We start from the raw sequence: 56,318 nt of genomic DNA on the forward strand, positions 1-56,318 counted from the left end.
TGCTGAATCATTCAATGCTAAAATAAAGGCGTTTAGAGCTGCTTTAAGAGGAGTAACGGATATAAAGTTCTTTCTTTTCAGACTTACAAAACTATATGCCTAATCCCCTTGGTTTATCGGGTGAGCCGTGATGTAACCATCCGAAACAAGCCGTATTGCTTTGAATAAAAAAACTCGCGAAGTTCTATTCGCGAGTTTTTCTGTAGTTCTAAGGAAGCATTTGTGTTATCTGTTCGGCCGTGGTGTCGTCGTGGAGCGACTGCAACACATGGGTGAGCCATTGAAGTGAATTGACACCTACGATTTCGCAGCTCTCTATCAGCGAATAGATGATGGCGTTGTCAACGGTTCCGCTATCGCTTTTGCTTAACAGGTAGTTCTTGCAGCCCATCACTGACGGACGCTGGTTGCGCTCCACGGAATTGTTGTCAATATGGTAACGGCTATCAAGAGCATAGCGACGCAGGCGGGGCCATAACTTATAGGCGTAGTCGAGTGCCTTGCTCACGGGGTCGGATGGGGTTCATTTCGTATGTTCGCTCTCCATCCATTTTTCTATGGCATCCATTATCGGCAATGCCTTGGCCTGACGCTCGGCGGCTATTTCCTCATACGTGGCTCCTTTCGCCTTCAGGTTTGCCTCGAGGTCATAGAGCAGATCCAGCCATTTTACCGCCCGCACGGCCAGTTCGGGATATGATGCCTGGGCGTCGGTGAATTTACGGCGCACGTGAGACATGCAACCCAGAAGGGTCACATTGTCCAGTAACTCAAAATAATCATATACGCCGTATCCCTCGGTCTGTATTGCACCACGGAAATCGCGCAGCTCAGCACGTGGGACTGTCCCCGCACGCGAACCGTTCACATAAAGGAAATAGAGGCCGTGGCTCTGCGGGCGGTTGTCGAGAAACTGCCACGCATATCCCTTGCGGCTCTTGCCTGGAGAATCGGCTATGCGCCACGGGGTCTCGTCTATCTGTAGATAATCACTGTTACGGACATCGTCGCGCAAAGCCTCGTAAACAGGTTCCAGTCTGGAGGGCACGGCATGCACCCAGCCGTTCAGCGTGGAGGTGGGGAGTTTCAGTCCGAGTTCGACATGCTGCCTGACCTGGCCGTATTCGGGCAGATGGTATCGGTATTTGTCTATCACTATCTGCGTGAGCATGTCGGCGCCGACATGGTTGCTGCCGATGACCGCATGAGGTGCCTTGGCCTGGTATATGCGCGGATTGGGCGAATCCTTGTCGGCTTTCATGCGCAATAAGGGGCGCTCTATGATTTCAACCCATACCTTTGCCGGTTCGCGATGGAGTATGCGGGAAACATCCTTGTCGTTGATGTCGCATTCGCCAGCAGCCACACCTTCCGGCATCATGACGGTTGTGCGTTCCTCAAGTCCTGCGTACCGGTAGCTCGAAGGACGCGACGGAGTCCTCTTTGCGCGTGTCCTACGTTTGCGGTTTTCGGCCTCTATCTCTTTGGCCATTGCCTCTATCTTGGCCGCCTTTTCGTCCATCGCCTCTTTGATATGCGAGGATGGAAACGGCCCTGCTCCAAATGTTTGTAGTACATCACATAACCTCTACGTTCCCAATGGAGCAACTTCATGGTCGTGCGAGACTTGCCCACAAATACATACACGTCACCATTAGCCGGTTCCAGACCCACTTTCCGGACCTGTCCACACATACCATTCACTCCCATGCGTTAGATATGCGTAACCATTCAAAGCAATACGGCTTGTTTCGGATTGTTGCCAAATAAATATCTGAAAGCCTTTGTTTTAGTCAAAAAAAGAACGTAATTTTGCAGTGATAAGGCATTTATTGTATATAGATTATGATTTATGATAGTAAGCGAGAATAGAATTGACGAAATAATAACAAGCGGCATTAATGAAGAGCTACGTAAAGTTATAGATGAATCTATAGTTCATTCAAATTGTTATGGTGTACCAAAAGATTTGCTTGAGTATAGATAACAGAAATAGTCTTATTAATATGAAGGGAATATATTGGAAAGGCATTAAGCAACGGATAGGGAAATTCCTGGATAAGGTGTACGACTGTATACTTATCTTTACAGACTGGTTGGGGTAGGCTCGCGAAGTAATGATTACGGTTTGTTGGTGTGTAGGAAAATGGTCGCGTATGCCTATAATCTGTTCAATACATTATCCACATCCTTGACTTTATTCTTACGTGACGTTTTGTAGATATTGTATCTCAAGTAGATAGAACAGAAGCGCGAGTCCACATTGTTCTTTTGTTTGTTGTTTATGTTGTAGTACCTGACTTCCCAATCAGAGTACTCTTTACGGAACAAGTCATGACAAGCTATATTCAGCTGTAATGTCTTGTCCAGGAAACTGAAGGTAATGCCAGCGCTGGCGCACAATGACGGGTATTGTCTGCAAACAGCGTCTTCTGTCTTGCTTGTATAATTCATCTTCAGATAGAAGTTTACATTCTCCTCTATGCGATAGTTGTAATTTGCTGATACATAGATAGACATTATAATTTCCGTCGTATTAATAATCCAACTTATTTGCTTTATCTTTATTAGAGGTTTTGACAGCCTGGTCATCATTCGAAGACTTGTAAATGTAGTCAAGATTCAGTTCCAAATGACCATCTTTCGTCAGAGGGAGATTGTAGAATAGATTCAACAGATTGTTCTTTATAGTATGATGCTATCTATTATGCCCAGACTATTGTATGATCCTTTGCAGCATGCCTGTTTGGGATGTTTTGGCAACCAAGGATGCAGGTTGTTTGATGTCGGCCTGGCCGATTTTCCTCATGCTGTTTGCCCGTCCATATCCCTGTGGATAGTTGTTGTCAGGAGCGTGATTATTTCTGCATTTGCGGTTACCTCTGATGTGCTGTTTCTTCCTTCTGAGCATCAAAAAGTATGCAGAAGTTGTGTGTAATATTCAAAAAAGCCGTATCTTTGCCCTTGGTGATTATCACCAGCAATCTGTTGTCTCATCGTGCTTCGCTCTGCATATCTTATTCAGGCGGCAGGGTTGGGGATGCGTCCATTAACTTAATAACTGAAATAAATAGGAATATGAAAACGTTTGCTAACATTGTATGGTTGTTGTGTGGCGGCCTTGAGGCAGCCTTTGGCTATTTTACGGGTAGTCTGGCTTTGGCCATTACTGTCATCGGCATCCCTTTTGCGATGCAGGCGTTCAAGATTGGGCTGCTTTGCCTTTGGCCGTTTGGTGCCAGAGTCATTCCCACGGAAAGCCCCACTGGTTGCCTCCGCGTTTTTATGAATTTCATTTGGTTCATGTGTGGAGGTATCTTTGCCTGGCTCATGCACGCAATTTTCGGATTGTTCCTTTATATTACCATTATTGGCATCCCCTGGGGCAAGCAGCATTTCAAGATGGCAGGGCTGGCCCTTGCGCCGTTTGGCAAAGACGTTGAACTTGATTATTAAGGGCTCGTTGCCCGTCAAATACCGTTTAGGGCTGAATTCCATACGTGGAATCCAGCCCTAAACGGTTTTCATCCCCATCGCCTTACCCGCCATCAGCCCCTTCATCCACGCCTCATATACCGCAACCGTAGTTGTGTGCCATAATAGCCAACTCGAAGAGCAGGATGAGCGAGATGACGAGTCGCTTGTGCAGCAGATGCTCTATTTTCTGATATGTTTGATGCAGACAGGCAGTGCCTCTTGCCATGTCGGCAACCAGCAGGATGGGGAATATGATGATGCCTACCATGCATATTATCACATTGGGATTCATCTTGATGGCGTCTGCCCAGTGGCCATGTATCACCAGCAGCGTGGCACGGGTCATGCCGCAGCCTGGGCACGGGATGTGGTAGATTAATTTTGAGGGGCAAACGACCAAGCCGCTTTGCCCCTCAGTGCAGTATGCCACCATCATCCATGCACATGCGATGGCGTAGATGATGGTCGACAGGATATAGAATTTCTTAAAAGAGCAGAGGTTCGAGCTTTTTGAGGTTTTCATTACGAGTAGCCCCTAAAATAAAAAACCAATCGAGGAGATACCAGATTCCGACTCCGCTGCAAGTAAGCAGCTTGGCAACTCCCAAGCCGATATGACCGATATAGAAGCGGTCAATGCCGTAACATCCCAGGAAGATGGACAAGACGAGGGCGACCGTGGGGCTCTTGAATTGCAGGCTGCTGATTGGCACTCACCTGGAGTCGTCCAGCTCGAGCAGCCTGGTGCGAATAAAGGAAATCTTCTCTTCGGAAAAATACTTGCCATTGGCCATGATAAACATGTCTACTTTCTGTGCATCCATAATGGTTTGTGTTGTTTATAATTCATTTGGTTATTTTCTGCCGTAAAGTTAATACTTTTTTAGCAATCAGGGAGCGATTTGTTCAAAAAGTGACGCTCTTGGTGGGAAAAAAACACTTTTTCGGAGCCGTCTGCATCGATTCCGTAACTGAACTCCATCCCTTGATGACCGCCGTGGGCAGTCCTGTCATAGACTCCGTTTACTCCACGGTCACACTCTTTGCCAGGTTTCTTGGCATATCCACATCCAGACCTTTGTCCACCGCCACGTAGTAGGCGAGGAGCTGCAGCGGAACCACGCTCAGCAGTGGTATCAGTGCATTCAGGGTCTTGGGGATTTCTATCTCGTTGTCGGCGATGTTCTTCACCAGCTCGTCGCCTTCGGTAACAATTGCGAGGATGCGGCCGTTTCTTGATTTCACTTCCTGCATGTTAGAGATTATCTTCTCATAGAGCTGGTGATGGGTGGCGATGAAGACGATGGGCATATCTTGGTCTACCAAGGCGATAGGGCCGTGTTTCATCTCGGCGGCGGGGTAACCTTCAGCATGGATATAGCTGATTTCCTTCAGCTTCAATGCGCCCTCTAGAGCCACCGGGAAGTTCATGCCACGCCCCAGGTAGAGGAAGTTGTGGGCGTAGGTAAACATCAGAGCCAACGACTTTATCATTGGCGCCTGCTCCAGCACCTTCTCCATCTTCTGCGGTATCTCCGAGAGTTCCTCTATCATCTCATGGTAGTCGGCGTCGTCGAGCGTGCCTTGCTCGTGTCCCAGGGCCAGTGCGAGCAGCGTGAGCACGGTCACCTGCCCCGTGAAAGCCTTGGTGCTTGCCACGCCTATCTCTGGGCCCACATGGATGTAGACGCCGGTGTCGGTCTCGCGGGCTATAGATGAGCCCACTGCATTGACGATGCCGAAAATCAGAGCCCCCTTTTCCTTGGCCAGTTTTATGGCTGCCAGCGTGTCGGCGGTCTCGCCGCTCTGGCTGATGGCTATCACCACATCTTCGGGCTCTATCACGGGGTCCACGTATCTGAACTCGCTGGCGTAAGCCACCTCCACGCGCTTGCGACACATCTTCTCGATGAGTTGCTTGCCTATGAGTCCGGCGTGCCAGCTCGTTCCGCAGGCTACGATGATGAGGTGCTTGGCGTTTACCAGCCGGTCGCGATAGTCTCTGAGCGCCGAGAGCACGATATGGTTGTTTTCCGGATGCTCCTTGTCCACGATGAGCCTTCCGCTCATACAGTCCTTCAGGCAGTTGGGCTGGTCATAGATTTCCTTCAGCATGTAGTGGTCAAAGCCGCCCTTGCTGAGTTTGCTGATGTCCAGGTCCACGGTCTTGATGGTATAGCTGCACGAGGCATGTTCGAGGTTGATGATGTTCAGTTCCTCTCCCACTCTGATGTCGGCTATCTCTCCATCTTCGAGATACACCACCTTGTTGGTGTGCTCCACGATGGGGGTGGCGTCACTGGCGATATAGAAGTCCTTGTTGTCCTTGCCCACGCCCACCACCAGCGGACTTGACTGTCGGGCAGCCACGATATGCCCCGGGTCCTTCTTTTCCATCACGGTTATGGCGTAGGCGCCGATGGCATCGTTCAGCGCCTGACATACGGCAGAGACCAAATCCTTGCCGTTCTGCTGGTAGTAATGGTCGATGAGTTGCACCAGCACCTCGGTATCTGTAGAGCTCTTGAACGTATAGCCCTTGTCTGCGAGTTGCTCTTTCAGCACCTGGTAGTTCTCGATGATGCCGTTATGCACCAACGCCAGCTCTCCACTCATGCTCACATGAGGGTGGGCATTGGCTGCCGACGGCTCTCCATGGGTTGCCCAGCGCGTGTGGGCTATACCTATGTGGCCGCTGCAGTCCTTGTCAGCTGCCAATGCTTCCAGATTACTTACTTTTCCTTTAGTCTTATACACATTGAGGTTATCCTGATTGCCAATCAGCGCCACTCCCGCGCTGTCGTATCCACGATACTCCAGTCTCTTCAAGCCCTCGATGAGGACGGGGAAGGCGTCAGACTGACCTATATATCCTACTATTCCACACATGTTTCTACTTGTTATAATTATTATTGGTTCTTCTATGGTCATCATTCTCGTTGTCACCCGTTAAGCCAAGTGACACTCACGTCGAGATGTCAACTTGCCCTAATCTCATTATCTTCTGCTGTCTGCTTGTTCATATTGGATAAAAGTTTATTTGGTCTACGAATACTGGTTGTATGCAGATTATTGTACCCTGTATCATCTGCTTTGCCACGGCCTTTTGCCACGGCTCAGCCGATGTCTTCACTTTTTTCGGCTGTAAAGGTAATACTTTTTTGACAATAATGAATAGATTCGTAGGAAAAATGAAGAAAAAACAGAAAATAGTTAGCGTTTTGCTGACAATGCTTACGAAGTGGTAGTAAATGAACAATGGTTGACAAGGCCACTATGGCGACCTTGCCAACCATTGATATAAGTATTTTCACCATCGTTGTCGGCTCGTATCGTTTGATGCGTGAGCGCGTGCCTTACGATGCGTGCTCCCGTGTCATTCGATACGTGTCCACGTGCCTATTGATACGAGCCGCCAATGATGGTTGCAGCTTCGGCAGATGCGGTCATTTCCATCAGTCGATATCACTGGCACACTCCGCTTCGCGGTCAGCGCTTTTGCAGAGGTATGCTCCACGCTTGCAGAGGTACCCTCCACGCTTGCAGAGGTACCCTCCACGCTTGCAGAGGTACCCTCCACGCTTGCAGAGGTACCCTCCACGCTTGCAGAGGTACCCTCCACGCTTGTAGAGGTACCCTCCACGCTTGCAGAGGTACCCTCCACGCTTGTAGAGGTACCCTCCTTGCTTGCAGAGATGGTCAGCAGCCTGGCTGTTGCCCGTTGCTATTCCGAGCACATGGTCACCTCTATGCGGTGGTTCTGCTTCAGTAGCGTCTGCGCCATCTGCTGCACATCGTGGGCCGTGATGCTGTCTACCATCTGGCAGTAGCCCGTGTCAAAGTCGGCCTCGTCGTCTATCTGGTGCCAGATGATGTAGCTCCAGTAGTCGTTGGTCATGGCGTTCTGCGCATACTGCTTCTTCAGATACTGCTTTACCTTGTCCATCGACGATGCTATGGGTCCGTCGGTGGCCATGTGCTGCAGCTGTCGGTACACGATAGGGTTGAGTTCGTCATAGCGGGTGGGGTCGGTCTTATAGCTTATGCGCAGCAGGGCATTGGGCTCTTCGTCCTTGTCCAGCTCAAAGCTCACGCCGATACCATAGGTGCCTCCCTTGTCCTCGCGCACCGAGTCGGTATAGGCTATCTGCAGACAGCGCTGCATGATGTCGAGCGTCAGGTCGGCACGGGGCGAGAAGTCTATGTCTGCTGTGTACATGATGTTGACCTGGGTCACTGGCGTAGCCATCTTGCGGCCAAACTTCACCACCTTGTTTTCCTTCACCATACGTGGCAGACGGCTCTTGTCGGCCTTCTCGCCCTTGTGGGTGGCGGGCAGCGCTGCCAGATAGCGGCAGAGCAGCGGGCGCAGACTGTCTATGCTCACATTGCCTATGATGACCGTCTTGAACGCCGATGCGTCGGCAAACCGCTCACGATATATCTCCATGATGCGGCCATAGTCGGCGCGGTCTACCATCTGCCGTGTGGCAGGCGCCGTGCGCGGGTTGTTGCCATAGAGCACCGCGCTCAGACTGTCGTTGTATACCACCTTCGGACTGGCACTGCGATTGGTCAGAAACGACCGCGTGCGGTTTCTCAGTCCTTCAAATGCCACCGAGTCGCGTCTTGGGGCTGTGAAGTAGAGATAGGTGAGTTGCAGCATCGTCTCCAGGTCTTTCACCGACGATGTCGCCGTGATGCGCTGTGACGACTGGCCTATCGCGGGTGCCACCTTCACCGACTTGCCCGTAAGCGCCTTGCGCAGTTGGGTGCTTGTCATGCTGCCCACGCCACCCTCGGTGATGGCACTTGCCAGGAGCGCGAAGTTGGGGATGTCGGCGTCGGGGTAGAGCGATGTTCCGCCTTCGCCCTTGACGGTCATGGTCACCACGTCGGCCTGATAGTCGGTGGGCTTGACATACACCTCCATCCCGTTGCTCAGCGTGAGCCGCGTCATGCCCCACTTGCCCGTAGCCTCTTCCTTCACTATTGTGCCCGGAGTGGGCATCTTGTCCATGATGGCTGTCGCGGTGTGGGCGTCTACGTGGGCGTCATACTGCCGGCGCTGCGCCTCGGCGATGGTCTCTTCTATCTCTGCCTCGGAGGGCAGCAGCACCTCCTTGCGGTCGGGGCCGTAGAGCACGAAGACCTGGTTGCGGTCGGTGATGATGGTGCCGATATGGCTGTTTATGTCCTTGAGGGTTACCTCTTGGTCCATCTTCTGCATCAACTCATAACTGTAGGCGGGCGAGAGTATCGGTTCGCCGTCGAGAAAGTTGTTTACACACTGCTTGACCAGACTACTGTTGCGGCGGTCGCCCTCCATCTTCATGCGCCGTTGGGCTGCGTTGAGATAGATGGCCTTTGCCCTTGCCAGTTCGTCGGCAGTAAATCCGTGCTGGCACACTCTCTCTACCTCAGCCACAGCCGCTGCGATGCCACCCAGTATGTTGTCCTGCTTGCAGCTTATGCTGAGGCTGAAGGCGTCGCTGGTGCCCGATACGAAGAACATTCCGTCGCGCACCGTGCTGCTCATATAGGGCGGGTTGACGGTCTCCTTGCCCTTGTCTGCCAGTCGGCTGTTGAGCATGCTGACGATGAGCCCCTCCATATATCCGTCGCGCTGATAGTCCATGGTGGTCTTCTCTGCGCGGGGCGTTGCTGCGCGCTTCATGTAGAGATGCCCCAGCGCGATGGGCTGCTCGCGGTCTTTCTCTATCGCCACTATCATGCGGTCGCTGCTGTTTACGGGGTAGTAGATGCGCTCTGCCGGGTTCTTGGCGGCGGGAATTTTGCCAAAGAGCCGTTTGATTTTGGCTTCCATGCGATCTACATCTATGTCGCCCACCACAATCACCGCCTGGAGGTCGGGCCTGTACCACTTGTCATAATAGTCGCGCAGGTCCCGATAGGGAAAATTGCTGACGATGTCCATATTGCCTATAGGCATGCAGTCCTCGTACTTGGAGCCGCGGTATATCTTGGGCATCACGCGCTCCATGAGCCGCTGCATCGCCATGCCCGAGCGCCGGTTGCGCCACTCTTCGCGTATCACGCCACGCTCCTTGTCTATCTCCTTGTCCTCGAGCAGTATGTAGTGGCTCCAGTCGTTGAGCACCAGCAGACAAGAGTCTACGATGCCCTCACGGCCGATGGGGGCAGCCCCTATGTGGTAGACGGTCTGGTCTACCGAGGTGTAGGCATTGAGATTGGCTCCGAATTTCACACCTATAGACTCGCACCAGGGCACTATGCCCAGCCGTTTGCCCTTGCCGGGGAAGTGCTTGGTACCATTAAACGCCATGTGCTCCAGAAAATGAGCCAGACCACGCTGGCGGGGTTCCTCGAGAATGCTGCCCACCCGCTGGGCGATATAGAAATCGGCCAGTCCGGGCTCCTTGGCGTTGTGGCGTATGTAGTAGGTGAGTCCGTTCTTCAACTTACCCGTGCGCACGGCATCGTCCTGCTTCACCGTCTGTGCCGACAGCGCGGCAGGGAGCATGAGGGTGATGGCCAGGAGTGATAACAGTTGTCTCTTCATGGCGGGTCGTGGTTAGGGGATGGTCACTTTCTTGTTGCCGATGACATAGACGCCCTGGGCGAGTCCGCCTACCGCCTTGTCATAACTCTGGGCACTCTTTACCAGCCGTCCGTCGAGCGTGTAGACATCTGTCTTGCCCTTCTGGCTCTCGGCGGTGGTCGTGCCGATGCCTACCGATGTGCCAGCCAGTTTGTAGCTGTAGTATATCATCGCCCAGTTCTTGTTGCCGGTGTATGAGTAATCGGTGCCATAGAGCGTCGCGGTGTTTCTGCCTCGGTTGGCCACTACCATGTTCTCACCGTCTATGATTGGAGTGCAGCCGGCAGCCACTACACCATACTTGCACAGCGTGATGCCGGTACCCAGTGAGAGTGTGGCGGCATCTACAGGCACCAGCAGAGCACCACCGGTCATGTCATAGCCGAAGGCATACATCGTGGAGCCGTTGAGATAGACGCCATAGAACTTGCCTATGCCGCCATCCAGGCGTATGGCGCTCTTGACCACCTCGCCTGTGGCTGGGTCCATCTTGAGGATGTAGCCCTTGTGCTGTCCCTTGCTGTTCTCGTAGAGTCCGGTGAGTCCGCCCATAGACGAACCGGTGAAGTATACATATCCGTCTATCCACTGGCAGCCGTTGTTATGTATGGTCTTCTTGCTGCCCACGGGGGTGATGGTCTTGACATAGCCCACGCTGAGGTCGGCAGCGCTGACCGATGCCAGCAGGAGGTTCTCGCAGTCGTTGGTGACGCTTACAGCCTTGCCGCCCAGCGTCAGTTCGTTGCCTGCCTTACCCTTTATGCGTCCGTTGAAGTAGAGGTTGCCGTCGGCATAGACCACCTTGTCCAGGAACGCGCTGGCGGCGATGCCCTCTGCGGTAAGGCTCTTGACAAAGTAGCCGTCCTTGTCTAACTTGGCAAGGAAAAGGTCGCCCACCACACCCTGAGAGTCACCATCCCATTCGGTAGAGTTCTTTGCGGTGAGTGTCTCTACGGTTCCGTCGGTCTTCTTCAGATACATCTCGGTGCGGAAGTTACCGGTGAGATAGATGCCACCATCCTCGTCGACAGCCACGCCATAGACCGACATGTTGTCCTTGGTGAATCCCTTCTTGCGCTTCTCTACCTTGCCCGCAATGAGGCGCGACCACTCCAGGCTGCCGTTTTCGGCTATCTTGAGCACCAGGTAGCGGTACTCGCCGCTGACATTGCCCATGTCCTTGATGGTGGTCACATGGCCCGTGGGGTCTACATATTCTACCAGGTTGTCATAGCCTGCCTCTGCCACCCATGCGCGGGTCTTGAGCACAGCCAGCAGTCCGCCGTCCTTGGTAGGGACGATGTGCGACTTGTCGTGCGCGATGTCGCCTTTGCGCGTATAGGCGTTCCAGACGATAGATCCGGCGTTGCTCACCTTCTGCAGAAACATGTTGCCATTTTTGCTGGTGCCCGTGTAAGGACTACCCACGATGGCGGCGCCGTCGGCGCCAGTGACCTGTTCGCCGTCAAACCAGAGGTTGACCTGTGAGGCCCCGGAGTTGGTGCCCCATGTGGTAGCCACATAGTAGTCGCCGCCCGAGGCTTTGACCATACCGATGATGTTGTCGCCAGCCGATGTGGCGCCGTCTACGGTGTGTGCCCAGTTGAAGGTCACTGCAGGCTGGGTCTCTGCCAGCGATACGGTGGCGAGCATGAAACATGCTGCCAGAAAGAGTGTAATTTTCTTCATACTTGTTTGTGTTTTGGTTTTTATTTGTCTATGTTGTCATTGTCATTCTGTTAGAAATATATGCCCGCAGCCAGGGTCAAGCCCATGCCGTGAGCGGTCAGCGCATAGCGGCTGTAGCGCCAGTCGGCGCGCACAAAGGGGTGGAAGCGCGGGCTGGCCTTATAGGAGGTCTCGATGGCGGCGCCGGTAGACCAGGCGGGGTGGGCGAGGGTCTCATAGGCGTGCATCACCGGCGTAGCCATGGTGCCCTCGATGTGGTCGGCGTGGGCGTCGGTATGCCATGTCCGCGAGGCGGTGGCCTGGAGGCGAGTAAGCATGTGGCGAGACTCTACCGCGGCAGTGAGCGTCAGTGCCGACTGCCATGACCTTACCCGCAACTGCCGATAAGGTTCGGCATATTCCTCATGGTAGTCGCAGTAGGCGGTACCCGCCTGCAGCGCCCAGTAGCCCCGGCGGCTGGCTATGGGCAGCGCGTGCTGCCAGAACGCGTCGGCACCTATGCGCAGGGTGGTGAGGCGGTACATCTCGGCAATGGCTATCTGCGGGTAGATATTGTCTTGAGCCGTGCCGAAGATGTGCTCGAAGCCCTGACGCCGCTGCCACTCCTCGCTGAGCCGCAAGCCCAGCGTGTGGCGCCCCACTGTCGACAGCCATCCCGCCGTGGCGTCCTGCCGATGCAGCCGCAGCGTGGCGAGAGGCAGCTGGTTGAGCGAAGAGATAATCTTCTCAATCTCTGTAAACTCATAGCCCGCCTGGGCGAAGGCGCCACGCTGGCTGTCGCGTCGCTGGCGGTAGCTGAGCATGCCCCCTAAAGAGTGGCCTTGATAGTAGGTAGAGGTGTTGGCTCCCCTGAAACGGTAGTAGTCGTTGCCCATGCCCGTGAGGTGATAGATGGTGGGCATGCTCACCTCGTTGTAGAGTTTCACCTCGTTGGTCTGCTTGTAGCGTCGGGCGCTCACAGCCATGCCCATGACGCCGGTGCCCACCTGGGTCGAGACGCCCACCCGAGCCATCAGGTTGCCCGAGAGGTTCTTGGGGCGTGGGTCGCGGGTGCGGAACTCCATCCGGGCGGTGTATTCGCCCTCGGCAGCGATGTTCCATCGGCCCAAAGGATAGGAGAAACCACCCATAAAGTGGTAATACTCACCATGCGTGTTGCCCCCCACGGTGTCGGCCATCAGGTAGGGGTAGAGCAGCTGGTAGTCTGTGGTCTCGCTGAAGCGTACGTTGCGCGTGGTGCCGTTGCGATAAGCCGCATTGCCCCACAGCGTGGCTTTGCCCTTGTGCAGATAGGCGTCGATGCAGCCGTAACCCGTGCTGCTGCCCGTGCCGTCTTCGAGTCGCGCGGGGCGTGAAGCCTTGCTGTAGTCCATGCCTGCCTGCAGCCTGTTGATAGAGGCGCTGTAGCGGTAGCTCTGCATGGCTGGGTTGAGGTAGAGCGCGGCACCGAAATCGGCCGACGGCATCTGCGTCTGCCACATACGTGCCGACAGCGAGGTGCGGGAGCTGTCATTCTGCTGTGCCGTGAGGGTGGCGGGCACTGCCATGAGCATGGCTGTGGCAAGGAGCGCCGTCAGGGAGGTGGTAGAGGTATCGTGTTTCATCTTCTACTGCTTGGGAGTTATGCCATCATAGGTCACAGTGGTCGCCTTGGTACCAGCGGCGTCGATGGCGGTATGCTGCAGCTCGACGATAGAGGGTATGCACTCGGTGTTGAAGTCCTCGGTCGAGTTGTTGGTGTCCAGCAGGTGCATGGTGCCGTCGGCGTTGAGATACTGGAGCTTCCGGCGCACGCTGCGGAAGTATCGGGTCTCGTCCTTGTCAATCTTGCCGCAGTGGGTCCAGCCTGCGTCGACCGATGGGGGCAGTATATTCCACAGGCGCTTGGCCTCGATGCTGCAGTTGACCCCGTCGACAATCCACGCGTTGGGCATCTTGTACGCATCCTGCTGCATGGGGAACGTGCCGGCAGGCAGATACATCGTATAATAATAGGTATACTTGTAGTCCTTAAGGTACTGCGCCTTGTCGATAGGAATACGCGCCAGGGCGTAGGAGGTAAATCCTCGGTTGTGCAACACGTAGAACGACTCGGTATAACAATACCACTTGTCGAGATTGGGCACTGTCTCGCTGTCGATGTCCATGTGTTCGGGGTGGGTGGAAACGTCGTACCACTCAAAGTCGGCGGCGCTCAGGTCAAAGGAGTTGGGGTTGGCGTTGCGGTGGTCTATGCCCGTGTCGCAGAGCAGCAGCGAGTGGCCAGGCTGCACGGGGTGGTCGGTACCGCTGCCGGGTATCACGTAGAGCGACCAGATGGTCATGGTGTCCTTGCGTATGTCGGGGGTGTACTCGAAATACTGGGTAGACTTGAACTTCGACTCGCAGAAAGCCAGTCCGTCGGCATAGAGCACGTGGTCGGTGTTGTTGTAAATCTTGATGTAGCTGTCGCCATAATACTGCAGTCCAGAACTGCGCAGCGTGCCGGCGAAGAATATCTCCTCGATGATGAAGTCGTCGTTGTCGGCCGACAGAAACGTCTCTATCTGCACCTGTCGGCTGCTCCCGGTAATCTGTACGTTTTCAGCCTTGCCGGTAAGTCGGCCTTTGGCCTGCGCCGTCTCGTTGTTGGCGTTGTGGGCGGTATAGGTGATGTCGGCAGAGTAGACCATGTCGTAGAGCCCCTCGGCGAGGGTGATGCCCTCGGTCGACGACAGGGTGGTGATGACGCCGGTGGTGAGGTTGGTAATCTTTATCTGCTGGCTGGTGATTTGCATGCCGCTTATCCCCACGGGCGGCGTAACGGCAATCTGCGTGGCGGTGTGGCGGGTGCTGCCTGTCTCCAGGTCGGAGCATGCTGCCAGCACGCTCAGCGCCATGATGTAGAGTATAAGTCTTGTTTTCATATTCCTGTTTGCTGTTAGGGTTGTCTGTTATAGGCTCAAGCCCGCCTCGACTCCGAAGTAGGGTGAGGCATTGCGCCTGATGGTGCGCCCATTGGCGGTGTAGTCGGGCAGATAGTCCAATATCTTGTTGGCGAAGAACGACAGGCGCATCATGCGGCCTATCTCCTTGGTCACCTTCAGATTGACGATGGCCGACATGGGCACCGTGAACGGTCGGAAGAGGTCGGCGTTGTAGTTGCGGGTGAGTTGGGAGAGTCGGGGGTCGTTGAGGCTCTCCGTGGTGTAGGGATGCAGTTGGCCGTCGCTGGCTGCGATGTAGGCCATGGGCGTGCCGTTTTTCCACATCTGGCGGGTGTGTATCATCCACATGCACTGCACCGAGGTGGTGAATATCAGCCGCCACTCGGGTATCTGCGTATCAAAGGTCACATTGGTGTTGACGCGGTCGTTGAGCCTTCCGTCGTTCCAGTCGTAAAGCCCCACATACTGCTCGCGCACCGGCTGGTTGTCTATCACTGTGCTCACGGCGTCGAACATGGGTTGGCTGTTGGTGTAGAGCGTACGAAACCACGCTCCGGTGACATTGATACGGGTGCGCAGAGCATGGATGCGCTGCGAGGTGAAGGCCAGTTCTATGCCCTGCTTCACCAGTCGGCTGCCGTTGCCCGCCTTCTGATAGCCGTCAAGCACCTGCCGCTCTGTGTAGGGCAGCGAGTGATAGTCGCGGCCTGCCTGCATCTGGCTCACATCGTAAGCCCTGTAGGCATAGGAACCATAGATGGCGGCATATCTGAACCCGTCGTTCATCGTCTCCCTGAAATAGTCTATCGACAGCGTATTGTCGTGCCAGTCGAGGTCTACTCTCACCTCCCACTTGTGGTTGCGGGCAGGAGAGAGGTGGTAGTTGGTGGGGTCCTGGATGTAGGTGTGTACCACAAAACAGCTGTTCTGTGCCGGTGAAGACGCGTCGTAATACGCCAGAGATATGAAATTGCTGTAGTAACGGTCGGGGTAAAGATAGTTGAGGGTAGGCATCTTGGTGGTGATGCCATATCCGGCGTTGAGGGAGATGGCCATAGGTTCGCCGCCCACCGTCAGCTTGGGCAGATGCCAGCCCATATTGATGCGCGGGTCGGCATATATGCGTCCGCTCATGTCGTATCGGCTGGCCAGCCCAGGCATCATTGCCAGTCGCAGTCCTGCCATGAGGTCTATGGTGCTCCTGCCCAGGCTCCAGCGCATCTGCTCTTCGCCGAAGGCAGACAGATTCTGCAGCGAAGGGATGTCCTTGTATCGGCGTGGGCGTGAACTCCAACCCGTGACGCTCAGCGGGCGGTGCATGTCGTAGACCTGTCCGCGCCCGAAGTTCTTGGCGATGTCCCAGTTGAGGCCCAACTTGAGGGTGTGGGTGGCTCTGCCGGTCTTGAAGCCCATCACCCCTTTGGCCTTGACATACGCGCTGAACGGTTTGCCGTCGCAGAGATAGTGGGCGATGTACTCGGCAAAGACCGCCTGGGCTTCGTTCTCACCGTCGGTCCATGACAGCGGCACTATGCCATAACGCTGCGGAGCCACGAGGCGTGTCTGTCGGAGCCGATCGGTCTGAAGGCTCACCATAGAGTTGACTGCCACTTCGCTCCACACCGACTTGCGGGGTTTCAGCATGAAGTTGTTGGTCATCGCGATGCGGTTGTACGACGAGCGGTATTCGTCTATGTGTCCGTAGTTGAGGTCGGGGTCGGCCTTGGCATTGTCAAACGATCCCTGATAGTCCAGCGCCGAGTTCCAACTCCATGAGTATGCCTTCCTGTCGGCCTTGAGGGTGTATCTCAGTGACGCCGTCAGACGCTTGTAGTTTTCCAGGTTGTCTGTAGGGTCGGTCTTGGAGTCGAGGTAGCCTAAGTCCATGTTGAGAAGCGACGTTCCCCGCCGGTTGAGGTTGACTCCCTTGCCAGCCGAGAAGAGCTTGCTGTAGCCATCGGCCTTGAAGCGCACCGTCAGCGGCATGGCGCGTCGTATCTTGCGTATGCTGACCAGTCCACTGGTGAGGTTGCCATACTCTGCAGAGGGTATTCCGCGCATCACCTCTACGCTCTCGATGTCGTCGGTAGAGATGGCGCGCATGTCTACACCACTGTTGGTGATGTTGCGGCTGCCCTCTGCCGATGACGACGAGGAGGAAGACTGCGTGCCGCCCAAGGGCGAGTATTGGAGGTTGGCATCGGTCATCAGCGGTACGCCGTCGATGACAAACTGAGTGCCCAGCGAGGTGATGGAGTAGTTGTTGTTTCTCGTCTCCGAACCATAGGCGCCCATCGTGCCGGTCTCGCGGAGCGTGATGAGATTGGCCTGACCCATGTTGGGGTCCTTGGCATATCCACCGGGCAACAGCTCCATCAGGTCGGCTATGCTGTTGGGCTGGAGATGCCTCATGGCGTCGCGGCCGATAACCGACGAGGTCGTCTGTCCCTGTCCGGTGCGCGCCGTCACAACCACCTCGCCCAGGGTGCTTATGTCCTCGGTCATCCTGTAGACTCCCTGTCGGGTGGCGGTCACGGTGAGCGTCTTATACCCTAAAATGGTGATGCGTATCTTCGTGCCCACCATCCGCTGGGGAAGTTCAAACCGTCCGTCGGCGTCGGTGATGGTCTGCCATTTACCTTGCGCCACGGCGCTCACCACCGCCCCCGCCAAGGGGTCGCCCGAGCGGCTGTCGATGACGACCGACGCTACATTCTGCGCCCATGTCAGGGTGGCGCACATCATCCATAATAGCAGCGTGGAGTATATTCTCATGCTTGTCTTAACCTCTAATAATTAACTAAATGCAAAGTTATTGCAATCAGCATGCTGCGGCAATACCCAAAAATAGGTATTTTCATCGCCTCGTCCATCGTGCTGGGAAGCAGGGGTATCAGGTCGGTCGGCATGACCATTAAGCAAGCAAGAGAATATGGATAGGAATGGCGACTTTTTATAAAACATTTGGTAACTATATACTTTTAACCCCCGAAAGGTATATAGTCCACATTGTACGGATAGTCAAATCAATTCCTAATAATGTCTTTCTCGTATTGTCTCTCTTTTATTCTATTTCAATCAGTATTGCCGTATGGTTGTCATCACATTGCTTTCGGCTGATGCTGTCAAACTCATCGAGAATTTCTTCCAATGGCTTGTCGTCAAACATCCCTGCTTGCAGAATGTCGGATGCCATGCTTTTGTACAAACCATCAGAACAGAGTAAGAACCTGTCTCCTTTTTTGAATGGTGAACTGCCTGATGTTGGGAACAACGACTTCGGGTGGTAGCTAAAGAAACAGCGTGACACAATTTCCCACCCGAAGTCGATACGTACATGAATTTCAGTTTGGTAAAGCAACCCTCACTTTGTCTTTGCAGATAGCAACGGCTGTCGCCCACATGTGCTATTGTCGCCTTGTCAACTTCAATGCTAACCATAACCATCGTTGAACCCTTCGCTACATAACTGAGGTCATAGGATTTCTGTTTGATGGCATTATATGCCTTTTTGCCCACCATAGCGACTTTTGTCTCACAGTATATAGTGACTGTATAATCCAACTAATATCTTGAAATGGCGTCGCAGACTTTCTCTCTTGCCACCTCGCCAAAGGAATGACCTCCCATGCCGTCACATACTATGCCCATGAAGCGATTGTGCTCAGGCTGTGGCAGATAGCGAATTTGTTCTCCAATTTTCAAAATCTTCAGGCATGTGGGCCTTAATGTATGCCAACTTGTAACAGAGCAATGCTCTATTCCTGAAGAATTTGCGATTGCTTAGAGATTTCGAGCGAAGTTCTATCTCTTGAAGAACAATCTTTATTGCCATATTATAGTTCTCTTTCTCCTCATCAGAAAGAGAAGCTATGTAATCAAGAATCTCTTCTTTCTGCTCTTTCCATAACAACATGCCATGCGTGTCGCCAAGAATTTCCTTTATTTTTGGAATCTCTGTAAATCGTGGATATGTGAAAGGCTTGATCTTCTTAATCTTGATGTAGGTGTAGATATAAGGATTGATTGCCAAACCATGACTCATGGCAATGGTAGCTGTCAACTCATCGAAGTTTTTCGGCTTAATCTGAAGGAGGTCATACTTATCCCAGTCAGACTCCATTATGAAGATGCCATCTGTATCTGCTCTCTGAAACAAATCGTATGTAGGTTGGTCATCCAAAGGCAGGTTGTCTAAGTTGATTTTGTCGGCAAAGAAGGCGAGCATTTGCTCCGCCTTATTTTCAGTCATTCTGTTCATGCTCTTGCTCTTTCAATAATTACGTATATCTTGCTGAGTTTCACTATTGGGCGACCGAGGTAGGTTGATGTGTTGTAACCATTTGCTTTTGTCCAGTCAACAACTGCATTACAAGCATCCTCTGGATAATACATCGTCAGAATTTTCTTGTCAATCAGCTCTCGCCAAGTGACAGGCATAGCCATTCTGTCTAATGATGGGATGCTTGCAATGTGCAAGGCAATAGCTGTGACACTTGTACAGAAGTCACCATTCTCAGGTGTTGGTAGAACTTGCAGGTCTTTCTTTACTCCATCAACCAAACTTTTCAAGTCGAGGATGTCTTGTGTGAGGTCTAACTCCGCAATGAAGTTGATTTCTGCATCTGCAAGTTTATTGAAGAGGTCATTTTCCTCGCGCCCCATCATCTTAAGTCCAAAGTGAGTCTGGAATCTCAATGATTCAACAGCATTCTTCTTAGCAAGTTCTTGCTTGCGGTTTTGATTCTTCTTTTCCGTCATATTGATTTTATTATAGATAATTCTATATTCTACTATACGATAAGAAATTCTCAAAATCGGGTGTATTGTCACTTTCTCTGCAATAATTCCGCAGTAGTTATGCACTTTTTTCGTAATTCTGCCGTTATTATTATAAATATGTATCAAATTCATAAAGCATGATAAGCAAAACATACCTTAGATACATTTGGTTGTTAGATACAATCAATAAAGCCCCATTTCCCCTTACTTATGAAGATATAGTGAAGGTGTGGGAAAGTTCACCATATGCCTACATGGGAGGTTTACCTATTCGAACTTTCCATGAACATCGCAAAGGAATTGAAGAGATGTTCGGTGTCACTATAGCATGTGATAAATCTAAATGTACATACTACATCCAGAACAAAGATGTCTTGAATCAAAATCCTTATGCAGAACTATTGTTGCGAAAATATAGTGTGCCACAAGATTTTTCAACTTTCAGTATGATGCGCGACCGCATATTGCTGGAGGAAATTCCTCATGGTACGGCATACTTTGACGATGTCGTTGAATCTATGAGGACTAATACGGTACTTATCATTGACTATCAGCGTTATGAAGGTAGAAGAGAAACTCTCTCAATGCACCCTTATAGCATGAAGGTATATAACCGAAGGTGGTATATTCTTGGATATATCAAAGAGAAAAACAGTATAAGACATCTGGCATTAGATAGAATCCTGGATTTACACACGACACCTATAAGGTTTGAGTTCCCCAAGGACTTTAACCCACGCAAATACTATGATAATGTAGTAGGAATCTATGTGGACGAGAACTTACCAGTAGTAGATCTAAAGATAAGGGTGTATGGCGTGCAGATGGAGTATATAAGAATGCTTCCGCTGCATAAGTCTCAAAGCGAAGGAAAATCTCGTTATGGGGAGTTTGCCGAGTTTGCCTATAGAGTATGTCTCACACCTGAACTGAAGTCAAAGATACTTGCCCTTGGTCCTGATGTAGAGGTCCTGGAGCCTGCTGAGTATAGGGAGGAGATAAAGGAAGCGATAAATTTAACTTTAAATAGATATTGAAATTATGAAAAAGTCAAATGATGAATACTATTACAAAGGCAGTAGAAGAATGATGCAAATCATGGTTGATAAACATAAGGCAGAATTAGATGCCCTTTTAAAAACTGAATTAACATGGTTATCTCCAATCAAATCATCCAATTTTGTCGAATATCAGTTAAATGGTAATGTAATTTCTAATGAACTTGGAATTGAATGTAAAGATTTTGAAGGTTTTTGGCCACAACGTCAACCGCAATGGGATGGAATAGCCATAAGTAAGGATAAAACTCTTTATCTTTTTGAGGCAAAATCCCATCTGTCTGAAATATCAGGTGGAAATAATCTTAGCCCCAATGAACAAAATTCTCAAAAGATAGAAAACTTTAAGATCAAAGAAGAAGCCATTATGAAAGTCGCTAAAGAATTATATGGCGTTATAGGTAAAGACTATAATTGGATGCATAAATATTATCAGGTCGCAAATAGGCTGGTGTTCCTCGAAAAAATGAAGGAACTTTCACCTTCTTCCAATTATAAAGACGTTAAACTTGTTTTCATTAATTTTGAAAAAGATCCAACTTGGATGATAGACAATAAACACGTTAGTCATCAAGAATGGATTGATAAGTTTGATAAAATATTCTGCGACTTGGGTAATATAAAACAAAAATGTATTGAAAATGGTGTGATTGTACTAACTATTAATGCAGAATCATATAATTAATTCTATGATTCTGCGGAAATTTTGCAGATAAAGCCCCGTTTTTCGCGAAATGGGGCTTTATCATTCGTATAATAATATAGAGACATATCGAAAATATTATATGAGCAAGAACATTACATTAAGAGACAGTCAATCTTTAGAGTCTATCATCAATGACGTTTCCAAGTTCCCACTGCTAACTGTAGAGCAAGAAGTTCAGCTTGCCAACCGCATCAAGAATGGCGATGAGGGAGCTGTTCAGGAACTGTACAACTGCAACTTGCGCTTTGTGGTCAGTGTTGCCAAGCAATATCTTAACAAAGGTCTTTCACTGGAAGAACTTATCAAAGCAGGCAACAAGGGTCTTGAAATGGCAGCACGCAAGTTCGATCCAACCAGAGGATTCAAGTTCATCGCTTACGCTGTTTGGTTTATTCGTCAATGTATCATAGCAGAGATTGAAAGGACAACAGGTGTCAAACCCAACACGAGGGAACCTTATACAACAGAGGTAGAAAAAGGAATTTATTCGCTCTCTTTGAGAGAGGCCGACATACTCCGCAAGAGTTATGGAAAGGGGGTGACTCAACAAACTCTTGATGAAATTGGCGAGGAAATGAATCTCACGAGCGAAAGAGTACGACAAATCAGAGAACGAGCAATCAGAAAACTAAGAAATAACAAGTAACCAGATATGGCAATTACATTCGATACACTAAAGGCAGATGCCAAGATATTTGCCGAGCTTAAGAAGAATCCATCATGGTGGGTTCGTTTTAAGAATGACCCTTCTCTGTACATAGAGATTCGTAAGGATAATCAAGTCAATGTGTATTCCGAGGGAGGTAGTATCGCTCGTATTCACTACTGTCGCAAGCACAAGAAGTTACAGGTTTTTACTCATCACAAATACCTTAACCGTCCTGCTCTATCAAAGAGTAATCTTTATATAGAATGTAGCGACGACATAGATAAACCTATCAAAAAGAATTCAGAAATACTTGTGTGTGACGACATTATACGCAGAGTAAAAGAATGCTACTCGCAAAAACATGCAGTTAATGGTGTCGTAGGTAAAGAGAAATGGTCGGAGAAGTTTATTCAAGGTACCTTGGTAACACAATCAGCGGATTTCCATCTTGATTCGGAGTTTGCATACAATGATGCTACATCTCGAAATCGAATAGATCTTATTTGGTGTGATAATGGAGTTATCACGTTTGTAGAGTTAAAACGAATTGCAGATGACAGAATGCTTCCCAAGACAGACGAATCGCCAGAGATTGTAGATCAGATGAATAGATACAAGGATTTTATAAACAAGTACTCTGTTCAACTTCTTGCATACTACCAGAAACTCTATGATATAAAGGCAAGCCTTGGATTACCAGTGCCTTCGGTTCGTCCAGCATCAATCAATCACACTCCTCATTTACTTATCTTAGATAACTTGACAAAAATTACAGAAAAAAAACAGATTCGTCGTGAACGTCTCATTGGCATTCTGAATAGAGAACATATAAACTTTAACATACAAACCGATTTATAAGGATGAACATAGTAATCACATGTATTGGTGAACTGTCTGAAGGGTTGCGAGAAGCCGCAATAAAGGCTCAGCGAGAACGTAGAAAGAGAGGAAATATCTACTCTCCCTATCTGACAGACGAGTGTGCTGAAGCTTTGAAAGATGAGTTAATGCTCACCATCTGGCCAATGGAGAATGGCTTTATATTTACGTTCGATGATTGCCAGGAATTTGTTGAAGTACCTGATTCAGAATATCCATTATCAGCGGAAAGAGCTAAATGGTATCTGAATAATATGAAGCCTTGGACACAGGAGATAGAGGATATGTGGTTTGAGGCACAAATCGACTAATTTATATCGACTTATATAGTTCTAAGAAACAATGGAGATAAAAATACACAGAGGGCTTGACCAGATAGGCGGTTGCATAACCGAGATTTGGACTGATACATCCAGAGTCTTCATCGACTTTGGGCAGAACCTGCCTGGTAATGGAGAACCTTCTACGCCAGAAGAGGACGAGAAAATGGTTGAAAGCATATTTGCAAACAACCACAAAGACCATGAAGCCGTGTTCTATACCCATGGTCATGAGGATCACATTGGTTTAATGGATTACATCCCAGATGATGTACCTCAGTACATGAGCGAGGGAACCAAAGAACTACTGACAATCAAGTATGATATACTTTATGATGTGGCAGAAAAGGAAGTCAATGAACTACAGAGTGTAGATTGTGATCAGCAGGAGTATAGCGATGCCGTCAACCGACTTATCTATGCCGATAACAGAGGTAAACTTCTGAATGGAATGACTGTTTGGAAGAGAACTGCACCGCGAAAGGAGCCGGAAAGCATTGTTATAGGTGATATCAAGGTTTTTCCTTTCTTCAACAGCCATAGCATCTATGACTCTCACATGTTTCTTATCGAAGCTGATGGCAAACGAATCTGGCACATGGGCGATTACCGTCAGCATGGCTATTTGGGTAAGGGCTTGTTACCAACATTGAAGAAATATGCCACAGACATTGATGTGCTCATTACCGAAGGTACAATGCTCAAACGTGATGACAAGTGCATTCATGAGCATATCGTATCGTACAAGATGCAGAATGTGATGAAAGCCTTCAAGTACGTCTTTGTCCTTGCTTCTGCCACTGATATAGAAAGACTTGCTGCAATCAAACAAGCCTCTATCGATGCAGCAAAGCCCCTTTACATTTGGTCATTATTTATGAAAAAGACAATGGAATACTTTACAGAACGTGAATCTAAAGCGTCAAAAGGATTATTCTCTTTTGAGCCATTGTTCTACAACGACCGTATGTTGAGTAAATTAAAGCAGACAGGCATGACCATGGTTGTGGGAACATCGCAGATGGATCGTGTCAAGGGATTGCTTGACAAGTTGCCCCAAGAAGAAACACTTCTCATATACTCTTCATGGGATGGCTACTACAAAAAACCGGAGCAAGTAAAAGCAAATCCAAAGTACAAAGTTTTTCGCGAAATGTTCCACAATGTTGTGGATATTCACACCTCTGGTCACGCTGACAGAGCAACAATCAAGAAAGTGATAGAAATTATTAACCCTAAAGAAGTTATCTGCATCCATAAGGAGGCTGATGCTGAATTATAATGGTATGAAATACAAAGAATTCAAAAAGATTGTCATTGACAATATGCCCGAGAATCCTATCCCTGGATTATGGCAAGGCAAAGGTGCTCCACGTAAGCACATCTTAGGAAATCCTTCCTCACCTAAAGAACGAGCAGACTTGATAAACAAATACTCACTTCTACCCAACGTCCCCCTCGTTGATAGTGGCACCATTCATCTTCATCATTGTGCGCATCATCTTAACTCATCACAGATAATGTGTTACAATTTCTTCCGCCCAATGATTGAAGGATTTGATGGTACAATGTATCACCCTAAAGACGATCTGATAAAGTTGCTTGAGAAGAAGGTTGGTGCAGAACTGGAACAGGAAAATTCAGTGTGCAACTTTGAGTATATTGATAAATCCAAGGATAATACGAACTTCGACTTTTATTTCAAGAGCAATCAGATTGAGGTGTTCTGTGAAATCAAATATACGGAAGAAAGGTTCAAACCATCTTCTGCTAAAGACCCACATGAACGATTCGAATCTGTTTATAAACCGATGATCGATAAAGCGAAAGACATTTTTGCAAATGGCTCTATTAGCGAATCTGTCTTCAATACAAAGTACTACCAGTTAGCAAGAAATGCCATTCGTGCGACCTCTTCAGGTAAGCATGTGTTCTTCATATGTCCAAGGTCAAACGAGAATCTTATGAATCAATTCGATCAGTTCTCAAAGTGCCTTACGGATGAAGGAAGAAAGCGAGTTAAGCTTATAACTTGGGGGGAAATAGTTCTAGATGCATATCGTCTTGGTATTGATATAAACGCTTTTAATAATCGCTACCTTGCTTTTCTTCCGGATGAGTATAAAAGACATTGAAAATCAGATAATACTACATTCAAGTTCATTAAAAGGACAAGATATTGTTAGATGCCAGGTTTACTTGGAACTGCGTAAAAAACTTCTTGATTCGCAAGTCATAGATCATTTTGACAAGTATGTTGGCGAGTTGGCTTCGTTTAACGAGAGATTGACTGTAGCACTGAAAACTATGTGGGCAGACGCACACGACTGTTTCGATAAACAAAAAGCCAGTACTGACTATGTTATTGAAACAAAGGCATATGTTGAGCTTGATTATGACGAGGCGGTTTTAGATGACAATCAAATAGAAATCTACTCGCTGCTCTCAGACTCAACCTATAATCCCCTATATAGGGAGGGCACTGAAAAAGTCCCTTTTTTTATGACCAAAACGGAAAATGCTTACGATTTGTAACTTCTCTTTCTGCAAATCGCCTAAAATAAGGCTAAAATAGACAGATAATAAAGGGTAAAACAGCTATTTTTCCGTCATCAACTTTCAATTTGATAGTGGGTTTTAGTTTTTCAGTGCCCTCTATAGGGAAGGCGTATGCATTTCAGCTTTGTTGCTCAGAAATAACATGGAACCATTGTGGGAATCTTTCGATGACTTTATAGGTAACGATGGTAAATCGTGGAATGAAGGGTTGCCATACGAATCAACTAAAGATATACCTTTGACAATGATGTTTCATCATTTGTATGACCACACTCTTTGGTCTCTTGCAGATATAATAAAGATTCAACATTTCAATGTTGTTCTGAGCACAACTTTTGAAAAGACAATATAATCAATTTAATAAAAAGAAATTGTGAGAATTTAATTCTTTGCAATACTTGCATTGCTTTCATCTTCAGTTGCGAATGCTCAATCTGTGGTAAATGAAGTTTTTTAAGACGATTGTGCCTGCAATAGAAAGAGCATACTACAGTTTTATTTCAGTTGATAGGCAGAGTAAATATTGGCTTATGGTAATGGTATAAGCATGGTTTATGACGAGAATTGGAATGTACTAGATAAAAGGGCTGAATTCCAAGCGAGGAATCCAGCCCTATTTTTTATATGCTCAAAAAAAGTTTTAGCGGACAGCAATATCTAAAAATACAAAAACCGACTGATTCTAAGTGATGGACATACAATCAGTTGGTTTTGTTTATTCTTCTACAATTTGTGCGATTCGCCTGATGCTGCCAATGTGATGATTGATAATCAGCGGTACGCGTTCTACCACCACCATGGAAGTGTCAAGGCCCAATGCCTTTGGCTCGTCAATGCCTATCTTGCTGATAAGGGCGTAGATGGTCATCAGCAGGTTCTGCTGGCGGTTGACGGAACTCTCGGGATAATACACGCGGTGGATGATGATGAAACGGAAATCGCCAGGAATACCGTTTTTGCGGAGTGAAGGATAGGTGCTGGTAAGATCAACCTTCTTGCTATCCACAAGGTCTTCCACCACTTGTCTCAGATAGAGACTAACCCGAGGCTCGATACGGAAACCTATGTGCATGGTCACGCTGTACAGTGTGTCGGGCACTAAGGTCTCGCAACTGTACTCCAGCGTATCAGGAGTATCTACAAACTCCATATTGATGAGCCAGTAATGGTCAGCGCGTTTAGGTTGCTTGTTGATGATGGAATATAGCAACTTGTCATCTACGGTACCTTGTTTGTCGGCATGGTTTACATAGACAAGATTGGAAGCGTACTTGGGGATGTCTTCGTCGGCTTTGATGTCGGAGATAATCTGATAATAGTCGTCCAGTGGTTTGGTGCTAATGTACTGGCGGCGTATCTTCATGGCACGTACCCATACATACATCATCAGGAACAGGATTCCGCTAATGAGCATTGTGCACCAGCCTCCTGCGAGAAACTTTGACAAATTGGCAGTTAAGAAGATGCCCTCGATGGTGCAGTATGTGCCAATAAACAATATCGTGAAAAGTCGCGCCATACCCTTGCTGTGCAGGTAGAAACCGAGCAGCAATGTAGTCATCAGCATGGTGATAGTAATGGCGAGTCCGTAGGCAGCCTCCATGTGTGAGGAGTCGCGAAACAGCAAGATGATGAGGACCACACCGATGTACATGGCAAGGTTGATTACGGGGATATAAAGCTGCCCTTTTACATGTGTGGGATGCTTGATTCGCATACGGGGCCAGAAGTGCAGGTTCATGGCTTCGCTCAAGATAGAGAAGGTACCGCTGATGAGTGCCTGACTCGCAACGATAGCCGCACCCGTGGCCATAATGATGGCGAAGACAAGTATGTTCTGCGGCATGATGGCAAAGAACGGATTCACGGAGTAGGCTGTCTGCACATGATTCAGCGCCCATGCTCCCTGTCCCAGATAGTTGAGAATGAGCATGGTCTTTACAAAGGCCCAACTGATGGTGATGTTCTTTCTGCCACAATGTCCCAAGTCGGAGTAAAGAGCTTCTGCACCGGTAGTACAGAGAAACACGGCACCCAGAATTAAAAACCATTGGGGGGATTTTGCCAACAGGATGACAGCATAATATGGGTTGAATGCCTTTAGTATCATAGGGAAGGTCGTGATACTGATGACGCCTATTATGCCCAACAGGAGAAACCATAGGAGCATGAAGACTCCGAAAGACTTGCCAATACTCTCGGTGCCAAACCGCTGCACAAAGAAGATGATGGTGATAATGGCAAGTGTAATGGGAGTGACAGGCAGATTCGGACTGATACTTTCGAGTCCTTCAATGGCTGTAGTAACCGTAATGGCAGGGGTGATAATTCCATCTGCCAGTAAGGTACTGGCGCCAATGATAGCCAGTATATAAATCCACTTACTCTTGAGGCGGCGCAGAAGAGCGTAGAGGGCGAGAATGCCTCCTTCGCCATTGTTGTCGGCACGCAGAGCCACACATACGTATTTGATGGAGGTCTGTAGGGTGAGTGTCCAAATGATACAGGACAATGCACCCAAGATAGTGCTTTCGTCGATGGCTTCGCCTGTATGGAGTATGGCCTTCATCACATATAGGGGTGATGTTCCAATGTCTCCAAATACGATGCCTAATGTGACGAGCAATCCCAAGAAGCCTACTTTATTATGGTTGCAGACAACTGGATGTCCTGAACAATCTTTCATCTTTCCTTCTCTTTATTAAGTGTTATCCTTCAGATTATAAAACAGTACACAAAGGTATAAACATACGAAGTAATACGCCCTTCGTTTAACAAGATTTATCGGTTTTAACATCTGGTGAAGTTCACTATAAGTATGCGAATGGCAGTCGCCCCATGCCAGGCGGGTAGCTACGAAGTATGTTTTTCTGTCTATACAATTGCCTTTGATTCTTCTTCAGAAACTCTTCGATTTTATCCCAAGAAACCAATCCTTTTCCGCCACCATCATATGTCGCTTATAAGCTATGAGCGTGTTCTGTTCTACAAGTTGTTGTCAACCAGAAGTTTTATAGGTCTTGACTAAGTCATGCCATATATCCCTTAAGGCCTTTGTCGATAACCAGCTAATTATCTTCCATCATTCTAAAAGGCGGAAGAACCAAAAAAAAAGACCATGGAAATGCGAAAAAATCGCAGTTTTATGGATTTTCTCTCTAAAAAACAGTACTTTTGCAGATAATATGACACTTAGCGACGCTTTCAAACAGGTCAAGGCCTTTGCGCGTATCGATGGCGTGTTCATGGCAGTGCTGTGGGCAGCCAGTTTTATGGCCATCATCTTCGACCCCCAGTCCGTGTGGGGCACGATGCTTGCCATAGCCACTCCCTTTGTGGCCGGCGCACGCCTCAAGGTCTTCCGTGACCGTGCCCTCGACGGAGTCATCTCGTTCCGTCGTGGCTATGCCTATCTGTGGTATACCTTCCTCTACGCCAGCCTGCTCTTCGCGGCTTTCCAGCTGGTCTACTTCCGTTTCTTCGACAACGGTGCCTTCGTCGGCATGCTGGTGGGCGCTCTCCAGACGATAGAGGCCATCTACCGACAGCAGAACCTGTCGGTGCGAGAGCTTCAGGAGGCCGTCAACACGCTGCGTGCCACAAGCGATGTGCAGTTGGTGTTCACCTTCTTCACCCAGAACATCACGTTCTGCGCCATCATGTCGCTGCCCGTGGCAGCCATCATGCGCCGAAGTAATGCCCCCTATAATAAATAATGTATATATAAAACGTAAACAAGATATGGATATATCAGTAGTAATCCCCCTCTACAACGAGGAAGAATCGCTGCCCGAGCTCTTTGCCTGGATTAAGCGTGTGATGGAAGCCAACGGCTTCAGCTACGAAGTAATATTTGTCAACGATGGTTCTACCGACCACTCATGGGACGTTATCGAGCGTCTGAGCAAGGAGTCGGAGCACGTGCGTGGCATCAAGTTCCGCCGCAATTATGGCAAGAGTCCCGCGCTCTACTGCGGATTCAAGGAGGTTAAGGGCGACGTGGTCATCACTATGGATGCCGACCTGCAGGATTCTCCCGACGAGATACCCGGACTCTACAAGATGATTATGGAGGACGGCTACGACCTCGTGTCGGGCTACAAGCAGAAGCGATATGACCCCCTGTCCAAGACCATCCCCACCAAGCTCTTCAATGCCACCGCCCGCAAGATAAGCGGTGTGAAGAACCTGCACGACTTCAACTGCGGCCTCAAGGCTTACCGCCTGGAGGTGGTCAAGAATATCGAGGTCTATGGCGAGATGCACCGCTATATTCCCTACCTGGCCAAGAATGCCGGCTTCGACAAGATTGGCGAGAAGGTGGTACACCACCAGGCCCGCAAGTATGGCAAATCCAAGTTTGGCCTTAACCGTTTCTTCAACGGCTATCTGGACCTGCTCACCCTGTGGTTCCTTTCCAACTTCGGCAAGAAGCCTATGCACGTCTTCGGATTTCTGGGCTCGCTGGTATTCTTCATCAGCTTCATCGCCCTCGCCATCTTGGGCATCAGCAAGCTGGTCGAACTGAGTCAGGGCAACTATGGCCATCTGGTCACCGACTCTGCCTGGTTCTATATCTTCCTCACCTCGATGCTTATCGGTACCCAGCTCTTCCTTGCCGGTTTCATCGGCGACCTGGTAAGCCGTAGCAACCCCAACCGCAATGATTACCAGATAGAGGAGGAGATACGATGCGGAAAATAGCGCTACTGCTTGTGGCGGTGGTGGCGGTGATTGCCTCGTGCTCGTCGATAGACTGTCCGCTCAACAATACCGTCTATACCAAGTATAGGCTGGCTGGCGACGTGACGACGCTCGACGACACGCTGACCATCTCGGTCAAGCGCACATCGGGAGCCGACACCGTGCTGCTCAACAAGGCGCTGCGCGTGGACAGCTTCAGCATCCCGCTGAGCTACAGCCACGAGAGCGACGAGTACTACTTCGACATCCGTCCCGATGGCGGTGTGCGTACCATAGACACCGTGACCATCACCAAGACCAATGAACCCCACTTCGAGTCAGTAGACTGTCCCGCCACCATGTTTCATACGCTGCAGCAGGTCAAATGCACCCATCACCGCATTGACTCTGTTGTGATTAACCAGAATAAAGTAAGCTACGATGCTCAGAAACCGCATTTGCTCATCTATTTCAAGAGTCTTGGCAGTTAGCCTCATGCTTCTGCTGATGCCCCTGGCGCTGCAGGCGCAGAACCACAAGGGCAAGACCCTTACCGACCGCGACACCATACCCCTCTTCCGCGGAGTGGCAGTGTCGTTCGACCTCGTGGGCGTCATCCAGTCGGGTCTGGGCGACTATGGCCAGTACGAGGCTGCCGCCCGTCTCAATCTGCGCGACCGCTATTTCCCCGTTGTCGAGCTGGGTGTGGGCCATGCCGATGCCGACGATGTAGACAGTGGACTGCGCTACAAGACCTCGGCTCCCTACGGCCGTGTGGGTGTAGACTTCAACGTGCTGCGCAACAAGCACGACGTGAACCGCGTCTATGTGGGTGGCCGCTATGGCTATACCTCCTTCAAGTATGATGTCGACGGCACCGCTGTCAAGGACCCCGTGTGGGGCGACGATGTGGAGTACAGCTATAAGGACAACAGTGCCAACTGCCACTGGCTCGAACTGGTCGCTGGCGTCGATGCCCGCATCTGGGGCCCGTTGCGTCTGGGATGGAGCCTGCGCTACAAGCGCAAACTCACATCCAAAGACCCCGCTATCGGCAAGGCCTGGTATATCCCTGGTTATGGTCGCTACGACGACCGTATCGGCGGCACCTTCAATGTAATCATCGAACTCTGACACCATCATCTATATGGAGCGAACAAGCAAGAAGAAACTGATAGGGCAGGGTGTGTTTCTGCTCTTTCTGATTGTGGCGACGGTCATCATCGTGCGCCAGAACCGGGCGATGCCCTACCAGCACAACAAGGGCATGATATTCGGCACCACCTACAGCATCGTGTACCAGTACGACCGCGACCTGCAAGCCGGGATACTCGACCAGCTGCAGCAGGTAGACAACTCGCTCTCTCCGTTTAACGAGACCTCCATCATCTCTCGCGTAAACCGCAACGAGACCGTCGAGGTCAACGACCTCTTCACCGATGTGTTTACGATGGCGCAGGAGGTCTCTGCCGACACCCACGGCGCCTTCGACATCACCGTGGCGCCGCTGGTCAATACCTGGGGCTTCGGTTTCAAGCAGGGTACCCCGCCCACCAAGGCTGTGATAGACAGTCTGCTGGCTATTGTGGGATATGAGAAGGTGAAACTCAGCGGACGCCATGTCGTGAAGCAGGACGCCCGCACCATGCTCGACTGCAGCGCCATAGCCAAGGGCTACGGCTGCGATGTGGTGGCGCGCTATCTGCGTGACCAGGGCGTGACCAACTATATGATAGAGATAGGCGGAGAAATCGTTGCCCACGGCGTCAACGACAAGCAGACCGCCTGGCGTATCGGCGTCACCAAGCCCACCGACGACAGTCTCAATATCAACCAGGAACTGCAGACCATCATCGATGTTGCCGACAAGGCGATGGCCACCAGCGGCAACTACCGTAACTTCTACTACAAGAACGGCCGCAAGTATGCCCATACCATTGACCCTGCGACCGGCTACCCTGTCCAGCACAGCATTCTCTCTGCCACGGTGCTCACCAACAGTTGTGCCCGTGCCGACGCCTATGCCACCGCCTTCATGGTGATGGGACTCGAGCGCGCCCAGGAGGTGCTTGCCCGACATAAGGACATGATGGCCTACTTCATCTATACCGACCGCGAGGGCCGCCATGCCGTGTGGTGCTCTCCGGCACTGCGCGACAAGATGGCCGACCCCGCCCGCTGATAGCGCCACCCCCTCTGACACCGTTACCCCTATGGACACGCTGCATATATACAACAAGCTGCTCCAGTTTGCCCTCTTCCAGGGACTGAGCAAGGCCGACCTCGGTGCGCTGGTGACCCATACCCGTCTGGGTTTCCACAAGTATGCCGAGGGCGACACCATAGCGCGTGCCCAGACCACCTGCGACCGCCTCTTCTTTCTCATCGACGGCAGGGTAGAGGTCGTCACCTCTGCCGACAACGGGTCCTATGCGGTGGCAGAGACCGCTGCGGCTCCGCTCTTGTTCGAGTACGAAGCGCTGTTTGGCGTGAGCCCCCATTATGCCAGCCTCTATCGCGCCCTGACGCCCTGCAGCGTCATCGGTATCGGCAAAGACGAAATCTATAAGTTGATAGACCGTTTTCCCATCTTCCGTATCAACTACTTCAATCTTCTCTCTGCGCTTATCCAGAAGCGACACGCCCGCTGTTGGCGCAGCCACGGCGAAAGCATCGACAGCCGCGTCGTCGACTTTGTCCATAGTCACAGCCGCTACCCCGTAGGCGCCAAGCGTGTGGTCGTCAAGATGGTACGCCTGGCCCAAGAGCTGGGTTGCAGCCGTCTCGAGGTGTCGCGCGCATTGCATCGGCTGCAGAACCAGGGGCGTCTGCAGCTCTTCCGGGGAGGATTTGTGGCCGACCTGGCAGCCCCAGCCCATCAGCAACCCACTCCAGACACTTTCCGACAATGAACAGAAACAATATATTATATAAGGTGTACCGGCTCTATGCCGACGGTTTCCGCACCATGACCCTCGGCCGGGTGCTGTGGGCAGTCATCCTCATCAAGCTATTTGTCATCTTCTTTGTGCTGAAACTCTTCTTCTTCCCCGATGTGCTGGAGCAGAAGGCGCACGACGGCGACAAGGCGGCCTATGTGGCTGGCCAGTTGGTGGGGCGCTGACCCGATGGCGGTGCTGCCCCTTAGAAATCTTACGACAATCATCAATCATCTTAAAATTATAAACAATGACACACCTGTTGACAATCGACCCAACCCTCATCGACTGGTCGCGTGCGCAGTTTGCACTTACAGCCATCTACCATTGGCTCTTTGTGCCGCTCACGCTGGGTCTGGCCCTCATCATGGGCATTATGGAAACGTGCTATTACCGCACAGGTAAACTATTCTGGAAAGAAACTGCCGTGTTCTGGCAGCGCCTGTTTGGCGTCAACTTCGCCATGGGCGTGGCTACGGGCATCATCCTCGAGTTTGAGTTCGGCACCAACTGGAGCAACTACTCCTGGTTTGTGGGCGACATCTTCGGCGCCCCGCTTGCTGTCGAGGGTATCGTGGCGTTCTTCATGGAGAGCACCTTCGTCGCCGTCATGTATTTCGGCTGGGAGAAGGTGTCGCGTGGCTTCCACCTCGCCTCTACATGGCTCACCGGACTCGGCGCCACCATCTCGGCATGGTGGATACTTGTGGCCAATGCGTGGATGCAGTACCCCGTGGGCTGCGAGTTCAATCCCGACACCGTGCGCAACGAGATGACGAGCTTCATTGATGTAGCCCTGTCGCCCTTTGCCGTCGACAAGTTCTTCCACACCGTCACCTCTACCTGGGTGGTGGGCGCCGTATTCGTGTGCGCCGTAAGCTGTTGGTATCTCTTGCGCCGCCGTGAGCAGGAGATGGCACGCCAGAGTATCCGCATCGCCAGCATCGTGGGCATCGTGGCCGCTGTGCTCACCATGACCACAGGCGACTTCTCGGCAGTGAAGGTGGCAGAGACCCAGCCCATGAAGCTGGCAGCCATGGAGGCACTCTACGACGGAGGCGAGGGCGTGTCGCTCACCGCCATAGCCGCTGTCAACCCTTTGGAGCAGTCCGACTATGCCCAGGGCGGCGAGGCTCCGCTGCGCATAGCCATCCCCAACGGACTCTCCCTGCTTGCCACCCACTCGATAGACGGCTACGTGCCCGGTGTCAACGACATCCTCAACGGCTATACCCGTGACGGCAAGTGCGAACTCTCTGCCGAAGAGAAGATGGAGCGTGGCCGTAGAGCCATCACCTCCCTTGCCACCTATCGCAAGCTGAAGGCTGCCGACGCCACCGACGCCCGACTGGACAGTCTGGCTGCCCAGCTGAAGCAGGACATGCCATATTTCGGTTATGGATATATCAAGGACCGAGCCGAACTGGTGCCCTATATCCCCGTCAACTTCTACGCCTTCCGCATCATGGTGGGCGTGGGGTCGCTCCTCATGCTCTTCTTCCTCGTCATCGGCCATATCGCCTGGCGCAAGGACATCACCGCCACCCATCGCTGGCTGTATCTGGCTGCCCTGGCGATGCTGCCCCTTACCTATATCGCCAGCGAGGCAGGATGGATAGTCGCCGAGTTGGGCCGACAGCCTTGGGCCATCCAGGACATGATGCCCACGGTGGCAGCCGTCTCCGACCTGCAGTCGGGCAGCGTGGCCCTGACCTTCTTCCTCTTCCTGATACTCTTCACCGTGCTGCTCATAGCCGAGGTCAGCATCATGTGCCGTGTCATCAGAAACTATAATGCCAACAAATAACAACTTGTGAAACCCTATACATCATAATATGATTATGACTTACGAATTCCTACAACAATACTGGTGGTTTATCGTCTCGCTGCTTGGGGCGCTGCTTGTGTTCCTGCTCTTTGTGCAGGGCGCCAACTCAATGGTTTATAGCCTTGGCCGTACCGAAGAAGGACAGCGCAAGGTGCTCGACTCTACCGGACGCAAATGGGAAATCACCTTTACCACGCTCGTCACCTTTGGCGGAGCCTTCTTTGCCTCGTTCCCCCTCTTCTACAGCACCAGCTTTGGCGGAGCCTACTGGCTGTGGATGATTATCCTCTTCTCGTTTGTGCTGCAGGCAGTGAGCTATGAGTTCCAGCTCAAGAAGGGCAATCTGCTTGGCACCCGCACCTACCGATGGTTCCTCATACTCAACGGCATCGTGGGTCCGCTGCTGCTCGGTGGCGCTGTGGCTACATTCTTCGACGGCTCAAACTTCCTGGTAGAGAAGGCGTCGCTGACCGATGTCGGCTCGCCCGTCATCAGCCGCTGGGCCAACGCCTCTGCCGGACTCGACGCGCTGCTCGACGTGTGGAACCTCGTGTTTGGTCTCGCCGTGATGTTTCTGGCGCGCATGCTGGGCACGCTCTATATTATAAATAATGTGGACGACGAGGACATCCGCTCGCGTGGCAGCGTGCGCCTCATCGGATGCACGGTGCCCTTCCTCGTGCTGTTCTTGGCCTTCTTTGTGAGACTGCTGCTCAAGGACGGATATGCCGTCGACGCCGCCACGGGCGTGGTGTCGCTGGAGCCGATGAAGTATCTGCACAACTACCTTGCCATGCCGCTGCTCGTCGTGCTCACCCTCGCGGGCGTGGTGCTGTTGCTCTACGGCGTGGTGCGCACCATCGTCAGCAAAACCTATATCCGTGGCATCTGGCCCGCCGGTGTGGGCGTGGTGCTGGTCGTGCTCTCTCTGCTGTTGGTGGCAGGCTATGCCGATACCGCCTACTATCCCTCCAATGCCGACCTGCAGTGCTCGCTCACTATTGCCAACAGTTGCAGCAGTGAGTTCACGCTCCGCACGATGTTCTACGTGTCGCTCCTTGTGCCGTTTGTCTTCGCCTACATCGCCTACGTATGGCGCGTGATGGACAGGAAGTAAAGCGATAGCCCCCATATTCCCGAAGGGGATGACTCCGTAAGGTTCAGCGGTTTTCCCGCGCCCCAAGGTGTCATCCCCTTCTGTCGTTTCTACCGCCGAGGGGCGCTTCGCCCGCAGCCCCGTCATGACCGTGAATGGCGACAAACCGCCCGTGACCGCAAATAAGTTGACGGCGAAGTGGGAAATACTGAAATCATGGTTTGCCACACATAAATCGCAGTCCGAAATACAGAAATCAAACCCTGAAATCATCGCCAATGCCATCTCTGTGGGAAATGGCTTGGTGGGCAGCGGTCTGGAGCGGGTCTGGGTGGCGCCGTAGGCAAGTTCATGGGTCGCGAAATGGGCGAGGGGAGTGGCGGATCAAAGCCCGCTCAAGGCATGAATGACAGCGGCCGTCGCCAATGGAAGTAAAACATTAGTTAAAAAAATGGATATAATGGCTTGAATATGTTAGTTTTTTACTATTTTTGCATAAAATAGGCGGCACCTCAGCCATTAAGCGAGCTTATGGCGTTCGGTTTGCACTATTTTTGCATAAAATAGGCGGCGCCTCAGCCATTAAGCGTGCTTGTGGTGAACAGGAGCGCCGTCACTGCATCGAAATCAACTACGAATAGTATGGACATTACAGCAAATATAGACAAAACTCAGGAAAATCCCTTTTTCCTGCCATATAACACCCCTCACGACACTGTTCCTTTTGATAGAATAAAGACCGAACACTATGAAGAGGCGTTCATGGAGGGTATACGCCGTGACGATGAGGCTATCGACAAGCTCATCAACGACCCCAAAGAACCCACCTTTGAGAATACTCTCACCCGAGTGGACCTGAGCAAGGGCGAGCACTATTATGATTTGCTCGACCGCGTGTCGAGCGTGTTCTCGTGCATGCTCAGTGCCGAGACCAGTGATGAGATGGACGCCCTGGCCCAGAAACTCAACCCTATACTGACCAAGCACGCCAACGACGTGTCGCTCAACCGTCGTCTCTTTGAGCGCATCAAGTATGTCTATGAGCACCATCGTGAGCTCACGCCCGAGGAGAGTATGCTGCTGCAAACCTCTTACGACGGATTTGTGCGCAGCGGTGCCCTGCTCAGTGACGAGGACAAGGAGAAGCTGCGCCGGCTGACCGAAGAAGCCAGCATGCTCTCGCTGCAGTTCTCTCAGAACCTGCTGAAGGAGAACAAGGCATATCAGTTGCACATCACCGACGAAGCAGAGTTGAGCGGACTGCCCGACACACAGCGTGAGGCTGCCGCCCAGGCTGCTGCCGAGAAGGACAAGGAGGGTTGGGTGTTCACGCTCGACTTCCCCAGCTATTCGCCCTTCATGACCTATGCCGACAGGCGCGACCTGCGTCGTGAGATGTATATGGCCCACATGACCGTATGTACCCACGACAACGAGCAGAACAATCTGGAGATATGCAAACGGCTGGTCAATCTGCGCCGCGAGGTGGCACAGCTGCTGGGATATGACACCTATGCCGACTATGTGCTGGTGCAGCGCATGGCGACCAATACCGCCAATGTCTATCGTCTGCTCGATGACCTCATCGAGGCTTACAAGCCCACCGCCGTCAACGAGATGGAAGAGATAGAGCAGATGGCGCGCCGCCACGAGGGCGACGACTTCAAGCTGGAGCCCTGGGACATCTCCTACTACGCCCACAAGCTCAAGATGGAGCGCTATAATCTCGATGCCGAAATGCTGCGCCCCTACTTCAAGCTGGAGAACGTCATCGGCGGCGTCTTCGGACTGGCTACCCGTCTCTACGGCATCACCTTCAAGGAAAACGCGGATATCCCCGTGTATCATCCCGATGTCAAAGCCTATGAGGTGTACGACAACGACGGAGAGTATCTCGCTGTGCTCTATGCCGACTTCCATCCGCGCAAAGGCAAGCAGAACGGAGCATGGATGACAGAGTTTCAGGGACAGTGGATAGACCGCAAGGGCAACAATGTGCGCCCGCATGTGTCACTGGTCATGAACTTTACCAAGCCCACGGCCGAGAAGCCGGCACTGCTCACGCTGAGCGAGGTGGAGACCTTCCTGCACGAATTTGGTCACTCGCTCCACGGCATGTTTGCCAACACCCGCTTCCAGAGTCTCTCGGGTACCAACGTGTGGTGGGACTTCGTCGAACTGCCTTCCCAGTTTATGGAAAACTATGCCGTAGAGAAGGAATTCCTCAGTACCTTTGCCTACCATTATCAGACCGGCGAGCCTCTGCCCGACGAGCTTATCCGCCGCATCGTGGACAGCCGCAACTTCATGGTGGGCTACAGCTGTCTGCGTCAGGTGAGTTTCGGTCTGCTGGATATGGCCTACTACACCCAGCGCGACGCCTTCGATGACGACATCATCGACTACGAACACAAGGCTTGGGCCAAGGCAATGGTCACTCCGCAGCTCAAGGACACATGCATGACGGTGCAGTTCTCCCACATTATGGCGGGCGGGTATGCTGCCGGCTACTACAGCTACAAATGGGCTGAGGTGCTCGACGCCGACGCCTTCAGCGTCTTCAAGAAGCACGGCATCTTCGACCGTGCCACCGCCCAGAGCTTCAGAGACAATATCCTCTCGCGTGGCGGTACCGAGCATCCCATGACGCTCTACAAGCGCTTCCGCGGTCAGGAGCCCACCATCGACGCACTGCTCGAGCGCAACGGAATAAAAAGCGACACCCAATAACAACATACCGACATGACAGAAGAAGAGAAGCGATACCGCCTTGACCTGCGTTATCTGCGCATGGCACATATATGGGCCGAGAACTCCTACTGCCGTCGCAGGCAGGTAGGGGCGCTGGTGGTCAAGGACAAGATGATTATCAGCGACGGCTATAACGGCACACCGAGTGGGTTTGAAAATGTGTGTGAAGACGAGAACAATCTCACCAAACCCTATGTGCTGCACGCCGAAGCCAACGCCATCACCAAGTTGGCACGTAGCAGCAACAACAGCGACGGCTCTACGCTCTATGTCACCGCCTCGCCCTGTATAGAGTGTGCCAAGCTCATCATCCAGGCAGGCATCAAGCGCGTGGTCTATGGTGAGAAGTATCGTCTTGAGGATGGTATCAACCTTCTGAAGCGTGCAAATATCGAAGTGGTTTATCTTAATGCTAACGACAATGAATCAGAAAAAGTCTAACAGATTCACTCCGCTGCTGATGGCCCTGTGCATCATCATAGGCATCATCATCGGAACATTCTATGCCAATCATTTCTCGGGCAACCGACTGAATATCATCAACAGCGGCAGCAACCGCCTGAGCAATCTGCTGCATATCATCAGCGACCAGTATGTAGACGAGGTCAACATCGACTCGCTGGTGGATGTGGCTATCCCGCAGATTCTCTCCGAGCTCGACCCTCACTCTGTGTATATCAATGCCAAGCAGGCGCAGACTGCCACCGACGACCTGAAGGGTTCGTTCTCGGGTATCGGTGTCGAGTTTGTCATCCGACAGGACACTATTCACATCCAGGGCGTCATCAAGAACGGTCCCGCCGAAAAGGCCGGCGTTCTGGCAGGCGACAAGATTGTGAGCGTGGATGGCAAGCCGTTTGTGGGTAAGATAGTGACCCAGGAAGAGGCCATGCACAGGCTCAAGGGCCCCAAGGACACCAAGGTCAAGATAGGCGTGGTGCGCTATGGCTCCAAGATGGTCCATACCTTTACCATCACGCGTGGCGACATCCCCCAGAAGAGCATCGCCGCCACCTATATGCTCGACGACAAGACCGGCTACATCCGCGTGAAGAAATTCTCTGAGACCACCTATGCCGAGCTGCTCATCTCGCTGGCCAAGCTCTCGCAGAGCGGGTTCACCAATCTCGTGATAGACCTGCGCGACAACACCGGCGGCTATCTCGAGACGGCTGTGCAGATGGCCAACGAGTTCTTGCCCAAGAACCGTCTGATAGTATATACCCAGGGCCGCAAGCAGCCCAGACAGGAGTTCCTCTCCGATGGTCGCGGCAGCTACAAGGATATACCGCTTGTGGTGCTTATCAATGAGGGCTCGGCCTCTTCGTCTGAAATCTTTGCCGGCGCCATCCAGGACAATGACCGCGGTACCATCATCGGCCGCCGCTCGTTTGGCAAGGGCCTTGTGCAGAAGCAGATGGAGTTCCCCGACGGCAGCATCATCCGTCTTACCACCGCCCGCTACTACACTCCTTCGGGCCGCTGCATCCAGAAGCCCTATACCATGGGCGACGAGTCGTTCTACGCCCAAGACCTGGTAGACCGCTATCAGCACGGCGAATACTTCTCGCAAGACTCCATCAAGCACACCGGTCCGGCTTATCACACCCATATCGGACGCGTGGTCTATGGCGGTGGCGGCATCACCCCCGACATCTTCATCCCCGAAGACACCCTGGGTATGACGTCATATTACAAGCGGGCTGCCATGAGCGGACTGATACTGCAGTTTGCCTACGACTATACGGATGATAACCGTGCCAAACTGAACGGGTATCGCAACATGCAGTCGCTTTATGACTATCTGAAGACGCAGAACCTCGTGGAGCGATTTGCCTCCTATGCCGACCGCAACGGTCTGCAGCGACGCAACCTGATGATACGCAAGTCGCACAAGCTGCTCGACCAGTATATCAACAGTCGCATCATCTATAATATGCTCGACGAGGAGGCTTGGAACGAATACCTCAACCAGGACGATGACAACATCAGGGCTGCTCTCAATGTCTTTGCCCAGGGCAAGGCGTTTCCCAAGAAGCCGGCAGTCAAGAAAAAGGCAGTGAGGAAGGTCGCCGTAAAGAAGGCGGTGGCCAAGCACAGAAAATAACATAATCACCCAGGCGATATGTCTAAGAAGGAACTAAGACAACTTATCCGCCAACGCAAGCGACAGTTCACCCAGCAGGAGTTGGGCGAACTGTCGCTTGCCGTTGTGGGGCGTCTGTCGGCCCATAAGCGGATGGCAGAGGCACAGACCGTGATGCTCTATTGCTCGTTGCCCGATGAGGTGGACACACATGGGCTCATAGACACGCTCTACGGCGAGGGAAAGACCGTGGTGCTGCCTGTGGTGACCGGCGAAGGCGAGATGGAGCTGCGCGTCTATCATGGCGCCGACAGTCTGCGTCGTGGCTCTTTCGACATACTCGAACCCGTGGGCGAGCGCTTTACCGACTACGAAAGCATCGACCTGGCTGTCATTCCCGGCATGGCCTTCGACGACAGCGGCCATCGGCTTGGGCGCGGCAAGGGTTACTACGACCGCTTCCTGGTCAATCTCCCTCACTGTTATAAGATAGGTATGTGTTTCGACTTCCAACGCGTGGAGCATGTGCCGTGTGAGTCTACCGATATCGCCGTAGACGAAGTGATATAACCTACAGACAATAGATATGAAACGCATTATCCTCATGCTGATGATGGCGACGGGCGTCATGACCTCGCTTGCCATTACGCCCATCGACTCGCTCGAGCTGCGCCGACTGCAGCAGATGGCAGACTCGGTGGTCGACGAAGCCCGCAGACTGTATCTCTATGAGTATCTGGCTTGGCACAGTGCCGACGAACTGACCAAGCACAAGGTGGATGTGAAGAAAATCGGTATGGGAGGCGTCACCGTCGACGACAACGGTATCATGCACTACATCTATGTGGACAAGAAAGGCGAGCTGCTGCTTGATTATGTGCTCGACCCGCAGTCGATGTTCTCGATAACCACGACCAAGAAGCGTGCCCTCGACAACAGTGAGATGCAGGCGATGGTCTTGCGGACACAGGCCATCAAGACGGTGGTGGAGACGTGTGGCGACAGCATCTTAAACTATAGCTCCGCCGACGGTACGCTCAACTTCGACGTGATACCCATGGACAACGGCCGGCTCAGGATGTACATCATCCAGGGCACGACCCATACCGATGTGCAGCCGTTTGGCAATGATTATGTCATCGACCTGGACGGCAGGCTCCAGGTGACCTCGTTCAGGCGGCTGCACAACTTCTATATAGAGATACCCATCGGCAATGACTCCAACTCTATCTCGCACAGGCATGCTCCCGACAGCGGGATGATTACGGCTACCGACATCGTCAACTTCCTGCTCTACGGCCACGACCTCTTCGGTCTGGGGTCGACCTACGTGACCTTCAAGCCCCACGCCGACAGCGAGGGCTACGTTGTGGTCTTCGACGCCAATCGCTTCAAGGCCGTGGTGATGACCCAGGGTATGGTCGAAAAGTTTGTGAACGAAGACAAGAAAGATAAATAAGGAATAAAAGCCTCAGTAGATGCGCACATCGGCGATGACCATGGCGCCTACTTCGGCATTGAGACGCTGTACCAACTTGGAACGCATCATAGACAAATCCTGCCTGAGGGCGGGATTTGTTATTTTTACAAACAGCGTCTGGTTCTTGATGAACTTCTCGCCGGTATATCTGCCCACGGTGGTGCCGGTCACCGTCTCCCAGGCGTCGATAACTCTCCGCTGCAGCAAGGGCGTCTCCAGCCCCTGGTCGCGTAGCAGGTGATTGATAACATCATCGATTGATTTTACATTGCGCTTAAACATGATTGTCGTCCTCCTTGCGTTGGGTGATTTCTCCATCTTCCACCTCAAACAACTTATAGTCCATCGCGCTGTGCTGGAGTATACGGTCCAGGTGGTCACGGTTGGTGTCGGTGATGAATATCTGCCCGAAGTTGTCGGCCGACACCAGCTTCACAATCTGCTCCACGCGGCGTGCGTCGAGCTTGTCGAATATGTCATCGAGCAAGAGCAGCGGTACCGTGGCCGTCACTGTGCGCTTGAGAAACTCAAACTGTGCCAGCTTCAGCGCCAGCACAAACGTCTTGTTCTGCCCCTGGCTTCCCTCGCGCTTCATCTGATAGTCGCCGAGCATCATCTCGATGTCGTCGCGGTGTACGCCATGGAGCGAGTAGCCCACGGCGCGGTCTTTGGCCCTGTCGCGGCGTATCACGTCGATGAGCCGTCCGCGTTGGCAATGAGAGATGTAGCGCAGGCTCACTTTCTCCTTGTTCTCGGATATGGTCTCGTAGATGTGCTGGAACACGGGAATGAGCTGGCTGATGAACTCGTCGCGCCGGCGATAGATAATCTCTCCCTGTGAAGCCATCTCCTCCTCCCAAATATCGAGCAGGGCAGGGTCGGGCTCAGCCTCCATCTTGAGTAGGGCATTGCGCTGTTGCAGGGCCTTGTTGCAGCGCATCAGGGCATCGGCGTAAGCCACATCGTACTGGCATATCACCATATCCATCAGCCTCCGGCGCTCCTCGCTGCCCCCGGCAATGAGCACGCTGTCGGCGGGCGAGACAAAGACCAGCGGGATGAGCCCGATATGTTGGGCCAGACGCTTGTAGTCTTTCTTGTCGCGCTTGAAATGCTTCTTCACCCCACGCTTCATGCCGCAGTAGATGTTGAAATCCTCACCGCTGTCGCTCCTGTAGTCGCCATCGAGCACAAAGAAGTCCTGGTCGTGCATGATTACCTGCGAGTCGATGGGCGTGAAGGCGCTCCGACAGAACGACAGGTAATAGACAGCGTCGAGAAAGTTGGTCTTTCCCACGCCGTTCTGCCCTATAAGACAGTTGATTTTGGGCGACAACTCTATCGTTGCCTCCCTTATGTTCTTGTAGTTGAGTATGGACAGTCTTTTCAGAATCATAGCGGCTTTATCCTTGCTCTCTGGGAGTGTGTTATCCCCGTGAGTGATGCAAAGTTACGCCAATTATCACGCAAAAGCAAAAAAATAGAGAAATATATTTCAATATGTGAGATTATTTGATTAATTTTGCCTTGAATATGCACGCGGCTTTCGTGGCCGTCAGCATGATTGCAACATTGGGAATAAAAACAAAAATAATAAATAAAATGACAAACAAAAAAGAACAAGCACCCGCTAACGACGTGCTTACCGTTTCTGAGGCTTTTATCACCAAATACAAAAAGCCCATCGTTGTTGCTGCTGCTGCAGTAGTACTCCTCATCGTAGGTTTCTTCTGTTACAAGAATTATGTAAGCGCTCCCCGCGAGGACAAGGCTTCTACCGCTCTGGGTCTTTGTCAGCAGTATTTTGACCAGGGCATGTTTGACAAGGCTCTTAATGGCGACGGCGCCAACTGTGTAGGTTTCGTGAAGATTGCTTCTGACTACAGCGGCACCGATGCAGCCAATCTCGCCAACCTCTATGCCGGTCTGAGCTATGCTCACACCGAGAAGTGGGAGAAGGCAGCCGAGTATCTCGACAAGTACTCTACAGCTTCCGACGCACTGGTAAGCCCCGCAGCGGTAGCTGCCCGCGGCCAGGTATATGCCAACCTCAACAAGATAGACGAGGCCGTATCAGACCTGAAGAAGGCTGCCAAGATGGCCGACAGCAAGGGCCACAACGGCGTAAACAACAGTCTGTCGCCCCTGTTCCTGCTCTCAGCAGCGCAGTTGCTGGAGAGCCAGAACAAGAATGACGAGGCGCTCGAGATATACAAGGATATCAAGACCAACTATGTCACCTCTGCTCTTGTTCAGAGCCAGGAGATAGACAAATACATCCAACGTCTGGAGGAGAAGTAATCATGGCTACAGCACTCCACCACCTCTCCGACGAGGATATAGCCAATGTGCCCGACGCCAGCAACATGTGCTTCGGCATAGTAGTGGCTGAATGGAACAAGGAGATAACCGACGCGCTGCTCAATGGCGCGGTGACCACCTTGGAGAAGTATGGCACTCTGCCCGAGAACATCCACGTCAAGACCGTGCCCGGCAGCTTTGAGCTGATTTACGGAGCACAGCAGATGACCAAGAATGACGGATTTGATGCCGTTATCATCCTCGGAAGTGTCATCCGTGGCGAGACGCCCCATTTCGACTACATCTGCCAGGGCGTCACCTACGGCATAGCACGGCTCAACTCCAACCAGAACATCCCCGTCATCTACGGACTGCTTACCACCAACGACTTGCAGCAAGCCAAGGATAGATGTGGGGGCAAGTATGGCAACAAGGGAAGCGAGTGTGCCATCGACGCCATCAAAATGGCTAAGTTCTAAAACCCATTCCAAAGATATGAAGCCCATCGGGAGCTGATACGCAGGTATCGCCCGATGGGCTTTTTTTGATGGCTGTAGGCGGCGGGTGAATGGGTGGCTGCGGCGGGTGAATGGGTGGCTGCGGCGGGGAAATGGCTGTCGGCGGCGTGGAAATGGTTGTCGGCGGTGGGGAAAAGGTTGTCGGCGGCGGAGAAGTGGCTGTCAGGACAGTGATGGCGCCCGCAGATGTGGAGTCGCTAAATATAAATAAGTTAAAAAACTATGCAGTGTTTACATTTTTTCGTAAATTTGCAGCAGGTAAACATAAAACTGAATAACATGTTGAACAAGAAAGTAGAAGAGGCTATCAACGCCCAAATCAATGCCGAACTCTGGTCGGCTTATCTCTATCTGTCTATGGCAGCTTATTGCCACGCCCAGGGCCAGCCCGGTATGGCCAAGTGGTTTGAGGTCCAGTTCCGTGAAGAGCAGGACCACGCCAAGATATTCTTCAATTATGTCGTTTCACGCGACGGAGTGGTAACCCTCAAGCCAATCGAGGCTGTGCCCACCACATGGGAGTCGATGCTCGACGTATTTGAGAGTACACTGGCCCATGAGCAGAAGGTCACCTCGCTCATCAACAACCTCTACGCACTGGCCACCCAGGAGCTCGACTTCGCCACCCAGAGCATGCTCAAGTGGTTTATCGACGAGCAGGTGGAGGAAGAAGAGAACGCCAGCACCATCATCGACAATATCCGCATGATTAAGGACAACGGATATGGTCTCTACATGCTCGACAAGGAGCTCGGCGCACGTGTCTACACCCAGGCCGCTCCGCTCGTGGGCAAAGAGTAAAACCGTCGCACCCCAGCCCCACAAGGCATCCCTCTCCGGGATGCCTTTTTTCGTTTTCGGAGGCGTCGCGACGAGCTCCGCCAAGCCCCTCGCAACGCCTGTCGCAGCCGCGGCGATGACCCTCGTTACGGCGATGGCAAAAGTAAGAATTTACAACAATTTAGAAACGTAAAATATTGTGATACAGAGGCTTCTCGATTACCTCGACGACCATATCCTTTACAATTATTCGCCGTTTTTCTTGCACGGTTCAGATTTTCTTCGTACCTTTGCACGCGATAATCGGAGTAACGCTTGTCGGTTTAAGGTTTTCAGACACGGTTACTCCCAGTATTCACTGGCATCCAGACACGGTGGTTTTTCTTCTTATCAATACCGTTGTCGCGAGCTTTTTTCAGGATGTGGCTCAGATGTCAAAAACAATAATTTATGAGTTTATTAACAAGAAGATTATTTGTATTATTGACTATTGGTGTGACATTTCCACTGCTGGCGATAGCAAGTGGGTCACTGGAAACTAAAAAGACCATGGATTGGAATCCCGTGATGGATGCGATAATCCAGGTAGAAAGCGAAGGAAACGCAAGGGCGGTGAAGGGCAACTCCTGTGGAGCTATGCAGATAACCCCCGTACTGGTAAAAGACTGCAACCGCATACTGCGCATGAGAGGCTCGAACAAGCGCTACACCCTGGCCGACAGATTCAGCATCAGCAAGTCGCGAGCTATGTTCCTGCTCATCCAGTCGTTTTACAACCCGCAGAACAATGTAGAACAGGCCATCCGAGCTTGGAACGGCGGTCAGAATTACACCGTGGCGAGTACACAGCGTTACCTTGAGAAAGTGAAACGTCATTTGTATTGATACAAACACAACATCAAGACTTTCATTCCTGCCTCTGGGCAGTGATGGAAGTCTTTTTTTTGTCCCTGAGCCTGTCTTGCCGGCGGCGCCGTAAACCGTCGCAAGCATGGAGTGGGGCAGGGGCGAGGGGCGGAGCCAGGTGCAGATCGTCGCCCATGAGGTCGCCTCGCCAGCCTCTCACTACAGCCTCCGCCTGGGCAGCCATGGAGGCGGCCGGAAGGGTTCTGTCTGGCTCGTAGTCGACGGAGATAGCAGAGAGGTACCCAATACGCTTGTTGTCAGCAGGTTTGGCGATGTCCTGATGACGGTTGTCGGCTCGTAACATAAGACACGAGCCCACGTGACATAAGTCACGAGCTCACGTATCTTGCGTCACGAGCTCACGTACCTTATGTTACGAGCCGCCCAAGAGGCTGGCTGCGGTGACCGATGAACTTGCAAAGATTATGTCGGGCAACCGTGGCGACGGGGAGCGGTGCGCGGTGACGGTGGCGATGCCCGAGGAGGTAGTCTCTCCAAGTTGCCGCCGGCCGTCGGTGCACGGGTAGATGGTGTCGCTTGTGAGTCAGGTTGTCACCAAAAATGCCACTTTGCTCGCGCCTGCGGGCGTGCGTATATATAAATAGGTGTTTTTTCTGTTGATAATGACTAATGTTACCAAAAAAAGTAGTAACTTTGCAACTTGAAGGTGACAAAACGCCTTCTGCGCATAAAATATTTATTAATAACGTTATAATTTTTATGAATTTCACTTTGTTGATTACCGTTATGCTAACGGCTGTAACCTTGGTGGTGGCTGCTTATGTCATTGCCAAGCTCATCGGTCCCCGTTCGTACAATCCGGTAAAAGGTGAGCCCTTTGAGTGTGGTATCCCCACGCGCGGCAGCTCATGGTTGCCCTCGCACATCGGTTACTACCTCTTCGCCATCCTTTTCCTGATGTTCGACATCGAGACTATGTTGCTCTATCCCTGGGCTGTAGTCGTTAAGCAGTATGGAAGTCTGGCCCTCGTGAGCATCAGTTTCTTCCTGTTGGTATTGGTATTTGGCCTGGCTTACGCCTGGCGGAAAGGAGCATTGGAATGGAAGTAAAGAACAGAGCCTCTATCAAGAGCATTCCTTACGACGAGTTTAAGGACAACGACACGCTGGAGAAGATTGCCGCCGAGCTCAATGAGGGCGGTGCCAATGTGGTGGTGAGCTCACTCGACGCCGCCATCAACTGGGGTCGCAGTAACTCGCTGTGGTCGCTTACCTTCGGAACATCGTGCTGTGGTATTGAGTTTATGGCCGTAGGCTGTGCCCGTTACGACTTCTCTCGCTTCGGCTTCGAGGTGACCCGTAACTCTCCACGTCAGGCCGACCTTATCATGTGTGCCGGTACAATCACCAACAAGATGGCACCAGTGTTCAAGCGTCTGTATGACGAGATGGCCGAGCCCAAGTATGTAGTGGCTGTAGGCGGATGCGCCATTAGCGGCGGCCCCTTCAAGAAGAGCTACAACGTGGTGCGCGGTATCAGCGAGCTGGTGCCTGTGGATGTGTTCATCCCCGGCTGCCCTCCACGCCCCGAGGCTATCCTCTATGGCATGATGCAGCTGCAGCGCAAGGTGAAGGTCGAGAAATTCTTTGGCGGCGCCAACCACAAGATGACTGCTGATGAGAAGAATCTCTCCATGAGTCAGGGTGGTCTGCGCGGTCTGAGCAACGAGAACCTCTCTGATGCCAACAAGTTGGGCAACAAGAAGCCTATCATCGTGACCCAAGTGCCCGAAGGCTTCGACCCACAGAAGGGACTTGATGACTAATATATAATAAGGTATAAGAATATGAAGCTGAATAACATAGAACTGAGTTTTGACAATTTTGCCGAGGAGATGGCGAAATTGAAGAACGAGAAACACTTCGACTACCTTGTTACCATCATCGGTGAAGACTTCGGTGAGGAAGGACTCGGATGTATCTACATTCTCGAAAATACAGACACTGCCGAGCGCTGCTCGGTGAGAACCATCGCCAAGAAGGTGGATGGCAGCGACGTTATCCCCACGGTAATCAATCTGTGGAAGGTGGCCGACCTGCTCGAGCGTGAGGTCTACGACTTCGTGGGCATCAAGTTCCTCGGCCACCCCGACATGCGTCGCCTCTTCCTGCGCACCGACTTCAAGGGTCATCCCCTGCGCAAGGACTTCGACATGAGCCCCGAGGCCAACCAGTTCCCCTGTACCGACGAGCCCGAGAGCGACTACACCGTAGAATACTCGCTCGACAAGAACGGTCATCTGGTAGCCACCGAGAAGAGACTCTTCGACGAAGATGAATATGTAATCAATGTAGGCCCCAACCACCCATCCACCCATGGCGTGCTGCGCCTGCAGACCGTAGTGGACGGCGAAACCGTGAAGCGCATCTATCCCCACCTGGGATATATCCACCGCGGTATCGAGAAGATGTGGGAGAATATGACCTACCCACAGACCCTCGCCCTGACCGACCGTCTCAACTACCTCTCGGCCATGATGCACCGCCACGCTCTCGTGGGCGTCATCGAAGAGGCTATGGGCATAGAGCTCAGCGAGCGCATACAGTATATCCGTACCATCATGGACGAGCTGCAGCGTATCGACTCCCACTTGCTCTACCTGGGCTGTACCGCACAGGACCTCGGTGCCCTCACCGCTTTCCTCTACTGTATGCGCGACCGTGAGCACGTGCTCAACGTGATGGAGGAAACTACCGGCGGCCGACTCATACAGAACTATTATCGCATCGGCGGACTGCAGGCCGACATTGACCCCAACTTCGTGGACAATGTCAAGAAGCTCTGCGCCTATCTGCGCCCGATGATACAGGAATATCTCGACGTCTTCGGCGACAACGTGATTACCCACAACCGTCTCGAAGGTGTTGGCCCCATGGGCAAGGACGACTGTATCAACTATGCCGTGACCGGTCCTGCCGGACGTGCCGCAGGCTGGGCCAACGATACCCGCAAGCGTCATCCCTATGCCCTCTACGACAAGGTGGAGTGGAAGGAGATAACCATGACCGGCGGCGACTCTATGGACCGCTACTACTGTCACATCAAGGAGCTCTATCAGAGCCTCGACATCATCGAGCAGCTCATAGACCATATCCCCGAGGGCGAATACTACATCAAGCAGAAGCCCATCATCAAGGTGCCCGAGGGACAGTGGTATTTCTCTGTAGAAGGAGCCAGCGGCGAGTTTGGCGTCTATCTCGACTCTCGTGGCGACAAGATGCCTTACCGTATGAAGATGCGCCCGATGGGTCTGTCGCTTACCAGCGCCCTCGACCCTATGCTCCGTGGTCAGAAGATAGCCGACCTCATCACCACCGGTGCTGCCATCGACTTCGTAATCCCCGACCTCGACAGATAATAATATAATAATGTATAAGTAAAAAGAGAACATAATGATGTTTGATTTTAGTATAGTAACAACCGCCATCGACAGTCTTCTGCGCCAGACCCTCGGGCTGGGCGACTTCTGGTCGATACTGATAGAGTGCGTGCTCGTGGGTGTAGGCATCCTTACCGCCTATGCGCTGATAGCCATCGCCCTCATCTTCATGGAGCGCAAGGTGTGTGCCTACTTCCAGTGCCGTCTGGGCCCGATGCGAGTAGGTCCTTGGGGTATCTTCCAGGTCTTCGCCGACGTGCTCAAGATGCTTATCAAGGAAATCTTCGTTGTCGACAGAGCCGACAAGATGCTCTACTACATCGCCCCTTTCCTTGTGATTATCGCCTCGGTGGGCACCTTCTCATTCCTGCCATGGAACATGGGTGCGCATATCCTCGACTTCAACGTGGGCCTGTTCCTCATCACCGCCATCAGCTCGATAGGCGTACTCGGCGTGTTCCTCGCCGGATGGGGTTCCAACAACAAGTATTCGGTAGTGTCGGCCATGCGTGGCGCCGTGCAGATGATTTCCTATGAGATGTCGCTCGGCCTCTGCCTGATCTCTGCCGTAGTCCTCACAGGCACCATGCAGGTGAGCGGCATCGTTGAGGCTCAGGTTGGTCCTTGGAGCTGGCTCATCATCAAGGGCCACGTGCCTGCCATCCTGGCTTTCCTCGTATTCCTCGTAGCCGGTAACGCCGAGGCCAATCGTGGCCCGTTCGACCTGGCCGAGGCTGAGAGCGAGCTGACAGCCGGTTACCACACCGAGTATTCGGGTATGGGCTTCGGCTTCTACTATCTGGCAGAGTACCTCAACCTCTTCGTTATCTCGGGCATCGCCTCTACCGTATTCCTCGGTGGCTGGGCGCCTCTCAATATCGGTATCGAGGGCTTCGACAATCTGATGAACCTCATCCCCGGATTTATCTGGTTCTTCGGCAAGACCTTCGCCGTGGTATGGATTCTGATGTGGGTACGCTGGACTTTCCCCCGTCTGCGTATCGACCAGATACTTACCCTCGAGTGGAAGTATCTCATGCCTCTGTCTCTGATTATCCTCGTGCTGATGACCGTATGCGTAGCGCTGGGCTTCCACGGATAATCTGCGAAATATCAAACCGTAATTCAACAATAGATTAATAACAAAGTATGTCTAACAATTCATATTTCAAAGGTATTGCCGATGGCGTGAAGACGCTTGCCGTAGGTATGAAGACTACCATGAAGGAGTACTTCACACCCAAGAGCACCGAGCAGTATCCCGAGAACCGCAAGACTACACTCCACATTTCGCCCCGATTCCGCGGACGCCTGGTTTTCGAGCGCAACGAGGACGAGAGCTACAAGTGTGTGGGATGTACACTCTGTGAGAAGTCATGCCCCAATGACACCATCAAGATTGTTACCGAGATGGTGGAGGACCCCGAGACAGGCAAGAAGAAGCGCCAGCTGGTAGATTACCAGTACGACCTGGGCGACTGCATGTTCTGCGAGCTCTGCGTCAATGCATGTAACTTCGGAGCCATCAAGTTTGTCAACGATTTCGAAAACGCTGTCTTCGACCGTGACAAGCTCGTCTATCATCTGGACAAGGAAGTATACAAAGGTGGTTCGCTGCCCAACCTCATTGATGGCGGCGCTCCCCTGGAAATAGGTAAGTTTAACACCAAAACCAAGTAAACCGATTATGGCAAATATTGTAATGTTTTGTATTCTGGCCGTAGTCATTCTTGGCTCAGCCTTAATGTGTGTGCTGACCCGCAGCATCATGCGTGCAGCCACCTTCCTGCTGTTTGTGCTCTTCGGCATCGCCGGTCTTTACTTCCTGCTCGACTATACCTACCTGGGTGCTGCCCAGATAGCTGTCTACGCCGGAGGTATCACCGTGATGTACGTCTTTGCCATCCAGCTGGTCAACAAGCGCGCCCTCCAGGGCAAGACCGAACACTTCAAGGGCTCACGCCTGATGGGCGGACTGCTCATCTCACTGCTGGGCCTCGCCACAGTAGTGGGCGTAATCCTCAAGCATAAGTTTATCGACATGGCAGCCAGCTTGGCCGACAAGGAGGTAACCATGCAGGAGATAGGTACAGCCCTTGTGGGTTCAGAGAAATATCAGTATGTATTACCCTTCGAGTTGATATCAGTATTCTTGCTGGCTTGTATCATCGGAGGCATCATGATTGCAAGAAAGGAGGACCAGAAATGAATATTCCCGTAGAGTTTTTCCTTACACTTAGTGCATTGCTGTTCTTTATAGGTGTATTCGGATTTGTCACACGCCGCAACCTCGTGGCCATGCTCATCTCGGTCGAGCTGATACTCAACTCTGTCGACTTGAACTTTGCCGTGATGAACCGCATCCTTTTCCCCGGTGAGATGGAAGGCTTCTTCTTCACACTCTTCTCTATCGGTGTGAGTGCTGCCGAGACTGCTGTTGCGCTGGCTATTATTATTAATGTTTACCGTAACTATCACAGTGACCAGGTGAACAGTATTGAAAACATGAAATTCTAAGACACTATGTACAGTTATGCATTTTTGATACTTCTTCTGCCGTTGCTGAGTTTCCTCGTGTTAGGACTTGCGGGCATGAAGATGAAGAAGCAGGTAGCGGGTGTCATCGGCACCATCGTGCTGGGCTGCGTATTCGCCATGTCGGTATATACCGCCTACAAGTATTTCTTCGTTGACGGAAGAAATGCCCTCACTGGCGCCTACGACACCGTTACCGTGTTCAATTATAGCTGGTTGAAGTTTAGCGAGCTGCTTACCTTCAACATCGGTTTCCGCCTTACGCCTATCAGCGTGATGATGCTCATCGTCATCACTACTGTCAGCTTTATGGTTCATATCTATTCGTTTGGTTATATGGCCGAGCGCGACGAGAACTATGAGGTTGAAGGCTATGAGAAGGGCTTCCAGCGTTTCTACGCTTACCTGAGCCTGTTTACGATGTCCATGCTGGGTCTGGTGGTTGCCACCAACCTCTTCCAGATGTATCTCTTCTGGGAGCTGGTGGGCGTGTGCTCTTATCTGCTTATCGGTTTCTATTACCCCAAGCATGCCGCTGTCCACGCCAGCAAGAAGGCGTTTATCGTAACTCGCTTCGCCGACCTCTTCTTCCTCATCGGTATTCTCATCTACAGCTTCTATGTAGGCACGTTCAACTACGACCTGGCTAACGACCATGACCTGGTGCTGAAGTTGCATGGTGCAGCAGCCGTCCTGCCTACCGCCCTGTTCCTGATGTTTATCGGTGGTGCCGGTAAGAGTGCCATGTTCCCGCTGCACATCTGGTTGCCCGACGCTATGGAAGGCCCCACACCCGTGTCAGCGCTCATCCACGCCGCCACCATGGTTGTGGCTGGTGTATATCAGGTGGCCAGCCTGTTCCCCATCTGGGTGAACTACGCCCCCAACGCCCTGCACTATGTGGCCTACATCGCTGCCTTCACCGCATTCTATGCCGCAGCCGTAGCCTGCTGTCAGCGCGATATCAAGCGTGGTCTGGCCTTCTCGACCATCTCTCAGATAGCCTATATGCTGGTAGCCCTTGGCGTATGTACTGCCATCGACAACCACGAGGGTGGTCTGGGTTATATGGCCGGTATGTTCCACCTCTTTACCCACGCCATGTTCAAGGCCCTGCTCTTCCTCTGCTCCGGTGCCATCATCGTGATTATCGGCAGCAACTTCAAGGAGTATATGGGAGGTCTGCACAAGTATATGCCCATTACCAATGTCTGCTTCCTCATCGGATGTCTCGCCATCGCCGGTATCCCTCCCTTTGCAGGTTTCTTCTCTAAAGACGAAATCATCACCGCCTGCTTCCAGTTCTCTCCCTTCATGGGCTACTTCATGACACTGGTTGCCGGTATGACCGCTTTCTACATGTTCCGTCTCTACTACGTGATATTCTGGGGCCAGAGCTACTACGAACTTGACCCCGAACACCGTCGCAAGCCACAAGAGGTGCCCTTCGTAATGTGGGGTCCGCTGGTGTTCCTTGCCATCATCTCGTGTGTAGCCGGTCTTATACCTTTCGGCCACTTTGTTTCGGCTACCGGCCAGAGCTACGATATCCACATCAATGCTCAGGTGGCTACTACCAGCATTGTGGTGGCTGTCATCGGCATTGCCCTTGCCACCTATATGTACGCTCCCAAGAAGACTCCGCTGGCCGACACTCTGGCCAAGCGTATGCCTGTGCTGCACAAGGCTGCCCTCAACCGTTTCTACATCGACGACGCATGGCAGTTCTTCACCCACAAGATAGTCTTCGGACTCTTCTCCAAGCCCATCGCATGGTTTGACCGCCGCGTCATCGACGGCACCATGAACTTCATGGCATGGGGTACACAGGAAGCCGGTGAGTCTATCCGTCCATGGCAGAGTGGTGACGTGCGCCAGTATGCCGTATGGTTTATCACGGGAAGTGTAGCTATATCATTAATCCTTCTTTGTCTTTAGAGCATTATCATTATGAGTATATTAACATTATTCGTAGTTATCCCCGTCCTGATGCTCCTCGGGCTCTGGTTTTCCAAGAACCTGGCTCAGGTACGTGGCGTAATGGTAGCAGGTGCCAGCGCCCTGTTGGTCCTTGCCATCTGGCTTACCGTTACTTTTATACAGATGCGCCATGCCGGTAACACCGACCCCATGCTGTTCACCTACAGCGTGGCATGGTTCCCCTCGCTCCATATCGCCTACAGCGTAGGCGTCGATGGCATCTCGGTCGTGATGCTCCTGCTGTCGGCCATCATTGTCTTCACTGGAACCTTTGCCTCTTGGCAGGCCATGTCCAACCACAAGGAATACTTCCTCTGGTTCACCCTGCTCAGCACCGGTGTGTTCGGCTTCTTCATCTCTGTAGATATGTTCACCATGTTCATGTTCTACGAGGTAGCCCTTATCCCTATGTATCTGCTTATCGGAGTATGGGGTACAGGCGCCAAGGAGTATGCCGCCATGAAGCTCACCCTGATGCTTATGGGTGGTTCGGCGCTGCTCATCATCGGCATCCTGGCCATCTACTTCTTCAGTGGAGCCACCACGATGAACATCAATGAGATTGCGGCTATGGCCAATATCCCCGAGAATGTGCAGAACATCTTCTTCCCCTTGCTCTTCATCGGTTTCGGCGTGCTGGGAGCCCTCTTCCCATTCCACACATGGTCGCCCGACGGTCATGCCAGCGCCCCTACCGCCGTGTCTATGCTCCATGCCGGTGTGCTGATGAAGCTCGGTGGCTACGGCTGCTTCCGCATTGCGATGTATCTCATGCCTTCCGCTCTTGACACCTGGGCCCCTGTGTTCCTCATCCTCACCACCATCTCTGTGGTATATGGAGCACTCTCAGCCTGTGTGCAGACCGACCTCAAGTACATCAATGCCTATAGCTCGGTATCCCACTGCGGTATGGTGCTCTTCGCCCTCTGCATGGTTACCCAGACCGCCATCACCGGTGCCGTTATCCAGATGTTGTCCCACGGTCTGATGACAGCCCTCTTCTTTGCTGTCATCGGTATGATTTACCACCGTGCCGGCACTCGCGACGTGCGCTATCTCGGCGGACTGATGAAGGTAGTGCCTTTCCTCGCCGTTTCCTATGTAGTGGCAGGTTTGGCCAACCTGGGTCTCCCTGGTTTCTCTGGCTTCGTGGCCGAGATGACCATCTTCGTAGGTTCGTTCCAGAACGCCGATACCTTCCACCGTGTATGTACCATCGTGGCTTGTACCTCTATCGTAGTGACAGCCGTGTACATCCTGCGCGTTGTGGGCAAGATTCTATTCCAGAAGATACCCAACCCCGAGTTCCTCAAGCTCACCGATGCTACTTGGGACGAGCGCTTGGCCGTGGGCGGACTTATCTTCTGCGTAGCCGGTCTCGGTACTGCGCCTTTCTGGGCGCAGG

General features: G+C 51.8%; 58 protein-coding genes and 3 pseudogenes (1 of these 61 running past the window's edge). 40 read left to right on the forward strand and 21 right to left on the reverse strand.

Going from position 1 to position 56,318, the window contains the following annotated elements:
* Nucleotides 1-103 (forward strand): annotated as a pseudogene (locus tag CIK94_RS14825) (DDE transposase); the annotation flags it as partial.
* Between the two features lie 105 nt (nt 104-208).
* Here CIK94_RS14825 and CIK94_RS14830 read toward each other — a convergent pair.
* The 3 genes and pseudogenes from CIK94_RS14830 to tnpB form a co-directional block, all read right to left on the reverse strand.
* Nucleotides 209-373, reverse strand: a complete 165-nt coding sequence (locus CIK94_RS14830; RefSeq protein ID WP_256388344.1) for a transposase domain-containing protein — start codon at nt 371-373, stop codon at nt 209-211.
* Nucleotides 359-1,522, reverse strand: a pseudogene (locus tag CIK94_RS13515) (IS66 family transposase); the annotation flags it as partial. The gene CIK94_RS14830 and the pseudogene CIK94_RS13515, both read right to left, overlap by 15 nt.
* Entirely contained in the window at nt 1,498-1,710 is a 213-nt protein-coding gene (gene tnpB / locus CIK94_RS14980; protein WP_094423346.1) for an IS66 family insertion sequence element accessory protein TnpB, read from the reverse strand. The pseudogene CIK94_RS13515 and the gene tnpB, both read right to left, overlap by 25 nt.
* Before the next feature lie 142 nt (nt 1,711-1,852).
* Here tnpB and CIK94_RS14910 point away from each other — a divergent pair, with 142 nt between their 5' ends.
* The gene (locus tag CIK94_RS14910) at nt 1,853-1,987 is read left to right on the forward strand and encodes a hypothetical protein (RefSeq protein WP_256388342.1); all 135 of its coding nucleotides are present in this window, start codon (nt 1,853-1,855) and stop codon (nt 1,985-1,987) included.
* A 173-nt stretch (nt 1,988-2,160) separates the two neighbouring features.
* Here CIK94_RS14910 and CIK94_RS13525 read toward each other — a convergent pair whose 3' ends face one another.
* Nucleotides 2,161-2,520 (reverse strand): outer membrane beta-barrel protein, encoded by a 360-nt coding sequence (locus CIK94_RS13525; protein WP_254046229.1) that lies wholly within the window; start codon nt 2,518-2,520, stop codon nt 2,161-2,163.
* A gap of 558 nt (nt 2,521-3,078) precedes the next feature.
* Here CIK94_RS13525 and CIK94_RS13535 point away from each other — a divergent pair.
* Nucleotides 3,079-3,456, forward strand: coding sequence for a YccF domain-containing protein (locus CIK94_RS13535; protein WP_094423348.1), 378 nt, complete (start codon nt 3,079-3,081; stop codon nt 3,454-3,456).
* Between the two features lie 112 nt (nt 3,457-3,568).
* Here the strand turns inward: CIK94_RS13535 and CIK94_RS13540 are convergent, their stop codons facing one another.
* The 13 genes and pseudogenes from CIK94_RS13540 to CIK94_RS13595 all read right to left on the reverse strand — a co-directional run bounded on the left by CIK94_RS13540 (nt 3,569) and on the right by CIK94_RS13595 (nt 19,437).
* Nucleotides 3,569-4,000: a DUF2752 domain-containing protein gene (locus CIK94_RS13540; protein ID WP_094423349.1), complete on the reverse strand. Its 432-nt coding sequence runs from the start codon at nt 3,998-4,000 to the stop codon at nt 3,569-3,571.
* Nucleotides 3,963-4,190 carry a TM2 domain-containing protein gene (locus tag CIK94_RS13545; RefSeq protein ID WP_254046230.1) on the reverse strand — a complete coding sequence of 76 codons (228 nt, stop codon included), beginning with the start codon at nt 4,188-4,190 and terminating at the stop codon, nt 3,963-3,965. The genes CIK94_RS13540 and CIK94_RS13545 overlap by 38 nt, the downstream gene beginning before the upstream one ends.
* Nucleotides 4,191-4,500: 310 nt before the next feature.
* Nucleotides 4,501-6,366 (reverse strand): glutamine--fructose-6-phosphate transaminase (isomerizing), encoded by a 1,866-nt coding sequence (glmS, locus tag CIK94_RS13550; protein WP_094423350.1) that lies wholly within the window; start codon nt 6,364-6,366, stop codon nt 4,501-4,503.
* A gap of 487 nt (nt 6,367-6,853) precedes the next feature.
* Nucleotides 6,854-7,141: a hypothetical protein gene (locus CIK94_RS14525; protein WP_158216589.1), complete on the reverse strand. Its 288-nt coding sequence runs from the start codon at nt 7,139-7,141 to the stop codon at nt 6,854-6,856.
* Nucleotides 7,142-7,201: 60 nt separating this feature from the next.
* Nucleotides 7,202-10,021, reverse strand: a complete 2,820-nt coding sequence (locus CIK94_RS13565; protein WP_094423352.1) for a pitrilysin family protein — start codon at nt 10,019-10,021, stop codon at nt 7,202-7,204.
* Nucleotides 10,022-10,033: 12 nt separating this feature from the next.
* Nucleotides 10,034-11,749 carry an SBBP repeat-containing protein gene (locus tag CIK94_RS13570; RefSeq protein WP_094423353.1) on the reverse strand — a complete coding sequence of 572 codons (1,716 nt, stop codon included), beginning with the start codon at nt 11,747-11,749 and terminating at the stop codon, nt 10,034-10,036.
* Between the two features lie 50 nt (nt 11,750-11,799).
* A complete protein-coding gene (locus CIK94_RS13575; RefSeq protein WP_094423354.1) occupies nt 11,800-13,353 on the reverse strand; it encodes a DUF6850 family outer membrane beta-barrel protein in 1,554 nt (517 codons plus the stop codon).
* A 3-nt stretch (nt 13,354-13,356) separates the two neighbouring features.
* Complete coding sequence (locus CIK94_RS13580; protein ID WP_094423355.1) at nt 13,357-14,655, reverse strand: DUF4876 domain-containing protein; 1,299 nt, start codon at nt 14,653-14,655, stop codon at nt 13,357-13,359.
* Nucleotides 14,656-14,682: 27 nt separating this feature from the next.
* Nucleotides 14,683-17,451, reverse strand: a complete 2,769-nt coding sequence (locus CIK94_RS13585) for a TonB-dependent receptor plug domain-containing protein (protein ID WP_254046231.1) — start codon at nt 17,449-17,451, stop codon at nt 14,683-14,685.
* A 289-nt stretch (nt 17,452-17,740) separates the two neighbouring features.
* A complete protein-coding gene (locus CIK94_RS14915; RefSeq protein ID WP_256388343.1) occupies nt 17,741-17,872 on the reverse strand; it encodes a hypothetical protein in 132 nt (43 codons plus the stop codon).
* 176 nt (nt 17,873-18,048) lie between these two features.
* A pseudogene (locus tag CIK94_RS14985) lies at nt 18,049-18,198 on the reverse strand (hypothetical protein); the annotation flags it as partial.
* A 142-nt stretch (nt 18,199-18,340) separates the two neighbouring features.
* Complete coding sequence (locus tag CIK94_RS13590) at nt 18,341-18,937, reverse strand: hypothetical protein (RefSeq protein WP_094423356.1); 597 nt, start codon at nt 18,935-18,937, stop codon at nt 18,341-18,343.
* The gene (locus CIK94_RS13595) at nt 18,934-19,437 is read right to left on the reverse strand and encodes a hypothetical protein (RefSeq protein WP_094423392.1); all 504 of its coding nucleotides are present in this window, start codon (nt 19,435-19,437) and stop codon (nt 18,934-18,936) included. The genes CIK94_RS13590 and CIK94_RS13595 overlap by 4 nt, the downstream gene beginning before the upstream one ends.
* Nucleotides 19,438-19,595: 158 nt before the next feature.
* Between CIK94_RS13595 and CIK94_RS13600 the strand changes: the two genes are divergently transcribed.
* The 8 genes from CIK94_RS13600 to CIK94_RS13635 all read left to right on the forward strand — a co-directional run bounded on the left by CIK94_RS13600 (nt 19,596) and on the right by CIK94_RS13635 (nt 25,605).
* Entirely contained in the window at nt 19,596-20,495 is a 900-nt protein-coding gene (locus tag CIK94_RS13600; RefSeq protein ID WP_094423357.1) for a YafY family protein, read from the forward strand.
* 4 nt (nt 20,496-20,499) lie between these two features.
* Nucleotides 20,500-21,201, forward strand: coding sequence for a hypothetical protein (locus tag CIK94_RS13605; RefSeq protein ID WP_144008417.1), 702 nt, complete (start codon nt 20,500-20,502; stop codon nt 21,199-21,201).
* A 100-nt stretch (nt 21,202-21,301) separates the two neighbouring features.
* Complete coding sequence (locus CIK94_RS13610; protein ID WP_254046232.1) at nt 21,302-21,868, forward strand: sigma-70 family RNA polymerase sigma factor; 567 nt, start codon at nt 21,302-21,304, stop codon at nt 21,866-21,868.
* A 6-nt stretch (nt 21,869-21,874) separates the two neighbouring features.
* The gene (locus CIK94_RS13615) at nt 21,875-22,729 is read left to right on the forward strand and encodes a hypothetical protein (RefSeq protein ID WP_094423360.1); all 855 of its coding nucleotides are present in this window, start codon (nt 21,875-21,877) and stop codon (nt 22,727-22,729) included.
* Between the two features lie 2 nt (nt 22,730-22,731).
* On the forward strand, nt 22,732-23,061 hold the full coding sequence (locus CIK94_RS13620; RefSeq protein WP_094423361.1) for a hypothetical protein: 330 nt from the start codon (nt 22,732-22,734) through the stop codon (nt 23,059-23,061).
* Nucleotides 23,062-23,092: 31 nt separating this feature from the next.
* Entirely contained in the window at nt 23,093-24,352 is a 1,260-nt protein-coding gene (locus tag CIK94_RS13625; RefSeq protein WP_094423362.1) for an MBL fold metallo-hydrolase RNA specificity domain-containing protein, read from the forward strand.
* Between the two features lie 4 nt (nt 24,353-24,356).
* Nucleotides 24,357-25,205: a hypothetical protein gene (locus tag CIK94_RS13630; protein ID WP_144008418.1), complete on the forward strand. Its 849-nt coding sequence runs from the start codon at nt 24,357-24,359 to the stop codon at nt 25,203-25,205.
* Nucleotides 25,186-25,605, forward strand: a complete 420-nt coding sequence (locus CIK94_RS13635; protein WP_094423364.1) for a hypothetical protein — start codon at nt 25,186-25,188, stop codon at nt 25,603-25,605. The genes CIK94_RS13630 and CIK94_RS13635 overlap by 20 nt, the downstream gene beginning before the upstream one ends.
* 739 nt (nt 25,606-26,344) lie before the next feature.
* Here CIK94_RS13635 and CIK94_RS13645 read toward each other — a convergent pair.
* Nucleotides 26,345-28,315 (reverse strand): KUP/HAK/KT family potassium transporter, encoded by a 1,971-nt coding sequence (locus CIK94_RS13645; protein WP_094387410.1) that lies wholly within the window; start codon nt 28,313-28,315, stop codon nt 26,345-26,347.
* A gap of 499 nt (nt 28,316-28,814) precedes the next feature.
* Between CIK94_RS13645 and CIK94_RS13650 the strand changes: the two genes are divergently transcribed.
* The 15 genes from CIK94_RS13650 to CIK94_RS13720 all read left to right on the forward strand — a co-directional run bounded on the left by CIK94_RS13650 (nt 28,815) and on the right by CIK94_RS13720 (nt 42,471).
* Nucleotides 28,815-29,345 (forward strand): DUF4199 domain-containing protein, encoded by a 531-nt coding sequence (locus CIK94_RS13650; protein ID WP_094423366.1) that lies wholly within the window; start codon nt 28,815-28,817, stop codon nt 29,343-29,345.
* A 25-nt stretch (nt 29,346-29,370) separates the two neighbouring features.
* The gene (locus CIK94_RS13655) at nt 29,371-30,333 is read left to right on the forward strand and encodes a glycosyltransferase family 2 protein (protein WP_022309954.1); all 963 of its coding nucleotides are present in this window, start codon (nt 29,371-29,373) and stop codon (nt 30,331-30,333) included.
* Nucleotides 30,321-30,803: a DUF6452 family protein gene (locus tag CIK94_RS13660; protein WP_094387408.1), complete on the forward strand. Its 483-nt coding sequence runs from the start codon at nt 30,321-30,323 to the stop codon at nt 30,801-30,803. The genes CIK94_RS13655 and CIK94_RS13660 overlap by 13 nt, the downstream gene beginning before the upstream one ends.
* Nucleotides 30,793-31,446 (forward strand): DUF6048 family protein, encoded by a 654-nt coding sequence (locus tag CIK94_RS13665; protein ID WP_371591851.1) that lies wholly within the window; start codon nt 30,793-30,795, stop codon nt 31,444-31,446. The genes CIK94_RS13660 and CIK94_RS13665 overlap by 11 nt, the downstream gene beginning before the upstream one ends.
* A 13-nt stretch (nt 31,447-31,459) precedes the next feature.
* Entirely contained in the window at nt 31,460-32,494 is a 1,035-nt protein-coding gene (locus CIK94_RS13670; protein ID WP_094387407.1) for an FAD:protein FMN transferase, read from the forward strand.
* A 31-nt stretch (nt 32,495-32,525) separates the two neighbouring features.
* A complete protein-coding gene (locus tag CIK94_RS13675; RefSeq protein WP_158215098.1) occupies nt 32,526-33,224 on the forward strand; it encodes a Crp/Fnr family transcriptional regulator in 699 nt (232 codons plus the stop codon).
* Nucleotides 33,221-33,436 carry a DUF4492 domain-containing protein gene (locus CIK94_RS13680; protein WP_022309949.1) on the forward strand — a complete coding sequence of 72 codons (216 nt, stop codon included), beginning with the start codon at nt 33,221-33,223 and terminating at the stop codon, nt 33,434-33,436. Before CIK94_RS13675 ends, CIK94_RS13680 begins: the two co-directional genes overlap by 4 nt.
* Nucleotides 33,437-33,501: 65 nt before the next feature.
* Nucleotides 33,502-35,058 carry a cytochrome ubiquinol oxidase subunit I gene (locus CIK94_RS13685; RefSeq protein ID WP_094423369.1) on the forward strand — a complete coding sequence of 519 codons (1,557 nt, stop codon included), beginning with the start codon at nt 33,502-33,504 and terminating at the stop codon, nt 35,056-35,058.
* Nucleotides 35,059-35,092: 34 nt separating this feature from the next.
* Nucleotides 35,093-36,196: a cytochrome d ubiquinol oxidase subunit II gene (locus CIK94_RS13690; protein WP_094423393.1), complete on the forward strand. Its 1,104-nt coding sequence runs from the start codon at nt 35,093-35,095 to the stop codon at nt 36,194-36,196.
* A 67-nt stretch (nt 36,197-36,263) separates the two neighbouring features.
* Complete coding sequence (locus tag CIK94_RS13695; RefSeq protein ID WP_144007748.1) at nt 36,264-36,518, forward strand: hypothetical protein; 255 nt, start codon at nt 36,264-36,266, stop codon at nt 36,516-36,518.
* A gap of 299 nt (nt 36,519-36,817) precedes the next feature.
* Entirely contained in the window at nt 36,818-38,905 is a 2,088-nt protein-coding gene (locus CIK94_RS13700) for a M3 family metallopeptidase (protein ID WP_094423371.1), read from the forward strand.
* 12 nt (nt 38,906-38,917) lie between these two features.
* A complete protein-coding gene (locus CIK94_RS13705; protein ID WP_022309945.1) occupies nt 38,918-39,367 on the forward strand; it encodes a dCMP deaminase family protein in 450 nt (149 codons plus the stop codon).
* Nucleotides 39,348-41,033 (forward strand): S41 family peptidase, encoded by a 1,686-nt coding sequence (locus CIK94_RS13710; RefSeq protein ID WP_094423372.1) that lies wholly within the window; start codon nt 39,348-39,350, stop codon nt 41,031-41,033. Before CIK94_RS13705 ends, CIK94_RS13710 begins: the two co-directional genes overlap by 20 nt.
* Nucleotides 41,034-41,051: 18 nt before the next feature.
* Nucleotides 41,052-41,582, forward strand: coding sequence for a 5-formyltetrahydrofolate cyclo-ligase (locus CIK94_RS13715; protein ID WP_094423373.1), 531 nt, complete (start codon nt 41,052-41,054; stop codon nt 41,580-41,582).
* A gap of 16 nt (nt 41,583-41,598) precedes the next feature.
* Nucleotides 41,599-42,471, forward strand: coding sequence for a hypothetical protein (locus CIK94_RS13720; protein ID WP_094423374.1), 873 nt, complete (start codon nt 41,599-41,601; stop codon nt 42,469-42,471).
* Between the two features lie 12 nt (nt 42,472-42,483).
* On the opposite strand, the gene CIK94_RS13725 is transcribed toward CIK94_RS13720, so the two are convergent.
* Both CIK94_RS13725 and CIK94_RS13730 read right to left on the reverse strand, forming a co-directional pair.
* Nucleotides 42,484-42,774, reverse strand: a complete 291-nt coding sequence (locus CIK94_RS13725) for a DciA family protein (protein WP_094423375.1) — start codon at nt 42,772-42,774, stop codon at nt 42,484-42,486.
* The gene (locus CIK94_RS13730) at nt 42,767-43,888 is read right to left on the reverse strand and encodes a DNA replication/repair protein RecF (RefSeq protein WP_094387398.1); all 1,122 of its coding nucleotides are present in this window, start codon (nt 43,886-43,888) and stop codon (nt 42,767-42,769) included. The genes CIK94_RS13725 and CIK94_RS13730 overlap by 8 nt, the downstream gene beginning before the upstream one ends.
* A gap of 206 nt (nt 43,889-44,094) precedes the next feature.
* Between CIK94_RS13730 and CIK94_RS13735 the strand changes: the two genes are divergently transcribed.
* From CIK94_RS13735 to CIK94_RS13755, 5 genes are all read left to right on the forward strand, one after another.
* Nucleotides 44,095-44,793 (forward strand): lipopolysaccharide assembly protein LapB, encoded by a 699-nt coding sequence (locus CIK94_RS13735; RefSeq protein ID WP_022309939.1) that lies wholly within the window; start codon nt 44,095-44,097, stop codon nt 44,791-44,793.
* 2 nt (nt 44,794-44,795) lie between these two features.
* The gene (gene ribH / locus CIK94_RS13740) at nt 44,796-45,272 is read left to right on the forward strand and encodes a 6,7-dimethyl-8-ribityllumazine synthase (protein WP_022309938.1); all 477 of its coding nucleotides are present in this window, start codon (nt 44,796-44,798) and stop codon (nt 45,270-45,272) included.
* A gap of 131 nt (nt 45,273-45,403) precedes the next feature.
* Nucleotides 45,404-45,589 carry a hypothetical protein gene (locus tag CIK94_RS13745; protein ID WP_144007747.1) on the forward strand — a complete coding sequence of 62 codons (186 nt, stop codon included), beginning with the start codon at nt 45,404-45,406 and terminating at the stop codon, nt 45,587-45,589.
* Nucleotide 45,590: 1 nt separating this feature from the next.
* The gene (locus tag CIK94_RS13750) at nt 45,591-46,112 is read left to right on the forward strand and encodes a ferritin (RefSeq protein WP_094388652.1); all 522 of its coding nucleotides are present in this window, start codon (nt 45,591-45,593) and stop codon (nt 46,110-46,112) included.
* A 528-nt stretch (nt 46,113-46,640) separates the two neighbouring features.
* Entirely contained in the window at nt 46,641-46,976 is a 336-nt protein-coding gene (locus CIK94_RS13755; protein WP_254046020.1) for a transglycosylase SLT domain-containing protein, read from the forward strand.
* Between the two features lie 22 nt (nt 46,977-46,998).
* On the opposite strand, the gene CIK94_RS13760 is transcribed toward CIK94_RS13755, so the two are convergent.
* The gene (locus CIK94_RS13760) at nt 46,999-47,301 is read right to left on the reverse strand and encodes a hypothetical protein (protein ID WP_094423376.1); all 303 of its coding nucleotides are present in this window, start codon (nt 47,299-47,301) and stop codon (nt 46,999-47,001) included.
* 416 nt (nt 47,302-47,717) lie between these two features.
* On the opposite strand from CIK94_RS13760, the gene CIK94_RS13765 reads away from it, so the two are divergent.
* The 9 genes in view from CIK94_RS13765 to CIK94_RS13805 are tightly spaced (at most 47 nt apart) and all read left to right on the forward strand, a layout consistent with a single transcriptional unit that may run on beyond the window.
* A complete protein-coding gene (locus CIK94_RS13765; protein ID WP_022309935.1) occupies nt 47,718-48,068 on the forward strand; it encodes an NADH-quinone oxidoreductase subunit A in 351 nt (116 codons plus the stop codon).
* Nucleotides 48,059-48,784: an NADH-quinone oxidoreductase subunit B gene (locus tag CIK94_RS13770; RefSeq protein ID WP_022309934.1), complete on the forward strand. Its 726-nt coding sequence runs from the start codon at nt 48,059-48,061 to the stop codon at nt 48,782-48,784. Before CIK94_RS13765 ends, CIK94_RS13770 begins: the two co-directional genes overlap by 10 nt.
* A gap of 21 nt (nt 48,785-48,805) precedes the next feature.
* Entirely contained in the window at nt 48,806-50,377 is a 1,572-nt protein-coding gene (locus CIK94_RS13775; RefSeq protein WP_094423377.1) for an NADH-quinone oxidoreductase subunit C, read from the forward strand.
* 37 nt (nt 50,378-50,414) lie between these two features.
* Nucleotides 50,415-51,500, forward strand: coding sequence for an NADH-quinone oxidoreductase subunit NuoH (gene nuoH, locus CIK94_RS13780; protein WP_022309932.1), 1,086 nt, complete (start codon nt 50,415-50,417; stop codon nt 51,498-51,500).
* A 47-nt stretch (nt 51,501-51,547) separates the two neighbouring features.
* The gene (locus tag CIK94_RS13785; RefSeq protein WP_094423378.1) at nt 51,548-52,078 is read left to right on the forward strand and encodes an NADH-quinone oxidoreductase subunit I; all 531 of its coding nucleotides are present in this window, start codon (nt 51,548-51,550) and stop codon (nt 52,076-52,078) included.
* 7 nt (nt 52,079-52,085) lie between these two features.
* Entirely contained in the window at nt 52,086-52,607 is a 522-nt protein-coding gene (locus CIK94_RS13790) for an NADH-quinone oxidoreductase subunit J (protein WP_022309930.1), read from the forward strand.
* Nucleotides 52,604-52,915, forward strand: coding sequence for an NADH-quinone oxidoreductase subunit NuoK (gene nuoK, locus CIK94_RS13795; RefSeq protein ID WP_022309929.1), 312 nt, complete (start codon nt 52,604-52,606; stop codon nt 52,913-52,915). The genes CIK94_RS13790 and nuoK overlap by 4 nt, the downstream gene beginning before the upstream one ends.
* 6 nt (nt 52,916-52,921) lie before the next feature.
* Nucleotides 52,922-54,871 carry an NADH-quinone oxidoreductase subunit L gene (nuoL, locus tag CIK94_RS13800; RefSeq protein WP_094423379.1) on the forward strand — a complete coding sequence of 650 codons (1,950 nt, stop codon included), beginning with the start codon at nt 52,922-52,924 and terminating at the stop codon, nt 54,869-54,871.
* A 12-nt stretch (nt 54,872-54,883) separates the two neighbouring features.
* Nucleotides 54,884-56,318 carry the 5' portion of a NuoM family protein gene (locus tag CIK94_RS13805; protein ID WP_022309927.1) on the forward strand. 68 nt of this gene lie beyond the right edge of the window, so 1,435 of the gene's 1,503 nt are visible here — the first part of the coding sequence; it begins with the start codon at nt 54,884-54,886; its stop codon lies beyond the right edge, outside the window.

It is taken from the genome of Prevotella sp. P4-51 (assembly GCF_002251455.1).
In the GTDB taxonomy this organism is placed as follows: Bacteria; Bacteroidota; Bacteroidia; order Bacteroidales; family Bacteroidaceae; genus Prevotella.

Excerpts from the sequence above, each read along its gene's own strand:
- tnpB (WP_094423346.1), bottom strand. The coding sequence starts at position 1,710 with ATGGGAGTGAATGGTATGTGTGGACAGGTCCGGAAAGTGGGTCTGGAA.
- CIK94_RS14910 (WP_256388342.1), top strand. The coding sequence starts at position 1,853 with ATGATAGTAAGCGAGAATAGAATTGACGAAATAATAACAAGCGGCATT.
- CIK94_RS13525 (WP_254046229.1), bottom strand. The coding sequence starts at position 2,520 with ATGTCTATCTATGTATCAGCAAATTACAACTATCGCATAGAGGAGAAT.
- CIK94_RS13535 (WP_094423348.1), top strand. The coding sequence starts at position 3,079 with ATGAAAACGTTTGCTAACATTGTATGGTTGTTGTGTGGCGGCCTTGAG.
- CIK94_RS13540 (WP_094423349.1), bottom strand. The coding sequence starts at position 4,000 with ATGAAAACCTCAAAAAGCTCGAACCTCTGCTCTTTTAAGAAATTCTAT.
- glmS (WP_094423350.1), bottom strand. The coding sequence starts at position 6,366 with ATGTGTGGAATAGTAGGATATATAGGTCAGTCTGACGCCTTCCCCGTC.
- CIK94_RS13565 (WP_094423352.1), bottom strand. The coding sequence starts at position 10,021 with ATGAAGAGACAACTGTTATCACTCCTGGCCATCACCCTCATGCTCCCT.
- CIK94_RS13570 (WP_094423353.1), bottom strand. The coding sequence starts at position 11,749 with ATGAAGAAAATTACACTCTTTCTGGCAGCATGTTTCATGCTCGCCACC.
- CIK94_RS13575 (WP_094423354.1), bottom strand. The coding sequence starts at position 13,353 with ATGAAACACGATACCTCTACCACCTCCCTGACGGCGCTCCTTGCCACA.
- CIK94_RS13580 (WP_094423355.1), bottom strand. The coding sequence starts at position 14,655 with ATGAAAACAAGACTTATACTCTACATCATGGCGCTGAGCGTGCTGGCA.
- CIK94_RS13585 (WP_254046231.1), bottom strand. The coding sequence starts at position 17,451 with ATGAGAATATACTCCACGCTGCTATTATGGATGATGTGCGCCACCCTG.
- CIK94_RS14915 (WP_256388343.1), bottom strand. The coding sequence starts at position 17,872 with ATGGCATCCGACATTCTGCAAGCAGGGATGTTTGACGACAAGCCATTG.
- CIK94_RS13590 (WP_094423356.1), bottom strand. The coding sequence starts at position 18,937 with ATGAACAGAATGACTGAAAATAAGGCGGAGCAAATGCTCGCCTTCTTT.
- CIK94_RS13595 (WP_094423392.1), bottom strand. The coding sequence starts at position 19,437 with ATGACGGAAAAGAAGAATCAAAACCGCAAGCAAGAACTTGCTAAGAAG.
- CIK94_RS13600 (WP_094423357.1), top strand. The coding sequence starts at position 19,596 with ATGATAAGCAAAACATACCTTAGATACATTTGGTTGTTAGATACAATC.
- CIK94_RS13605 (WP_144008417.1), top strand. The coding sequence starts at position 20,500 with ATGAAAAAGTCAAATGATGAATACTATTACAAAGGCAGTAGAAGAATG.
- CIK94_RS13610 (WP_254046232.1), top strand. The coding sequence starts at position 21,302 with ATGAGCAAGAACATTACATTAAGAGACAGTCAATCTTTAGAGTCTATC.
- CIK94_RS13615 (WP_094423360.1), top strand. The coding sequence starts at position 21,875 with ATGGCAATTACATTCGATACACTAAAGGCAGATGCCAAGATATTTGCC.
- CIK94_RS13620 (WP_094423361.1), top strand. The coding sequence starts at position 22,732 with ATGAACATAGTAATCACATGTATTGGTGAACTGTCTGAAGGGTTGCGA.
- CIK94_RS13625 (WP_094423362.1), top strand. The coding sequence starts at position 23,093 with ATGGAGATAAAAATACACAGAGGGCTTGACCAGATAGGCGGTTGCATA.
- CIK94_RS13630 (WP_144008418.1), top strand. The coding sequence starts at position 24,357 with ATGAAATACAAAGAATTCAAAAAGATTGTCATTGACAATATGCCCGAG.
- CIK94_RS13635 (WP_094423364.1), top strand. The coding sequence starts at position 25,186 with ATGAGTATAAAAGACATTGAAAATCAGATAATACTACATTCAAGTTCA.
- CIK94_RS13645 (WP_094387410.1), bottom strand. The coding sequence starts at position 28,315 with ATGAAAGATTGTTCAGGACATCCAGTTGTCTGCAACCATAATAAAGTA.
- CIK94_RS13650 (WP_094423366.1), top strand. The coding sequence starts at position 28,815 with ATGACACTTAGCGACGCTTTCAAACAGGTCAAGGCCTTTGCGCGTATC.
- CIK94_RS13655 (WP_022309954.1), top strand. The coding sequence starts at position 29,371 with ATGGATATATCAGTAGTAATCCCCCTCTACAACGAGGAAGAATCGCTG.
- CIK94_RS13660 (WP_094387408.1), top strand. The coding sequence starts at position 30,321 with ATGCGGAAAATAGCGCTACTGCTTGTGGCGGTGGTGGCGGTGATTGCC.
- CIK94_RS13670 (WP_094387407.1), top strand. The coding sequence starts at position 31,460 with ATGGAGCGAACAAGCAAGAAGAAACTGATAGGGCAGGGTGTGTTTCTG.
- CIK94_RS13675 (WP_158215098.1), top strand. The coding sequence starts at position 32,526 with ATGGACACGCTGCATATATACAACAAGCTGCTCCAGTTTGCCCTCTTC.
- CIK94_RS13680 (WP_022309949.1), top strand. The coding sequence starts at position 33,221 with ATGAACAGAAACAATATATTATATAAGGTGTACCGGCTCTATGCCGAC.
- CIK94_RS13685 (WP_094423369.1), top strand. The coding sequence starts at position 33,502 with ATGACACACCTGTTGACAATCGACCCAACCCTCATCGACTGGTCGCGT.
- CIK94_RS13690 (WP_094423393.1), top strand. The coding sequence starts at position 35,093 with ATGACTTACGAATTCCTACAACAATACTGGTGGTTTATCGTCTCGCTG.
- CIK94_RS13700 (WP_094423371.1), top strand. The coding sequence starts at position 36,818 with ATGGACATTACAGCAAATATAGACAAAACTCAGGAAAATCCCTTTTTC.
- CIK94_RS13705 (WP_022309945.1), top strand. The coding sequence starts at position 38,918 with ATGACAGAAGAAGAGAAGCGATACCGCCTTGACCTGCGTTATCTGCGC.
- CIK94_RS13710 (WP_094423372.1), top strand. The coding sequence starts at position 39,348 with ATGAATCAGAAAAAGTCTAACAGATTCACTCCGCTGCTGATGGCCCTG.
- CIK94_RS13715 (WP_094423373.1), top strand. The coding sequence starts at position 41,052 with ATGTCTAAGAAGGAACTAAGACAACTTATCCGCCAACGCAAGCGACAG.
- CIK94_RS13720 (WP_094423374.1), top strand. The coding sequence starts at position 41,599 with ATGAAACGCATTATCCTCATGCTGATGATGGCGACGGGCGTCATGACC.
- CIK94_RS13725 (WP_094423375.1), bottom strand. The coding sequence starts at position 42,774 with ATGTTTAAGCGCAATGTAAAATCAATCGATGATGTTATCAATCACCTG.
- CIK94_RS13730 (WP_094387398.1), bottom strand. The coding sequence starts at position 43,888 with ATGATTCTGAAAAGACTGTCCATACTCAACTACAAGAACATAAGGGAG.
- CIK94_RS13735 (WP_022309939.1), top strand. The coding sequence starts at position 44,095 with ATGACAAACAAAAAAGAACAAGCACCCGCTAACGACGTGCTTACCGTT.
- ribH (WP_022309938.1), top strand. The coding sequence starts at position 44,796 with ATGGCTACAGCACTCCACCACCTCTCCGACGAGGATATAGCCAATGTG.
- CIK94_RS13745 (WP_144007747.1), top strand. The coding sequence starts at position 45,404 with ATGGCTGTCGGCGGCGTGGAAATGGTTGTCGGCGGTGGGGAAAAGGTT.
- CIK94_RS13750 (WP_094388652.1), top strand. The coding sequence starts at position 45,591 with ATGTTGAACAAGAAAGTAGAAGAGGCTATCAACGCCCAAATCAATGCC.
- CIK94_RS13755 (WP_254046020.1), top strand. The coding sequence starts at position 46,641 with ATGGATTGGAATCCCGTGATGGATGCGATAATCCAGGTAGAAAGCGAA.
- CIK94_RS13760 (WP_094423376.1), bottom strand. The coding sequence starts at position 47,301 with ATGTTACGAGCCGACAACCGTCATCAGGACATCGCCAAACCTGCTGAC.
- CIK94_RS13765 (WP_022309935.1), top strand. The coding sequence starts at position 47,718 with ATGAATTTCACTTTGTTGATTACCGTTATGCTAACGGCTGTAACCTTG.
- CIK94_RS13770 (WP_022309934.1), top strand. The coding sequence starts at position 48,059 with ATGGAAGTAAAGAACAGAGCCTCTATCAAGAGCATTCCTTACGACGAG.
- CIK94_RS13775 (WP_094423377.1), top strand. The coding sequence starts at position 48,806 with ATGAAGCTGAATAACATAGAACTGAGTTTTGACAATTTTGCCGAGGAG.
- nuoH (WP_022309932.1), top strand. The coding sequence starts at position 50,415 with ATGTTTGATTTTAGTATAGTAACAACCGCCATCGACAGTCTTCTGCGC.
- CIK94_RS13785 (WP_094423378.1), top strand. The coding sequence starts at position 51,548 with ATGTCTAACAATTCATATTTCAAAGGTATTGCCGATGGCGTGAAGACG.
- CIK94_RS13790 (WP_022309930.1), top strand. The coding sequence starts at position 52,086 with ATGGCAAATATTGTAATGTTTTGTATTCTGGCCGTAGTCATTCTTGGC.
- nuoK (WP_022309929.1), top strand. The coding sequence starts at position 52,604 with ATGAATATTCCCGTAGAGTTTTTCCTTACACTTAGTGCATTGCTGTTC.
- nuoL (WP_094423379.1), top strand. The coding sequence starts at position 52,922 with ATGTACAGTTATGCATTTTTGATACTTCTTCTGCCGTTGCTGAGTTTC.